At 71.2% G+C, this 56,962-nt stretch carries 49 protein-coding genes (1 of these 49 only partly in view); 17 read left to right on the top strand and 32 right to left on the bottom strand.

Annotated features, from left to right (window positions below):
• On the bottom strand, positions 1-3,841 hold the 5' portion of the coding sequence (locus AC3EO4_RS30050) for an AAA family ATPase (protein WP_431898742.1). The gene continues 554 nt to the left of window position 1, outside the view; 3,841 of the gene's 4,395 nt are visible here — the first part of the coding sequence; the start codon lies at positions 3,839-3,841; its stop codon lies beyond the left edge, outside the window.
• The gene (locus AC3EO4_RS30045) at positions 3,841-4,953 is read right to left on the bottom strand and encodes an exonuclease SbcCD subunit D (RefSeq protein ID WP_379574218.1); all 1,113 of its coding nucleotides are present in this window, start codon (positions 4,951-4,953) and stop codon (positions 3,841-3,843) included. The genes AC3EO4_RS30050 and AC3EO4_RS30045 overlap by 1 nt, the downstream gene beginning before the upstream one ends.
• Positions 4,954-5,074: 121 nt before the next feature.
• Between AC3EO4_RS30045 and AC3EO4_RS30040 the strand changes: the two genes are divergently transcribed.
• Entirely contained in the window at positions 5,075-6,568 is a 1,494-nt protein-coding gene (locus AC3EO4_RS30040) for an alpha/beta hydrolase family protein (protein ID WP_379574217.1), read from the top strand.
• Position 6,569: 1 nt separating this feature from the next.
• On the opposite strand, the gene AC3EO4_RS30035 is transcribed toward AC3EO4_RS30040, so the two are convergent.
• Positions 6,570-7,469: an alpha/beta hydrolase gene (locus AC3EO4_RS30035; RefSeq protein ID WP_379574216.1), complete on the bottom strand. Its 900-nt coding sequence runs from the start codon at positions 7,467-7,469 to the stop codon at positions 6,570-6,572.
• Between the two features lies 1 nt (position 7,470).
• Positions 7,471-8,331 (bottom strand): crotonase/enoyl-CoA hydratase family protein, encoded by an 861-nt coding sequence (locus AC3EO4_RS30030; protein ID WP_379574215.1) that lies wholly within the window; start codon positions 8,329-8,331, stop codon positions 7,471-7,473.
• 124 nt (positions 8,332-8,455) lie between these two features.
• Here AC3EO4_RS30030 and AC3EO4_RS30025 point away from each other — a divergent pair, with 124 nt between their 5' ends.
• Positions 8,456-9,913, top strand: coding sequence for an LCP family protein (locus AC3EO4_RS30025; protein WP_379574214.1), 1,458 nt, complete (start codon positions 8,456-8,458; stop codon positions 9,911-9,913).
• A 22-nt stretch (positions 9,914-9,935) separates the two neighbouring features.
• Here the strand turns inward: AC3EO4_RS30025 and AC3EO4_RS30020 are convergent, their stop codons facing one another.
• Entirely contained in the window at positions 9,936-10,349 is a 414-nt protein-coding gene (locus AC3EO4_RS30020) for a MarR family winged helix-turn-helix transcriptional regulator (RefSeq protein ID WP_379574213.1), read from the bottom strand.
• Between the two features lie 47 nt (positions 10,350-10,396).
• Between AC3EO4_RS30020 and AC3EO4_RS30015 the strand changes: the two genes are divergently transcribed.
• The gene (locus AC3EO4_RS30015; protein ID WP_431898741.1) at positions 10,397-11,392 is read left to right on the top strand and encodes an NADP-dependent oxidoreductase; all 996 of its coding nucleotides are present in this window, start codon (positions 10,397-10,399) and stop codon (positions 11,390-11,392) included.
• 20 nt (positions 11,393-11,412) lie between these two features.
• On the opposite strand, the gene AC3EO4_RS30010 is transcribed toward AC3EO4_RS30015, so the two are convergent.
• From AC3EO4_RS30010 to AC3EO4_RS30000, 3 genes are all read right to left on the bottom strand, one after another.
• Complete coding sequence (locus tag AC3EO4_RS30010; protein ID WP_379574211.1) at positions 11,413-12,417, bottom strand: enolase C-terminal domain-like protein; 1,005 nt, start codon at positions 12,415-12,417, stop codon at positions 11,413-11,415.
• 8 nt (positions 12,418-12,425) lie between these two features.
• On the bottom strand, positions 12,426-13,805 hold the full coding sequence (locus AC3EO4_RS30005; RefSeq protein ID WP_431898740.1) for an MFS transporter: 1,380 nt from the start codon (positions 13,803-13,805) through the stop codon (positions 12,426-12,428).
• 1,374 nt (positions 13,806-15,179) lie between these two features.
• Entirely contained in the window at positions 15,180-15,899 is a 720-nt protein-coding gene (locus AC3EO4_RS30000; protein WP_379574209.1) for a TetR/AcrR family transcriptional regulator C-terminal domain-containing protein, read from the bottom strand.
• Positions 15,900-16,018: 119 nt separating this feature from the next.
• On the opposite strand from AC3EO4_RS30000, the gene AC3EO4_RS29995 reads away from it, so the two are divergent.
• Positions 16,019-17,455 carry an MFS transporter gene (locus tag AC3EO4_RS29995; protein ID WP_431898739.1) on the top strand — a complete coding sequence of 479 codons (1,437 nt, stop codon included), beginning with the start codon at positions 16,019-16,021 and terminating at the stop codon, positions 17,453-17,455.
• 701 nt (positions 17,456-18,156) lie between these two features.
• Here the strand turns inward: AC3EO4_RS29995 and AC3EO4_RS29990 are convergent.
• Genes AC3EO4_RS29990 through AC3EO4_RS29970 form a run of 5 tightly spaced genes read right to left on the bottom strand, consistent with a single transcriptional unit; the run spans position 18,157 to position 25,357 of the window.
• The gene (locus AC3EO4_RS29990) at positions 18,157-19,290 is read right to left on the bottom strand and encodes a VWA domain-containing protein (RefSeq protein WP_431898738.1); all 1,134 of its coding nucleotides are present in this window, start codon (positions 19,288-19,290) and stop codon (positions 18,157-18,159) included.
• Positions 19,283-21,988 (bottom strand): DUF5682 family protein, encoded by a 2,706-nt coding sequence (locus AC3EO4_RS29985; RefSeq protein ID WP_488186358.1) that lies wholly within the window; start codon positions 21,986-21,988, stop codon positions 19,283-19,285. The genes AC3EO4_RS29990 and AC3EO4_RS29985 overlap by 8 nt, the downstream gene beginning before the upstream one ends.
• Entirely contained in the window at positions 21,985-23,052 is a 1,068-nt protein-coding gene (locus tag AC3EO4_RS29980) for an ATP-binding protein (RefSeq protein WP_379574205.1), read from the bottom strand. Before AC3EO4_RS29980 ends, AC3EO4_RS29985 begins: the two co-directional genes overlap by 4 nt.
• Complete coding sequence (locus tag AC3EO4_RS29975) at positions 23,049-24,371, bottom strand: DUF5691 domain-containing protein (protein WP_379574204.1); 1,323 nt, start codon at positions 24,369-24,371, stop codon at positions 23,049-23,051. Before AC3EO4_RS29975 ends, AC3EO4_RS29980 begins: the two co-directional genes overlap by 4 nt.
• Positions 24,368-25,357, bottom strand: coding sequence for an SWIM zinc finger family protein (locus tag AC3EO4_RS29970; RefSeq protein WP_379574203.1), 990 nt, complete (start codon positions 25,355-25,357; stop codon positions 24,368-24,370). The genes AC3EO4_RS29975 and AC3EO4_RS29970 overlap by 4 nt, the downstream gene beginning before the upstream one ends.
• A 169-nt stretch (positions 25,358-25,526) precedes the next feature.
• Here AC3EO4_RS29970 and AC3EO4_RS29965 point away from each other — a divergent pair, with 169 nt between their 5' ends.
• The 3 genes from AC3EO4_RS29965 to AC3EO4_RS29955 all read left to right on the top strand — a co-directional run bounded on the left by AC3EO4_RS29965 (position 25,527) and on the right by AC3EO4_RS29955 (position 29,800).
• On the top strand, positions 25,527-26,072 hold the full coding sequence (locus AC3EO4_RS29965; RefSeq protein WP_379574202.1) for a cupin domain-containing protein: 546 nt from the start codon (positions 25,527-25,529) through the stop codon (positions 26,070-26,072).
• Positions 26,073-26,141: 69 nt separating this feature from the next.
• Positions 26,142-27,674: an aldehyde dehydrogenase family protein gene (locus AC3EO4_RS29960; protein WP_379574201.1), complete on the top strand. Its 1,533-nt coding sequence runs from the start codon at positions 26,142-26,144 to the stop codon at positions 27,672-27,674.
• A 116-nt stretch (positions 27,675-27,790) separates the two neighbouring features.
• A complete protein-coding gene (locus AC3EO4_RS29955) occupies positions 27,791-29,800 on the top strand; it encodes a CehA/McbA family metallohydrolase (protein ID WP_379574200.1) in 2,010 nt (669 codons plus the stop codon).
• Positions 29,801-29,969: 169 nt separating this feature from the next.
• On the opposite strand, the gene glnII is transcribed toward AC3EO4_RS29955, so the two are convergent.
• The 9 genes from glnII to AC3EO4_RS29910 all read right to left on the bottom strand — a co-directional run bounded on the left by glnII (position 29,970) and on the right by AC3EO4_RS29910 (position 39,741).
• Positions 29,970-30,989 carry a glutamine synthetase gene (gene glnII / locus AC3EO4_RS29950; RefSeq protein ID WP_379574199.1) on the bottom strand — a complete coding sequence of 340 codons (1,020 nt, stop codon included), beginning with the start codon at positions 30,987-30,989 and terminating at the stop codon, positions 29,970-29,972.
• Between the two features lie 84 nt (positions 30,990-31,073).
• Positions 31,074-32,978 (bottom strand): sensor histidine kinase, encoded by a 1,905-nt coding sequence (locus AC3EO4_RS29945; protein WP_431898737.1) that lies wholly within the window; start codon positions 32,976-32,978, stop codon positions 31,074-31,076.
• A gap of 3 nt (positions 32,979-32,981) precedes the next feature.
• Positions 32,982-34,220, bottom strand: a complete 1,239-nt coding sequence (locus AC3EO4_RS29940) for an amidohydrolase family protein (protein WP_431898736.1) — start codon at positions 34,218-34,220, stop codon at positions 32,982-32,984.
• Entirely contained in the window at positions 34,217-35,038 is an 822-nt protein-coding gene (locus tag AC3EO4_RS29935) for an energy-coupling factor transporter transmembrane component T family protein (protein WP_379574196.1), read from the bottom strand. Before AC3EO4_RS29935 ends, AC3EO4_RS29940 begins: the two co-directional genes overlap by 4 nt.
• 3 nt (positions 35,039-35,041) lie before the next feature.
• The gene (locus AC3EO4_RS29930; RefSeq protein ID WP_379574195.1) at positions 35,042-35,611 is read right to left on the bottom strand and encodes an ECF transporter S component; all 570 of its coding nucleotides are present in this window, start codon (positions 35,609-35,611) and stop codon (positions 35,042-35,044) included.
• 14 nt (positions 35,612-35,625) lie between these two features.
• The gene (locus AC3EO4_RS29925; protein WP_431898735.1) at positions 35,626-37,230 is read right to left on the bottom strand and encodes an ABC transporter ATP-binding protein; all 1,605 of its coding nucleotides are present in this window, start codon (positions 37,228-37,230) and stop codon (positions 35,626-35,628) included.
• Positions 37,227-38,327, bottom strand: a complete 1,101-nt coding sequence (locus AC3EO4_RS29920; protein ID WP_431898734.1) for an adenosylhomocysteinase — start codon at positions 38,325-38,327, stop codon at positions 37,227-37,229. The genes AC3EO4_RS29925 and AC3EO4_RS29920 overlap by 4 nt, the downstream gene beginning before the upstream one ends.
• On the bottom strand, positions 38,321-38,626 hold the full coding sequence (locus AC3EO4_RS29915) for a Rossmann-fold NAD(P)-binding domain-containing protein (RefSeq protein ID WP_379574191.1): 306 nt from the start codon (positions 38,624-38,626) through the stop codon (positions 38,321-38,323). Before AC3EO4_RS29915 ends, AC3EO4_RS29920 begins: the two co-directional genes overlap by 7 nt.
• 41 nt (positions 38,627-38,667) lie before the next feature.
• Complete coding sequence (locus tag AC3EO4_RS29910) at positions 38,668-39,741, bottom strand: calcium:cation antiporter (protein WP_431898733.1); 1,074 nt, start codon at positions 39,739-39,741, stop codon at positions 38,668-38,670.
• Between the two features lie 65 nt (positions 39,742-39,806).
• Between AC3EO4_RS29910 and AC3EO4_RS29905 the strand changes: the two genes are divergently transcribed.
• On the top strand, positions 39,807-40,406 hold the full coding sequence (locus AC3EO4_RS29905; protein ID WP_431898732.1) for a TetR/AcrR family transcriptional regulator: 600 nt from the start codon (positions 39,807-39,809) through the stop codon (positions 40,404-40,406).
• Between the two features lie 15 nt (positions 40,407-40,421).
• On the opposite strand, the gene AC3EO4_RS29900 is transcribed toward AC3EO4_RS29905, so the two are convergent.
• Complete coding sequence (locus AC3EO4_RS29900; protein ID WP_431898731.1) at positions 40,422-40,898, bottom strand: putative periplasmic lipoprotein; 477 nt, start codon at positions 40,896-40,898, stop codon at positions 40,422-40,424.
• 122 nt (positions 40,899-41,020) lie between these two features.
• Between AC3EO4_RS29900 and AC3EO4_RS29895 the strand changes: the two genes are divergently transcribed.
• From AC3EO4_RS29895 to AC3EO4_RS29880, 4 genes are all read left to right on the top strand, one after another.
• Positions 41,021-42,367, top strand: a complete 1,347-nt coding sequence (locus tag AC3EO4_RS29895; RefSeq protein WP_379574187.1) for a TrkH family potassium uptake protein — start codon at positions 41,021-41,023, stop codon at positions 42,365-42,367.
• 1 nt (position 42,368) lies between these two features.
• Positions 42,369-43,022: a potassium channel family protein gene (locus tag AC3EO4_RS29890; RefSeq protein ID WP_379574186.1), complete on the top strand. Its 654-nt coding sequence runs from the start codon at positions 42,369-42,371 to the stop codon at positions 43,020-43,022.
• A 217-nt stretch (positions 43,023-43,239) separates the two neighbouring features.
• Complete coding sequence (locus AC3EO4_RS29885; RefSeq protein WP_379574185.1) at positions 43,240-43,626, top strand: hypothetical protein; 387 nt, start codon at positions 43,240-43,242, stop codon at positions 43,624-43,626.
• Positions 43,611-44,474 (top strand): HTTM domain-containing protein, encoded by an 864-nt coding sequence (locus tag AC3EO4_RS29880; RefSeq protein WP_431898730.1) that lies wholly within the window; start codon positions 43,611-43,613, stop codon positions 44,472-44,474. The genes AC3EO4_RS29885 and AC3EO4_RS29880 overlap by 16 nt, the downstream gene beginning before the upstream one ends.
• Here AC3EO4_RS29880 and AC3EO4_RS29875 read toward each other — a convergent pair.
• Both AC3EO4_RS29875 and lysS read right to left on the bottom strand, forming a co-directional pair.
• Positions 44,370-44,756: a thiol-disulfide oxidoreductase DCC family protein gene (locus AC3EO4_RS29875; protein WP_379574183.1), complete on the bottom strand. Its 387-nt coding sequence runs from the start codon at positions 44,754-44,756 to the stop codon at positions 44,370-44,372. The two genes, AC3EO4_RS29880 and AC3EO4_RS29875, sit on opposite strands and share 105 nt — an antisense overlap.
• A gap of 10 nt (positions 44,757-44,766) precedes the next feature.
• Positions 44,767-46,428, bottom strand: a complete 1,662-nt coding sequence (gene lysS, locus AC3EO4_RS29870; protein WP_431898729.1) for a lysine--tRNA ligase — start codon at positions 46,426-46,428, stop codon at positions 44,767-44,769.
• 55 nt (positions 46,429-46,483) lie between these two features.
• Here lysS and AC3EO4_RS29865 point away from each other — a divergent pair, with 55 nt between their 5' ends.
• The 3 genes from AC3EO4_RS29865 to AC3EO4_RS29855 all read left to right on the top strand — a co-directional run bounded on the left by AC3EO4_RS29865 (position 46,484) and on the right by AC3EO4_RS29855 (position 47,838).
• On the top strand, positions 46,484-46,693 hold the full coding sequence (locus tag AC3EO4_RS29865) for a hypothetical protein (RefSeq protein ID WP_431898728.1): 210 nt from the start codon (positions 46,484-46,486) through the stop codon (positions 46,691-46,693).
• Between the two features lie 150 nt (positions 46,694-46,843).
• A complete protein-coding gene (locus tag AC3EO4_RS29860; protein ID WP_379574180.1) occupies positions 46,844-47,191 on the top strand; it encodes a nuclear transport factor 2 family protein in 348 nt (115 codons plus the stop codon).
• The gene (locus AC3EO4_RS29855; protein WP_379574179.1) at positions 47,188-47,838 is read left to right on the top strand and encodes an HAD family hydrolase; all 651 of its coding nucleotides are present in this window, start codon (positions 47,188-47,190) and stop codon (positions 47,836-47,838) included. Before AC3EO4_RS29860 ends, AC3EO4_RS29855 begins: the two co-directional genes overlap by 4 nt.
• A gap of 124 nt (positions 47,839-47,962) precedes the next feature.
• Here AC3EO4_RS29855 and AC3EO4_RS29850 read toward each other — a convergent pair whose 3' ends face one another.
• On the bottom strand, positions 47,963-50,893 hold the full coding sequence (locus AC3EO4_RS29850) for an AAA family ATPase (RefSeq protein ID WP_431898727.1): 2,931 nt from the start codon (positions 50,891-50,893) through the stop codon (positions 47,963-47,965).
• 10 nt (positions 50,894-50,903) lie between these two features.
• Entirely contained in the window at positions 50,904-51,572 is a 669-nt protein-coding gene (locus AC3EO4_RS29845; RefSeq protein ID WP_379574177.1) for a hypothetical protein, read from the bottom strand.
• A 330-nt stretch (positions 51,573-51,902) separates the two neighbouring features.
• Between AC3EO4_RS29845 and AC3EO4_RS29840 the strand changes: the two genes are divergently transcribed.
• Entirely contained in the window at positions 51,903-52,196 is a 294-nt protein-coding gene (locus AC3EO4_RS29840) for a carboxymuconolactone decarboxylase family protein (protein WP_379574176.1), read from the top strand.
• Here the strand turns inward: AC3EO4_RS29840 and AC3EO4_RS29835 are convergent.
• Positions 52,186-52,638 (bottom strand): flavodoxin family protein, encoded by a 453-nt coding sequence (locus AC3EO4_RS29835; RefSeq protein ID WP_379574175.1) that lies wholly within the window; start codon positions 52,636-52,638, stop codon positions 52,186-52,188. The genes AC3EO4_RS29840 and AC3EO4_RS29835 overlap by 11 nt on opposite strands.
• Positions 52,635-53,810, bottom strand: a complete 1,176-nt coding sequence (locus tag AC3EO4_RS29830; protein ID WP_431898726.1) for a PQQ-dependent sugar dehydrogenase — start codon at positions 53,808-53,810, stop codon at positions 52,635-52,637. Before AC3EO4_RS29830 ends, AC3EO4_RS29835 begins: the two co-directional genes overlap by 4 nt.
• A gap of 142 nt (positions 53,811-53,952) precedes the next feature.
• On the opposite strand from AC3EO4_RS29830, the gene AC3EO4_RS29825 reads away from it, so the two are divergent.
• On the top strand, positions 53,953-54,705 hold the full coding sequence (locus tag AC3EO4_RS29825; protein WP_379574173.1) for an SDR family NAD(P)-dependent oxidoreductase: 753 nt from the start codon (positions 53,953-53,955) through the stop codon (positions 54,703-54,705).
• A 7-nt stretch (positions 54,706-54,712) separates the two neighbouring features.
• On the opposite strand, the gene AC3EO4_RS29820 is transcribed toward AC3EO4_RS29825, so the two are convergent.
• From AC3EO4_RS29820 to AC3EO4_RS29810, 3 genes are all read right to left on the bottom strand, one after another.
• A complete protein-coding gene (locus AC3EO4_RS29820; RefSeq protein WP_379574172.1) occupies positions 54,713-55,927 on the bottom strand; it encodes an MFS transporter in 1,215 nt (404 codons plus the stop codon).
• The gene (locus AC3EO4_RS29815; RefSeq protein WP_379574171.1) at positions 55,924-56,499 is read right to left on the bottom strand and encodes an ArsR/SmtB family transcription factor; all 576 of its coding nucleotides are present in this window, start codon (positions 56,497-56,499) and stop codon (positions 55,924-55,926) included. Before AC3EO4_RS29815 ends, AC3EO4_RS29820 begins: the two co-directional genes overlap by 4 nt.
• Before the next feature lie 88 nt (positions 56,500-56,587).
• Entirely contained in the window at positions 56,588-56,893 is a 306-nt protein-coding gene (locus AC3EO4_RS29810; RefSeq protein WP_431898780.1) for a MarR family winged helix-turn-helix transcriptional regulator, read from the bottom strand.
• Positions 56,894-56,962: the final 69 nt, after the last annotated feature.

Raw genomic sequence — 56,962 nt, 5'->3', positions numbered from 1 at the left:
GCCGGTGCCTGTCGGCGGCGGGCTGCCAGCGGCCCAGGCGCGCCGCCAGCTCCTCGTGCAGCTCGGCGAGCCTGCGCACCCGCCGCTCCGCCCTGTCACGGGCCGAGGCGAGCGCGGTGTGCGCCCGCTCCGCCTCCTCCCTCGCGAACTCCATCGCCGCCAGGTCGAGCGCGGGCTCCGCGGCGGCGGCGACCAGCTCGGGGTCGGCCAGCGTGCGTGTCACCGCGGCGTGCGCGGCGTCCAGCTCGCGCAGCCGTTCGGCCTTCTCCTCCCTTTCCTCCGCGGTTCGTACGGCAGGCAGCACGTCCGCCACGTCCACGAACCCCTCCGCCACCGCCGCCTGTTCCGCCGCCTCGACGGCCGTACGGTGCTCGGCGGCGGCGGACGTGGCGGCCCGCGTCGCCTCGTGAGCCTCGCGGAGCAACTGCGCCTCCTCGCGCAGCCGGTCGAGCCTGGCGGCGAGCGTCGGGTCCGCGCCCCTGGCCTCGTCGATGCGGGCCGCCAGCCGGGCGGCTTCCGCTTCGAGTTCGTCCGCTCTGGTACGGCCCGCGGCCAGCCGCAGGCCGAGCTCGCGGAAGGCCTCGGTGGTCCTGACGTGTTCGTCGGCCAGCTCGGCCGCCCGCGCCGCGAGCCGAGGGTGCGCGGCCGCGGCCGCCCGCAACCTGACCGCCTCCCGGTCGGCCGCCTCGAGCTCAACGGCGGCCCACTGCCTGGTGACCTCGGCGGCTCGCTTCGTCGGATCGTGGGACGTGGCCGCCGCCATCGCCGTTCGTGACGCGGGGGTACCGGCGAGCGGGGGCGGGGTCAGGAGGCGGGCGAGGGTGTCGAGGGCGTCGTCGAGCCGTGCGGTGATCTCACCCATCCGCTCGGCCGACCGGGCCAGCCCCGCCAAGAGGAGGATCTCGCCATCGAGCCGCCGCCTGCGCGCACCGAGGCTCGCGTCGACGCCGCGCGCCGCTTCCAGCCGGGCGTGGATGCGCTCCCGCTCCCCCGCCGACGCCGCGAACCCCGTCCGCGCCTCCGCGAGCCGCCGTTCCGTCTCGTGGAGCTGGTCGCGGGCCTGCTCCAGCTGCGACTCCAGCGCCAGCGCGGCCCGTTCGCACGCGGACTCCTCTGCTGCCCATCCTGTCAGCGTCGCCACCTCGTCCTCGGCGGCGGCCAGCTCGGCCTCGGCCTCCTCAGGCGCGGGAGCGTCGGCGAGCTCGTCCAGCCGCGAGGAGAGCGAGGACAGCAGGCCGTCGGCCGCCTGCCGGTCGGCGAGCGCGGCGTCGTAGGCGGCCTGCGCCGCGCTCTCGTCGTCGGCGGCGTAGGCGAGCTCGGCGGGAACGGCCGGCGAGGGATGTTCGGCGGACCCGCACACCGCGCACGGCTCACCCTCCGACAGCTCGGCCGCCAGCTCCGCCGCCATCCCCTCGATGCGGGCCTGGCGCACCTCCTGCAGCCGGTCCCGCAGGTCCTGGGCCTGCTCGACCGCCGTGGCGAGGGCGGCGCGCGCGGCCTCCGTCTCGCCCTCCAGCTCGTGTCTTCGCCCCGCCACCGCGAGCAGGGACGCCGCCGCGTCACGGGCGGCGATCGCGGACGGCAGGCGTCCCGCGGCGGCGCGCGCCTCCGCCAGCCGTGCGGTCACCTCGTGCAGCGCGTCGGGCACCTCGTCCACGGCCGCGCGGCACGCGCCTTCCTGCTCGGCGAGCGCGTCGAGTTCGGCGGTCAGTACGGCGAGCCGCGCGTCGAGCTCGGCCAGCCTGGACTCGTCGGCGCGCAACCCCTCAAGGGCGGCGAGCTGGTCGCCCATGGCACGTTCGGCCAGCCGCGCCCGCTCTCGCACGACCCGCCACTCCCCGGCTGCCACGTCACCGCCGATGAGCGACCTCAGCTCGTCGATCCCGGACCTCGCGAGAGAGCCGTCACCCGTGTGAACCGTCGTGGCCGCCGACCCTTCGAGGTCGGAATCCCGCGCGGGTACCGCCGGACCCGCCGGATCGACGCCGATCCCTCGCCGGCGGGCCGCGGGGTCCTTCAGGTCGGCGTCGGGGCCGCTCAGCCTTGTCGCGAGGTCGGTGAGCGCGTGGGTGAGGGAGGGATCGCGCAGGCGGGTCGCCAGGTCCGTCTGGGCGGCGGCGAGATCGGTGATCAGGCGGTCGCGGCGTTCGATCGCCTCGAGGCGGCCGGCGGCGGAGGACCTCGCGACCTCGGCGGCGGGGATCATGGCCGCGTCGAGCCTCGCCTTGGCGGCGGCGTCGTCCGCCGCCTTCACCAGATCGGGCAGTTCGTCCAGGCGGGTGGCCGCGGCGCGCTCCCCGGCGGACAACATCTCGATCTGCTGGCCGACCTCGCGCAGGTCACGCCGGAGCCGGGCGAGCCTGCTCTCGTCGGCGAGCAGTTCGGACACCCTGGTGATCTCGGCCAAGCGCTCCCGCTCGAGCCCGGCGAGCACCGCAGGGTCGACGGTGGACTGGCCAGAGCCCAGGCGCGGGTCCCCGCCCGAGTGTGAGTCTGCATCCGCATATGGGGCCGAGCCCGAGCGTGAGCTTGTGCCTGGGCGAGGGCCGGAGGTGAGCGGGCCGAGCAGCGGCGTGGCGCGGGCCACGGCGTCGGCGGCCAGCCCCCTCGCCTTTCCCGCCGTCGCGGCACGCTGGCGGGCGGCGTTGATCAGGGGAAGGACGCGGTCGGCCCGTGCCGCCTCGTCGAGAACGCTCAGCAGGTCCGAACGCTCCTCCGCCCGGTCGTCGAGCGTCCGGCGCAGCGCCACCGCTTCCGCGTGGCGGCGCTGCCGCTCGGCCAGCGCGTTCGCCCGCTCGAACCTGTCGCGATGCTCCCGTACCGCCGCCTCACTCGCGGCCCATGCCTCGGTGGCCCGCCCCACGACCGCTTCGGCCGCCGAGCGCAACAGGCCCGACCACGCCAGCGGGTCGCTGTCGGCCGTCGGAACCGCGTCGCCGTCGGAGCCGGGGCGCGGGACAGGCACAACGGCCTGCGGAACCTCGGCGCGCGGGGCGGGAACGCTGTGGTACCGGGCAGGAACCTCGCGAGCGGTCTGCGAGGGCATGGCAGGAACACCGTAAGCGCCGTCCGGGGCGGGGTCCGTGGGAGCGGTGAGCGGGACGGTACCAGGGACCACAGGGGAGGCAGCGTCGAGGGGCGACGTCCACGAGGAGGCGGTCGACAGGACGTCGCCCGCGGCCTCCTCCAGCCGCTTCACCGCGTACTCGACCTCCTGCCGCCCCTCCTGGGACTCCCGCCACGTCTGCTTGCGCCGCTCCGCCAGCCACGCCTCGGCCGCGGTGAACACCTTCACCGTGAACAAGCGCTCCAGCAGCCGCCGCCGCTCCTCCCCGTCCGCGCGCAGGAACCGCGCGAAGTCGCCCTGCGGCAGCATCGCGACCTGGCAGAACTGGTCGGCGTTCATCCCGAGCAGCCCGCCCACCAGGTCGCCCGCCTCGTCGGCGCGCGTGGTCAGCCCCTGCCAGTCGTGCCCGCGCAGCCGCTCGGAGACGATGACCTTGGCCTTCTCCTCGGTGACCCCCGCGCCCCTCAGTTTGGGACGCGTCCAGGCGGGCGAGCGCTGGATGCGCAGCAGCCGGCCCCGCAGCGTGACCTCCAGCGTCACCGAAGGCCCGACCGAGGGCGGCGCGTGGTCGCAGCGCAGGCTGCGGGCGCTGTTGCGCTGCCCTGGCACCACGCCGTAGAGGGCGAAGCACAGCGCGTCGAGCAGCGTGGTCTTGCCCGCGCCCGTCGGCCCGTGGACGAGGAAGAGGCCCGCCTCCGCCAGGGCGTCGAAGTCGACGGTCTCGGTGCCGGGGAACGACCCGAACGCGGTGAGGGTCAGCCGGTGCGGCCGCACTAGACCATGACCTCCTTGGCCCTCGACGCTTCGACGGCCTCGCGCAGCAGGCGCTCCTCCATAGCGTCGGCGGGCTCGCCCCTGACCTCGCGGACGAAGTCGAGCGCGACCTCCGCCTCCGGCCGGCCCGCCAGCCGTACGGCCTGCCTGGCGGGGGCGGCGCCCTGCGGGTCGAAGGCGAGGGCGAGCGTGTGGGGGAAGCGGGCGCGCAGCCGGTCTATCGCGGACTTGGGCCGCACCGCGTCGGTCAGCGTGACGTGGAGCCAGTGGTCCTCGCGTACGGCGAGCGCGGGGTCGGCGAGCAGGTCGTCGAGCGTGCCGCGCAGCCTGCCGACAGGGCGTGGCACCGGAGCGGGGACGAAGTCTGCCCCAGGGGAGCCGACCGTCACCAGCCACGAGCCCTTCACGTGGTCGGCCTCGGAGAAGGAGTAGGCCAGCGGCGAGCCGGAGTAGCGGACGTGGTCGGCCATCCGCTGGCGGCCGTGGAGGTGGCCGAGCGCGACGTAGTCGACCCCCTCGAAGGCCGCGAGCGGCACGTGGGCGACGCCGCCGACGCTGATGTCGCGCTCGCTGTCGCTGGCCGCGCCGCCGGCCACGAAGGCGTGGGCGAGCACGACGGAGCGGCGGTGCCGTACGGCGTCGGCTCTGATCAGGCCCATCGCGTGGGAGAGGGCCGCGGTGTGGCTGCGCTCGGACAGCTCCCACGGACCGCGCACCAGCTCGGGCTCCAGGTAGGGGATGCCGTAGAGGGCGACGTCGCCGATGACCACAGGCTCCCACGCGCGGGACGGGTCGGTGCGCAGGTGGACGCCGGCCGCGTCGATGAGGTCGGCGCCGAAGCCGAGGCGGCGGGCCGAGTCGTGGTTGCCGCTGATCATGACGACGCGGGCGCCGGCGGACACGAGCCGCCGCAGGGCCTCGTTGCACAATGCGACCGCGTCGACGGGCGGCAGGGCCCTGTCGTAGACGTCGCCGGACACGGCGACGACGTCGACCCGCTCGGCGCGCACGGTCTCGACCAGGTGGTCGACGAAGGCCGCCTGCCCCTCGATGAGGCTCTCGCGGTGGAAGGACCTGCCGAGGTGCCAGTCGGAGGTGTGCAGGAGGCGCATGTCGCAGGAAGCTAACAGTTCTCACCGACAAAAGCAGGCTCAACGACACCGCGAGCATCGGCAGGGCCGCCGGGAGTAGGCTGAAAGATCAGCGGGCACACCACATCACATGGAGAGGCCGATGCGACCCGGCCGAGGCACTTTGAGCGTGGCGGTCGGCCTGGTGCTGATGGCTCTCGCCACGGTTGGTTACGCGCTGCCTCCTGCCTTCGATCCCCCGCCCCTGGCGGCAGACCCGGTGTTCCAGTCGCTGCCGCCGCAGCCCGCGATCGAGACGCGGCCCGTGCGGGCGACCGGCGCTTTCCGCGTCGAGCGGTTCTCGGTCCCCGCCGAGGGCCAGTGGCTGCACGGCACGATCAGAGCCCCGATGACGCCGGGCAGGCACCCGGCGATGGTGTTCGTGTCCGGGTCCGGCAACGGCTCGAGGGAGGAGTTCGCCCCCCAGGCGGAGTTCCTCGCCAGGGCGGGCGTGGTGACGCTCGCCTACGACAAGCGCGAGGTCGGTTACAACTTCCGCAGCAGGGACTTCGGCCTGCTCGCCGACGACGTGCTGCGCATGGTGGATCACCTGCGTGCCAGGCCGGACGTCGATCCGGCGCGCACCGGCGTGTGGGGGGTCAGCGAGGGCGGCTGGGTGGTGCCGATCGCCGCGGCCAAGAGCTCGGCCGTGGGCTTCATCGTGCTGATCTCCTCGCCGAACGTCTCCCCGCTGCGCCAGGTCGCGTGGGCGCTGAACGAGCAGTTGCTGCGCCTGCACGCCCCGATCGGCGCGCGTGACCTGCTGACCAGGGCGATGGGCGGCGTGGGCTTCAACTTCCTGCGCTACGACGCGATGCCGGCGCTGGAGGGGATCAAGCAGCCCGTTCTGGCGTTGTACGGCACGGCCGATCCGTCCATCCCGTTCGTGGAGAGCACCGAGGCCCTGATCAAGGGCTTGGCTAAGGCGGGCAACGACAGCTACACGATCCGCTACCTGGCCAGGGCCGACCATGCGATGCGCATCGGCGGCGGCCCGTTCACCCCCGGCTACCTCGACACGCTCGGCAACTGGATCCTCGGACTGTCCCACACGGCCAAGCCCGCGATCCACCTGGCGGGCGCCACGCCTGTGCAGCGTTTCGAGGCCAGCGACGTGCCCGCCGCTCCCTGGTACGCGGGCGGGGCGATGCTCGGGCTGACGATCTGCCTCGCGGCCGTCGGCTACGTCGCCGGGCCCGTCGCGGTGATGTTCGTACGGCTGCGCGGCCGCCACACGACGCTGGAGGAGACCAACGCCAGGCTGTGGCCGCCGATCAGGCGCAGGCTGCGGAGGATGGCGTGGACGGGTGTCGGACTGCTGGCCGCGGTGCTCGCCTTCATCACGCTCCTGGTGATGTTCTCGATCAACCAGGCGGGCGCGTGGCCCGCCGTGCTGGCCGGGTGGCTGGTCGTGCGGGTGCTGGCCGTCCTCATGCTGTTGCAGGAGGTGACGGCCGTGGCGGCGGTCGTGTCGGGCCTGCGCGAGGGCATGCGGCCGAGCAGGTGGCAGCACGTGGCGATCGCGGGCGTGCTCGGCGGCACGGGCCTGCTGCTGGTGGCCGCCGCCTACTACGGCCTGTTCGCCTTCCCCTGGTGAGTCACAGGTAGGCGCGCTGCCATCGCTCGATGTGGTCGAAGACCTGCTTGCGGACGGGCTCGGCCGACAGCACCAGGTCGTGGACGCCGTCCTGGACGCGGACGCAGGTGACGTGCGGGCCGACCGCGGTGGACCAGCGGGCGATCTGCCGCGGGTCGAGCACGATGTCGGCAGAGCGCGCCTCGGGCACGAAGTCGCGCACGCGCAGGCCGGTCGAGGAGGCCAGCACCAGCACGGGGACGTCGACGGCGAGCCCGCGGTGCAGGCGGCGCTGCGCCCTGCGGATGGCGGCCAGCCACGCGGCGTGCACGTCGAACCCGCCGATGGGCTTGAGCTCCAGGTCGAATTCCCATTCGCCGCCGTGGTCGCGGTGGATGCTCTTGCCGTACGCGGTGCTGACGCCCAGCGGCAGCGGCCGCGTGGTGTAGGACAGGGGCGTCTTGAGCAGGTCGGCGGCCAGCCGCAGCGGAAGGGGGACGTTGAGGTCGAAGAACGGGCTGTTGAGCACCAGCCCGTCGACCAGGCCCCTGCCGCGCACCCTGTCGGCCCACAGCGCGGCGACCAGCCCGCCGGTGGAGTGGGCGTTGACGACGAGTTCGTCGTGGCTCTCGCGGATGATCCGTACGGCCTGGTCGATCTCGGGGAAGTAGTCGGTGACGCTCCTGATCAGCCCCCTGGTCTGGTGCGGCAGCAGCGACCTGCCGTACTTGCGCAGGTCGAGGGCGTAGAAGTCGACGCCCTGATCGAGGTAGAAGTCGGCCAGGTGGTCCTGGAAGAAGTAGTCGGTGAAACCGTGGAGGTAGAGGACCGCGCGGCGCGAGCCGGCTGTCCTGGAGAGCAGGGTCGCGATGACCTCGCCCTCGAAGTCGGCCGGCAGCTTCAAGACCGTTGTCTCGTACACGCTAGACACCATAGGGATTCTCGGGCCAGAACGGCACGTCAACTTCGCTCACCTTCATGGTGAAGCGCGCGGGGCGCTTCTCCAGGAACGACGTCACACCCTCGATCGCGTCCGCGCCGCGGCCGAGGTCGAGCATGAGCCTGGAGTCGGCCGCGTGCGCCTCCCACGGCGAGATTGCCGACAGGCCCGACCACATCAGCCGCCTGATCGCCGCGACCGAGACGCCCGAGGTGTTGTCGGCGATCTCGCGGGCGAGCGCGTAGGCGGCGGGCAGCAGTTCACCGGCCGGGTGCACCTTGGACACCAGCCTGCCCTCCAGCGCCTCGGCGGCGGAGAAGACGCGGCCCGTCGCGGCCCACTCCATCGCCTGGGAGATGCCGACGATCCGCGGGAGGAACCAGCTGGAGGCGGCCTCGGTGACGATGCCGCGACGGGCGAAGACGAAGCCGAACTTCGCGGTGTCGGCGGCGATCCGTACGTCCATCGGGAGCGTCATCGTGACGCCGACGCCGACGGCGGGGCCGTTGACGGCGCCGATGACCGGTTTGAGCGAGGCGGCGATGCGCAGGGCGACCGTGCCGCCGCCGTCGCGGGGCACGCCGTCGATGTTCTCCTGATCCTCGTGGTCGCCCGCGCGGGTGAAGGTGTCGCCGCCTCCGGCCAGGTCGGCACCGGCGCAGAAGGCCCTGCCCGCGCCGGTGACCACCACGGCGCGGACGGCGTCATCGGTATCGGCCAGGTCAAAAGCTTCTATCAACTCACGCCGCATGGTCAGAGTGAACGCATTCAGGCGTTCCGGGCGATTCAATGTCAGGGTGGCGATTCCATCGGCTACGCCGTACTCGATCTGAGTGAAGGGCATGGACCGAATGTTATTCGGTCGGCAGGGTTTGCTGGATGTTCACCCATGCATAGATAGATATTTCGCACAAAGTCCGTAGGCTCCGGTCGGCCTAGGACAAAGCTCACGGGGAAGCAGGTAGGGCGTGGGGCACAGGACGAGAGCAGCCAGTTCGGGCACGGTGCTGGGCTGGACCCTGCTCGCCGTGGTCGTCCCCGGCGCCGCGCACCTGCGCGCAGGATGGCGCAGAACCGGGCTTGTGATCATGAGCTGCTACGGCGCCCTGTTGCTCGGTCTGCTCTGGCTGGCGCTGACGGCCGACGGCGGCATGCTCGGCGCGCTCGTCTCCGAGACGTGGATGACCACGATCACCATCGTCTCGGCGGTGCTCGGGCTGGCGTGGTTCGCGCTGATCCTGCACTCCTACCTGGTGCTGTCGCCCGGCAGGCTGACGCAGGGGGGCCAGATCCTCACAGGATCGATCGCCGGCCTGCTGGCCGTGGTGGTGATCCTGCCGTTCGGGCTGACCACGCAGTACCTCCTGCGCGCGCAGGAGACGCTCGACAGCGTCTTCAAGGAGCCGACGGAGCCGCAGGTCGCCAGGCACCGGCCCGAGGACCCGTGGGCCGGGCGGACGCGGGTGAACATCCTGCTGCTCGGCGGCGACGCCGACGACAACAGGATCGGTGTGCGGACCGACAGCATGAACGTGGCCAGCATCGACGTCAAGACGGGCAACACGGTCCTGTTCAGCCTGCCGCGCAACCTGGAGGACGTGCGCTTCCCGCCAGGCACCCCGATGGCCAAGCGCTTCCCCGACGGCTTCACGCTGCCTCCGGACCCGGGCGGCGGGCGCAGCGACCTGCTCAACAGCGTGTGGGAGTACGCCGACGCGCACCCGGAGGTCTTCGGCGGCAAGAAGGGGCAGGGCGCCAAGACCCTGATGGAGGCCATCGGCTGGACGCTCGGCCTCGAGATCGACTGGTACGCGCTGGTCAACATGTGGGGTTTCGCCAGGCTCATCGACGCGATCGGCGGCGTCACGATCACCGTCGAGCAGGACGTCGTGTTCGGCAAGTACAACGAGGGCCTGGTCAAGGCGGGCACGCGCAAGCTCAAGGGCGCGGACGCCATGTGGTACGCACGCTCGCGCACCTTCAGCGACGACTTCACCAGGATGCGCAGGCAGCGCTGCGTGCTGGGCTCGCTGCTGAGCCAGGCCGACCCCGCGACGGTGCTGACCAGGTTCAACAAGATCGCCCTCGCCACCAAGGAGCTGGTGAGGACCGACATCCCGCGGCGGATGCTGGAGCACCTGGTGCCGCTCGCGCTGAAGGTCAAGAACGCCAAGGTGACCAGCGTGCAGTTCGTGCCGCCGCTGATCAACACCGGCTACCCCGACTGGGTGAAGATCCGCGCGGTGACCGCCAAGGCGCTGAAGGACTCGGTCGCGCAGCGCGCCGGCGCGGCCTCGGCCGCCCCTTCCGACGAGCCGTCGGCCGACCCGTCCTCGGCGGTCAGGCCGTCGAAGAAGCCCATGGCGAAGCCGAAGCCCAGCGATCTCGCCGCCCCGAAGGGCATCACGGACGGCTGCGGCGTCTAGCCCTGCGGCCGCCGGTGCCGGGTCACGCCTGGCGGCCGAGCATCCGCAGCAGCAGGTCCCTCAGCTGGATCCGCTCGGCCTCGCTCAGCGCGGCCAGCGGCGCACCCGCGAACCCGAGTACGCCCTTCAGCTCCTCGGCCACGCCTTCCCCTTCCTCGGTCAGCGTGACGTTCTTCACCCTGCGGTCGGCCGCGCTCGGCTCGCGGCTGACCAGCCCCCGCCGCTCCAGCCTGTCGACGATGCCCGTCACGTTCGAGGGATCGCACTGGAACAGCTCGGCCATCCGCCGCATGGGCAGCGGCTCGCGCGCCAGCAGTACCAGCGCCTTGGCCTGGAGCGCGGTGAGCTGGCGGTCGGCGGCGGCCTGCTCGTAGCCCTCGTTGTACCTGGCCGCCACTTCGGCCATCAGGGCCACGACCTCCCGTGTCACGCTCATACCGTCGAGTATAGTTGATGCACGCCAACTATTTAGGAGGATCAACCATGCCTCGTCAGATCGTCCTGGCCGCACGCCCTTCAGGCTGGCCAGCCCCCGACAACTTCACCCTGGTCGAGGCGGACTCGCAGCCGCTGGAAGAGGGGCAGATCAGGGTCCGCAACCAGTTCATGTCGGTCGACCCCTACATGCGGGGGCGGATGAACGACGTCGAGTCCTACGTCCCGCCGTTCCAGATCGGGCAGCCGCTCGACGGCGGCGCGGTGGGCGAGGTCGTGGAATCGCGCTCGGACGCCTTCTCCCCTGGCGACCTCGTCCTGCACGGCCTCGGATGGCGGGACGAGGCGGTGCTCGACGCCGCGCGGGCGCGGAAGGTGGCGCCCATCGAGGGCCTGCCGAACTCGGCGTTCCTCGCGGTGCTCGGCATGACGTCGCTGACCGCCTACGTCGGGCTGCTCGACATGGCCTCCTTCAAGGAGGGCGACGCGGTCTTCATCTCGGGCGCGGCCGGGGCGGTCGGCAGCATCGCGGGCCAGATCGCCAAGCTGAAGGGCGCGTCCAGGGTGGTCGGGAGCGCGGGATCGGCGGAGAAGGTCGAGTACCTGCGGAGCATCGGGTTCGACGCCGCGTTCAACTACAAGGACGCGCCCGTGGCCGAGCAGCTCAAGGACGCCGCGCCCGACGGGATCGACGTGTACTTCGACAACGTGGGCGCCGACCACCTGGAGGCGGCGATCGGGTCCCTGCGGAATTTCGGCAGGGTCGCGATGTGCGGGGCGATCGCGGTCTACAACGCGACCGAGCCGCCCGCCGCGCCGCGCAACCTGGCGCTGGCCGTCGGGAAGCGGCTGACGTTGCGCGGGTTCATCGTGACGGACCACATGGACCGGATGACCGCCATGGTGACGGAGATCTCCGAATGGCTGCGCGAGGGCAAGCTGTCCTACCAGGAGACCGTCGTCGACGGCCTGGAGAACGCGCCGGAGGCGTTCCTCGGGATGCTGCGCGGGGAGAACACCGGCAAGATGATCGTCCGCCTGTAGCCGGAATCGCGGGTGACCGGTCAGCCGCGGAAGGAGTCCTTCGCCAGCCGCCGCACCCGCTCCTCGTCGATCATGTGCCCCAGCCCCGGCTGGGTCAGCGGCACCGCCACCATCCCGCCCGACGCCCCCACCGCGGGCGTCACGATCTGCGCGTTGCGCGGCGGCTGCGTCACGTCACACGGCAGCGTGCACCCCGGCAGGCTGGCCACGGCGACGGCGGCCGCCCGGGCAAGCCCCGCCCCGTGACCGCCGGCGCACTGGATGTCCCACCCGGCCGCCGCCGCCCTGTCGTGCGCCCTTCTGGCATCGCTCAGGGACGGCAGCGCCGCGGGACGAAGCAGCAGGACCTTCGCCGCCCGCAACGTCAGGTAGTCGTCCAGCTCGGCCGTCGAGCGGGGCTCCACCGCGATCGAGGCGCGCACGCTGTCCTGGAGGCCGGCGTGCGCGTACACGTCCTCGACGTCGAACGGCCGCTCGATCACCTCCAGGCCGTACTCGTCCAGCGCGACCAGCTGCTCCGGCGAGGTGTAGGCACCGCCGCAGTCGATCGCGAGACTCAGGGCGGGATATGCCTGCCGTACGGCACGCACCGGCTCGACGTCCCACCCGGGCCGCACGTCGAGGGTGACGTGCGCGTAGCCGCCGCATACCTGCTGGTTCACCCTGGAGACGAGGCTCTCGGTCGACGGATCGAGCCCGAGGCGGACGGTCGCCATGAGCGAGGTTCCTGCGCCGCCCAGCGCGTGGGACAGGGGAACGCCGCGCATCCTGGTCCACAGGTCCCACAGCGCCATGTCGACCGCGCTCCCCCAGCCCGGAACCTGGTCGGGATGTTCCCAGTCGACGCCGACGAGCTGTGCGGCCAGCCCCTCCTCCAGGGCGCCCCACAGCTTCGGCTCGGGCGAGACGATCTCGCCCCATCCACTCATCCCCCCGTGGTCGGTGAGGCGGACGAGCAGGGTCTCCGGCCGCCTGCCGTACGGCAGGACCAGCCGGAAGACTTCCAGCTCGCGCACTCGCGGCATGTTTCCCCCTAAGAACGGACTCCTTCCATGGTGCCCGTAGGAGCGGACTGCGCCAAACGGGGAGCGATCGCCGCGGCCAGGACGGCGAGGGCGAAGGTGAAGGCGAAGCCGACGACGTAGTGCTCGCCGCTGGCGGTGAACAGGGCGCCGGTGAAGGCGACGGCCACGACGGTGAAGACGGACTCGCCGACGCCGACGGCCGCGGTGTTCTGACCCTCCTCGCCCTGCTTGGACATCTCCAGCACCAGCACCGAGACCGTGGGGTGCAGGGCGCCGATGCCGAGACCGGAGATCGCCATGGCGACGAAGGCGAGGGCGATGGGGACCGCGTCGAACAGCACGAGCGTGATCAGCGCGATGCCGAGGGCGACGAGGAGCGCACCGCCGCGCAGGGCGGCCAGGTTCCCGATCGTGCCGCGGCCCTTGATCCACGATCCGGTGGACCAGCCGAGCGCGCCGACGGTCAGGACGACGCCCGCGCCGATCGGGGACAGCCCGCGCTCGTTGATCAGCATGAGCGGGATCAGCACCTGGGAGGCCGTCAGCGAGCCGAACGCCAGGCCGCGCAGCACGGGGGCGGTCGGCAGTCCACGGGCCGCCTTCAGCGAGCCGGGCAGCAGCAGCCTGGGCAGCGCCACGGCCAGCAGGACGACGCCGACGGCCAGCAGCGGGACGCCGCTCAGCTCGAGCGCGCTGCCGTACTGGATCAGAGCGGCGGCCACGGCCGTCACGGTCGCCCAGACGAGCTTGCCGCCGAGGCCGGGGGCGGGCGCGGCGTTACCCGTGTCGAGCCGCTGGCCTGCCGTACCACGCCAGAGGACCAAGGCGGAGGGGACCACGATCAGGGCCACGCCGAGGAAGACCCAGCGCCAGTCGAGGTTCTCCACGACCAGGCCCGCGATCGCGGGGCCGACCATGGACGGGACCACCCACGCGGCCGAGAACAACGCGAACACCTTGGGATGCATCGCCGGCGGGTAGGCCCTGGCGACCAGGACGTACAGGGAGACCTGGATCAAACCGGCGCCGAGCCCCTGGATGAAGCGGCCGCCGACGAACACCTCCATGTTCGGGGCGAACCCGGCGATCAGCAATCCGCCGACAAAGGTGACCACGCCGACGGCGATAGGAGGCAACGGGCCCTTCACATCCGCCCATCGACCGCCCAGGACGGTGGCGATCACGCTGGCCGCCAGGGTGGCGCTGAAGGCGAGGTTGTAGAGGTGCATGCCGTCGAGGTCCTTGGCGACGACGGGCATGGCCGTGGCCACCGCCATCGCCTCGAACGCCACCAGCATCACGAGCGCGACCAGGCCGAAGCTGAGCGATCGGTACGCGCTGGAGACCACGCTGACGGGGGGTGCGGGTTCATCAAGGGTCGTTGTCATGCCGGAAACGTACGGCCGGGGCGGGGACCGGCACATCGGGCAGGGGACCTAGGCATTTAGGCTGACCCACCCCCGCGCCCGGCCACTCCCCCACCTCACACCGGCGCGGCCATCGAGGCACCTCAAGACTCCGCAGGACGGTCACACCACGTGCGGAGCCCGCATCCCGCGAGACCTCTGCAAGGTGCACGAAAGGGATATGAAATGCGATGTCACTAGAAAGGAGCACGAATCACCACAAAAGACATGGAGAACCTTATGATCAACTTCAAGCGCTATCTCGCCGCCAGCGCGATCGCGGCCTCAGCTTTCGCCCTTCCCGTGACACTTGCGGGCAGCCCCGCCGGCGCCACCGTAACCGAGGCCACGGCCCCGTCCGTTCAAACCGATGTCGGCCCCTGTATACGCCAACACCGCGGCCGCGAGGCAGGCCGGCCCTGTCGGCCGCCGGGGCACAAACCGGACGCCCCCCGCACGCCTGACTGCGCCCTTCCCGAACACCAGGACCACAGCAGCGACCCGTGCAACCCGGGCCCCATCGACAACGGTCCGAACAGGCCCGCTCCCGGCAGCATCGAGCAGGTGCCCGACTGCGCCCGCCCTGAACACCAAGACCACAGCAGCGACCCGTGCAACCCAGGCCCCACGAGCAACTGATACCGGAGGAAGTCACAGCAAGACCTTGACGGCTGATCGACACCATCCCGCCGAGTCGGCAGCCGCGAGCCGAGACACGACGGGATAAGCGGGGACGACGTCGCGGGACCCTGGAATGTCGCCTCTCACAGTTCGACAGCACCCGAGGAAAGGACCAGAGCCGCGGACGCTGGGCCTGGGAAGCCCCCCGTCGCGACCGGCTCCCCGCGGCCAAAGATGTCACCCGCTCCGGGTATCAGCCGATCCGGCCGCGGACGACCAGCCCCGAGACCAGGCCAGCCCGTCCGGCGCGGACGACCGGCTCCGTGACCAGGCCAGCCCGTCCGGCGCGGACGACCGGCTCCGTGACCAGGCCAGCCGGTCCAGGCACAGACGTCAGCCAGTCCAGGCGCGGACCGGGCGCGAACGTCAGCCAGTCCAGGCGCGGACCGGGCGCGAACGTCAACCCGTCCGGGCGCGGAGGACGAGCCCCGCGACCAGGCCAGCCCGTCCGGGGCAGACGTCAGCCCTCCGGCCCGGACGACCAACTCCATGACCAGGCCAGCCCGTCCGGCGCGGACGTCAACCCTCCGGCCCGGCCGACCAACTCCATGACCAGGCCAGCCCGTCCGGCGCGGACGTCAACCCTCCGGCCCGGACGACCAACTCCATGACCAGGCCAGCCCGTCCGGCGCGGACGTCAACCCTCCGGCCCGGACGACCGGCTCCGTGACCGGGTCAGCCGGTCCGGACGTGGGCGACCAGCCCCGTGATCATCAAGTCCAGGCCGACCTCGAACCGCTCCTCCCCACCCGGACCCACCAACTCGTCCGCGTATCGCGCCATATAGGGGAACCTGTCAGCCGGCAGGCTGCGGACGTAGTCGGCGATCGCCCCGAACGAGTCGGCGACGAACGTCTCGACGTCCATCCCGCTGTCCCGCTGCCGGGTCCTGTAGAGCGACCCTTCGTAGGCGTCGGCCGCGACGAACATGACGATGCGGTCGAGCGCGATGGCGGCAATGGCAGGGGGAACCCCGCCTTCGATCATGATCGCGAGCATCGCCTCGCCGACGCGCAGCGAGTTGGCTCCCAGAGGCACGTTGGCCAGCGACACCCTCGCCACGTCCGCGTGGGAGTTGAGCTTCGTGTGCATGTCCAGCACGACCTCGCGTAGTTGCTCGGCCCACCGCTCGGGCTCGGGGGCCGGCACCTCGATGTCGTCGAGAACGCGCTCGTAGATCAGCTCCAGCAGTTCCTCCTTGTTCGCGACATGCGCGTACAAGGAGGCGGGGCCCGTGTCGAGCTCCTGGGCGACCTTGCGCATGCTGAGCGCGTCGAGACCCTCATGGTCCACGATGCGCAGGCCGGTCTCCACGATGAGTTGCTGGGTGAGCTGCGGCTTCACCGGCTTGGGCGGACGTGTCTTTCGCCACGGAGGCGCTGGCAGTGGCTCCATGACGAACAATGTACTTGACACGAACGGTGTTCGTACATAGAACAGTGTTGCCTACGAACACCGTTCGTCCCGAGGAACGGAGTTCGATTTAAGAACATCGTTCTCGAAGGAGTCCCCCCATGACGACGACCGCCTCCGCCGCGGCCCAGTCCGCGGCCTACCGGTGGCGCCGGCCCGCCCTTTTCGTGATCCTCGCCGCCGAGGTCATGGACCTGCTCGACGCGCTCATCACTCAGATCGCCGCGCCCACCATCCAGAAGGAGCTGGGCGGTTCGACCAGTCTGATCCAGTGGCTGGTCTCCGGCTACACCCTCGCCATGGCGGTCGGCTTGATCACCGGCGGACGGCTCGGCGACCTCTACGGCCGCAAGCGGATGTTCGTGATCGGCGCACTCGGCTTCACCGCCGCCTCCCTGCTGTGCGGCGTGTCCATGAGCCCGGAGATGCTGATCGCCTCGCGCGTACTGCAGGGACTGTTCGGCGCCGTGATGATCCCCCAGGGCCTCGGCATGATCAAGGAGATGTTCCCTCCCGAGGAGATGGGCAAGGCCTTCGGCATGTTCGGCCCCGTCATGACCATCTCCTCGGTCGGCGGCCCGGTGCTTGCCGGGTGGCTGGTCGACGCTGACCTGTTCGGCACGGGCTGGCGAATGATCTTCCTGATCAACCTGCCGATCGGCATCGCCGCCGTGCTCGCCGCGCTGAAGTTCCTCCCGGAGTTCCGCCTGTCCAACGCCACCAAGCTCGACCTGGTCGGCATGCTGCTGGTCTCGATCGCCGCCTTCCTGCTGATCTTCCCGCTGATCCAGGGCCAGGAGCTCGACTGGCCCGCCTGGACGTTCCTCTCGATGGCCGGCTCGGTCGTGATGTTCGCGCTCTTCGGCTCCTACGAGTCACGCCGCCACCGTGCCGGCAAGGACCCCCTGGTCACGCCTGGCCTGTTCCGCAAGCGCGCCTTCACCGGCGGCCTCATCGCGGGTCTCGCGTTCTTCACCGGCATGATCGGCCTGTCGATGGTCTTCATGCTGTACGTCCAGGGAGGCCTGCACTACACCCCGTTCCAGGCCGGTCTGGCCAGCCTTCCCCAGGCGGTCGGCGGTGTGGTCGGCTTCGCCATCGCCATGGCCCTAGTCGCCAAGCTCGGCCGTACCCTGCTGCAGATCGGCACCGTCGTCATGGCGGCGGGCGCGGGCGTGCTCGGCCTGACGATCCACTTCGCCGCCCTCGACATCAGCGCATGGCAGCTCGCACCCGGCCTCGCGCTGGTCGGCATCGGCATGGGCCTGACCATGGCGCCCTTCTTCGACATCGTGCTGGCGGGCGTCGAACCCCACGAGTCCGGCTCGGCCTCCGGCACGCTGACCGCCGTCCAACAACTGGGAGGCGCGCTGGGCGCCGCGGTTCTCGGCACGCTCTTCTTCAACCTGCTCAAGAACCAGTGGAGCTTCGGGGACGCGATGCAGGTGACGGTCTGGGCGGAGATCGGGTTGCTGCTCGTGACCTGCGCGCTCTCCTTCCTCCTGCCGCGCCACGCTCGCGAGGAGACCTCGCACTGACCTCAGGTACGGCACGCGCCCCGGCCCCCGCCCGGCCGGGGCTTCGCAGTCCCAGCCGCAGCCCACGCCACCCCGTCCCGAGGACACACCGCGCCCCTCGAAATCCATGCCGTTCACGCGGGGAGTCACGCCTCACCGCTGCCAACCCGACCGCCGGAGGCCGCGCCACTCCGTCCAGGGCATGCCGCCCCACGTCACCGGAGCCGTCCGCTCGGAGACGACGCCACGCCGAGTCGAAGGCCTGCCACCCTGCCCGCAATCGTGGCCCGACCGCTCGAGAGCAGGGCCGCGCCGCCTGAAGGCCGCGCCGCCCCCTCAGAACCCAAGCCGTCCGTGCGACGGTCATGTCCCGCCGATCGGAGGCCAGCCCACCCGACCCAAGGCCACACCACGCCGGCCGAATACCAGGCCACGCCGTTCGAGGACCACCCCCTCAAAACCCCAACCGTCCACTCGGAGACCACGCCCCGCCGATCGGAGGCCAGCCCACCCGGCCCAAGGCCACACCACGCCAGCCGATACCAGGCCACGCCGTATGAAGGCCGCGCCGCCCCGCTCGGAACGCCGCCGCCGCTCTAGCGAACCGCGCGGTCCCTCGATGGAACCGTGCCGCCTCTCGATGGGGTCCTGCCGTCGGTGGGAACGGTGCCGCCGTTCGGCGGGTCGCACGACGGCGGCGACGGACTTCCGGTTCGAGGCCGTCAGCCGAGGTGGCGTTCCTTCCACTGGGTGAGGTCCTGACGCTGGATCGCGGCGGCCATGAGGTCAGGGAACGCGTCGGGCGTGCACGCGAACGCCGGCACCCCCAACGCCGCCAGCGCCGCCGCGTTGTCATGGTCGTAGAAGGGCGCGCCCTCGTCCGACAGCGCGAGCAGCACGATCACCTGCACGCCCGCCTGCGTCATCGCCGAAATCCTGCGCAGCATGTCCTGGCGTACCCCGCCCTCGAACAGGTCGCTGATCAGAATGAAGATCGAATCTCTCGGCCGGGTGATCAGCTCGTGGCTGTAGGCGACGGCCCTGTTGATGTCCGTGCCGCCACCGAGCTGCGTGCCGAACAGCACCTCCACCGGATCATGCAGTTGGTCGGTGAGGTCCACCACCGCCGTGTCGAACACGACCAGCGACGTCTTCAGCGACCGCATCGACGCCAGTACCGCGCCGAACACGCCCGAGTAGACCACCGAGGCGGCCATCGACCCGCTCTGGTCGACGCACAACACCACCTCGCGCCGCACGGCGCTCTGTCGCCTGGCGTAGCCGACCAGCGTGGAGGGTACGAGCGTGCGCCGGTCGGGCAGGTAGTGCCGGAGGTTGACCCTGATCGTGCGGTCCCAGTCGATGTCGGCGGCGCGCTTCGGCCGATGGGTTCTGGCCGTCCTGTCCAGCGCTCCAGCGATCGCCGACCTGGTCCTTTCGGTCAGCCTGCGTTGGAGCTCGCCCACGACCTTGCGCACCACCGCCCGCGCCGACTCGCGCGACTCGTCGGGCATGACGCGGTTGAGCGAGAGCAGGGTGCCGACCAGATGCACGTCCGGTTCGACCGCTTCCAGCATCTCGGGTTCGAGCAGCAGCCTGGTGAGGTTGAGCCGTTCGATGGCGTCCCGCTGCATGACCTGCACGACGGTGGAGGGGAAGTACGACCTGATGTCGCCCAGCCAGCGCGCCACTCGCGGCGCCGACGCGCCGAGCCCGCCCGTCCTGTCCTGCTCGCCTTCGTAGAGGGCGGCGAGCGCCTCGTCCATCCGGGCGTCGGCGCCCTGTGGCGCGAAGCCGGTGCCGTCGGCGTCGCCACCGCCCAGCACCAGCCGCCATCGGCGCAGCCGATCATCCATGCGCCACCCCCAGGATCGTCTGCACGGTTCGTACGGCCTCCGCCGCCCTGTCGTCGTCCACCTCGTGCGGTCGGCTCGCCGTACCGGAACCCGCGGCGCGCACCCGCTGCCCTATCGCGCGCCGTTCCGGTGCCTCGAACGCGGCGAACGTCCGGCGCAGCAGCGGCAGTACCTCGGTGAACTGGTCGCCCGTCAGACCCGACAGCCAACCGTCGACCAGGGCCAGCAGGCGGGGGTCGTGGACGAGCATGAGCGCGCCGCCGGCGAGGAACCCCTCGACCCACGCGGCGGACCTGGCGGGAGGATGGCCGTGGGACATCGCCCTGGACATGCGGTCACTCGCGTCGCGGGCGTCGAGCTTCCCGGCGTCGAGGAGGAGGCGGGTGAGCCGGCCCTCGATGAGACCGTGCGGCTCGGCGTGGTCGCAGACGGCCCCGAGGGTCGCCAGCCACCGCTCCCTCGGCGACGCCTTGCCCCGGGAAACCTCATCGTGGGTCGACGTGCCGGACCCGACCGGCGCGGTGGAACCGGCCCCGACCGACGACGACCCACCCCCCGACGGTGTCGCCCCGCAATCCTCACCGAAGACCAGCACGCCGGGCCCGGCCGGTACCTCGGAACCGGCCCCAGCCGACGACCCACCCCCCGACGGTGTCGCCCCGCAATCCTCACCGGAGACCGACGCGCCGGGCCCGGCCGGTACCTCGGAACCGGCCGAAGGCGATCCGGCAGGCGTCGGGCCGGGCTCGGCCGAAGGCGATCCGGCAGGCGTCGCGCCGGGCTCGGCCGAAGGCGAGTCGGCCATCGGTGAGGTCGCCGCGGGACCCTCACCGATGGTGCGCGGAGCGGGAGCGGGGACAGGCTCCGCCGGGCCGCGCGGCGTTGACGCGACGGCAGAGTCCGCCAGAAGGGCGGCGGCCGCGTGGACGGCGTCGACGTGCACGACCAGCGCCGCCGCGCTCTCGTCGTCGAGCCCCCCCACCGCCGCGGGCAGCCCCGCGCAGATCCGGTCCAGCATCGACTCCGCGACGGCCTCGAGCCCGGCCGCCGAGGTGCCGCGGACGTCGCCGTAGCGGTGGGCGCGGGCCATCGCGGGCAGGGCGGCCATGAGGTGGGTGAGGTCGGTGTCGAGCGCCGCCTTCGCCGACAGCGCCGCGAGCACGTCGGGCAGCGCGTCCCGCAGGTCGGCCAGCAGGCACAACTCCACCAGGCCCGTCAGCCCGGCCAGCGAAACCGCCGCCCCGGCGGGAACCGCCGCCCCTGGAGAAGGCGCTCCTGGAGAAGGCGGTCCTGGAAAAGGCATGACACCACGCGTTCCCGCGGGAGCCGGGCGTACCCTCCCCGGTGCTCCCGCCCCTGCGTCCGACGCGAGGTCGCGGGCGCGCCGGGTGGCGGCTGACTCCACGGTCGTGCCGAGAGCGGCCGACTCGATGAGCGTCAGGTCGAACTCCGGGTGCCAGGCCAGCCGCCACACCTCCCTGAACGTCCCCTTCCCCCGCGTCTCCCCGAGCCGCCCCCACTCCACGCCGAGCATCCGCAGGCGGTGCAGCAGGTGGCTGCGGGCCAGGTCGAGGGGCCGACGCAGGTCCAGGTCGAGCTCCCTGTCCACCGCCTCCGCCTTGAGCTTGACCTTCCTGCGCTGCTCGGCCAGGTCCCGCTGGAGCGGCACCATCGGCGTGCGCTCGCTCACCGCGCCGAGCCTGTCGCCGACCACCATGCGCCGCTGGACCAGCGAGACCAGCAGCTCGTCCCCGTCGCACAGCACGGCCCGCACCGCGTCCGTCACCTCGCCGAGCCCGGCGAGAGGACGGCCGCGCAGCGCTGCGAGGCCCTCGGCCAGCCGTATCGCCTCGATGACGTGGGCGGAGGAGACGGCCAGGCCCTCCTCTCGCAGGACGGCCGCCGCGGCGGTGAGCCAGCGTTCGACGGGCCGGTCCGGGGCGGTGAACAGGTGGTGGTACCAGCCGGGTGAGGTGATGCCGGCGCCGTAGCCGCTCCACGAGGCGAGCCTGCCGTACGTCCAGGGGACCCAGGTCAGCTCGGTCTTCACCTTCGGCAGCCCGCGCAGCAGCGCGTTGTCGGCGGTCGCGGGCGGCAGCGGGCCCGTCAGGGCGGGGACGTGCCAGGCGCCGCAGACGACGGCGATGCGCCGGAAGCCTTCCTTGATCGCGGCGCGCAGGCAACGGCGCATGTGGGCCTCGCGGCGGGCCTCCCTGTCGGCCGGGGCGTATCCCTCGCGGACGGCCGCCATGGCCTCGGCGATCACCTGGAAGGGGGTGTCGCCTCGGTGCTCGACGACGTCCTCCCACCAGCGTTCGGGGTCGTCGTAGCCGGCCGCGGCGGCCAGTTCGCCGAGCGGGTCGGAGTGCGGGCCGGCGTGCGCGTCGGTGTCGGGAGCGGCCAGGGTGGCGGCGGCGGGCAGGTCGATGAAGCGGACAGGAATCCTGGCCGCGGCGCCGTACAGGATGGCCTGCCATTCCGGTGAGAACACCGCGAAAGGCCAGAAGACGGCGCGAGCGCGGGCGTGCGCGAGCAGCGCGACCGGCGGCTCCATCTCCGGCGCGAGCCCGAGCAGGGCGTCGGCCTCGGGAGGCCCCTCGACGAGGACGGCGTCGGGTTCGAGTCTGCGCAGCTCCTCCCGTACGGCACGCGCCGACCCGGGACCGTGGTGGCGGATCCCGAGCACGGAAACTGTCACGGAACCTCCCTGCAGGCGCGGTAGAGGTCTCGCCAGTCCTCGCGCTCGCGCACGACGGTCTCGAGGTACTCCCGCCACACCACCCTGTCGGAGACCGGCTCGCGCACGACCGCGCCGACGATGCCCGCCGCCACGTCGGCCGCGCGCACGACGCCGTCGCCGAAGTGGGCGGCCAGCGCGATCCCGCCGGTCAGCACGGAGATCGCCTCGGCCGTCGACAGGGTGCCGCTGGGTGACTTGAGCTTGGTACGCCCGTCCTCGGTGACGCCGTCGCGCAGCTCGCGGAAGACGGTGACGACCCTGCGGATCTCCGCCATCCCCGCCGACGTCTCGGGCAGCTCCAGCGAGCGGCCCAGCTCGGCGACGCGGCGGGCGACGATGGCGACCTCCTCCTCCGCGCTGGCGGGTACGGGCAGCACGACGGTGTTGAAGCGCCTGCGCAGCGCGCTGGACAGCTCGTTGACGCCCCTGTCGCGGTCGTTGGCGGTGGCGATGAGGTTGAAGCCGCGCCTGGCCTGGACCTCCTCGTTGAGTTCGGGGATCGGCAGCGTCTTCTCCGACAGCACGGTGATGAGCGCGTCCTGCACGTCGGACGGCATCCTGGTCAGCTCCTCGACCCTGGCGATCCTGCCCTCGGCCATCGCGCGCATGACCGGCGACGGGGTCAGCGCGTCGCGCGAGGGTCCCTCGGCCAGCAGCCTGGCGTAGTTCCAGCCGTAGCGGATCGCCTCCTCGGCGGTGCCCGCCGTCCCCTGCACCAGGAGCGTGGAGTCGCCGCTGATGGCGGCGGCCAGGTGCTCCGACAGCCATGTCTTGGCGGTGCCCGGCACGCCGAGCAGCAGCAGCGCCCTGTCGGTGGCCAGCGTGGCGACGGCGACCTCGACGATGCGGCGCGCGCCGATGTACTTGGGGGTGATCCGGTCGCCGTCGCCGAGCAGGTAGGTGGTGACCGCCCACGGCGACAGCCGCCACCCTGGCGGCCTGGCCCTGTCGTCCTCCTTGGCCAGCAGCGCCAGCTCCTCGGCGTAGTGGTCTTCGGCATGCGGTCGCAGAACGGTCGTCACCTGAGCTCCTTCATCATCGCGGCGCGGAACCCCAGCAGGCTCGAGACCTCGGTCAGCCCGTCGGCCATGAAACGGTCGGCGGGGTCAATCCGCTCACCCGCCATCCTGGCCAGCTCGTCGAGGTTCCACGGCTGCGTGGCGGCCACCTTTCTGATCTTGGTGAGGACGGCGTGCGCCAGCCCCCGCCCCCATGGTGTCGAGGCCCCACCCAACACCATGATCATCTGCCCGTCGACGCCGTGCCTGTGCACGAAGTCGGCGGCCACCTCGTCCTGATCGCCCGGCGGCAGCACGGCCAGCAGGTCGGCCAGAGGGTCCCAGGCGAACAGCGCCTTGGCCCACGTGGGATCCCGTTGCAGCACCGTCGCCCGCACCCAGCCCGAACGCACCTCCCGGTCCCATTCCGGGATCCTCATCCTGAGCAGCGCGGTGTCCCACATCCGCAGCGGCGCCCTGGAGACCACCTGCTGGAGCCACCAGGCTCGCTCGCCCGTGCCCCTGGGCGGCCTGGCCCTGACGCCGTCGCGTTCCATGCCCTTGTCGCACTCCGCGGGCGGCTCGACCACGATCCGGTCATCCCGTACGGCGAGGCAGCGGGCCGCGCGCTCGGCCATCCGGCCCGCGAGCCTGGAGTCCGGCAGCCTGGTGAGCAGGTCGGCGGCCTGCTGGCGCACCTCTCTGCGCCGGTCGTCGAGCACGTCCTCGAGGAACGGCTCGTCGGCCATCGACAGCCCCTCGCCCATGAGCACCAGGAACTCCGCCCTGTCCTCCGGGGTCTCCTTCTCCCACGCCTCCACCAGCAGCCGCCTGGCGGCGCCGGGGTCGCTTCGCCGCAGCCCGCCCAGGTAGGCCAGGCGGTCACCGTGCCCGCCCAGCTCCCAGCTCTCGCCCGTCGGCTCGGCCATGAGATAGGACCACGCGGGGTTGAGCCCGGCCAGCCACCTGCCGCGCCGCCCCGCGAGCACGCCGAGGAACGGCCTGATCGACCGGTCCCTCGCCCCCTTGTCGAGCAGCTCGGGCAGCAGCCGCGGCGGCACCCTCCGCCCGGTCGAGGCCGCCTCCGCCAGCCATTCGGTCAGCAGCCTCGGGTGCCGGCCGCCCAGGATGCCGGCCAGGCGCGCGGCGGCGGCCGGGCTCACCGCCTCCTGGTCCTCCTCGCGGGCGGGCGCGGCGGCGGGGCGCGGCTCGCCGTACGGCCTCTGGCCCGCCCTGTGGCGCACCAGCTCGACGGCGGCGTCGGCCAGCAGGTCTCCGTCGTAGGGCCTGCGGTCGGTGCCGACCAGGGCGGCGGACACGAGCTCCTCCCATGCCGGGCTCAAAGGATCACCACCTGGCCGTGCTCGTCCCACGTGGTCAGGGGGACCAGCCCGCGCGGCGTCCACTCGGCGGCGACGGTGAGCGGCCTGCCCCCCGACACGGCGATCAGCCGCCACGGGGTCTCCACCCTGGGGTGCAGCCTGAGCCCGCCGAGCCGGTCCGCCGAGGGGACGACGCCCGACAGCACCAGCGGCCACGACTCGGTCCACGGGTCTCCCGCCAGCGCCGCCGCGACCTCGTCGAGAGCCTCGCGCTCGCTCGTCCCCGGCGCGACCCCCGCGCCGGGGAGGGCGTCGCCCGCAGGGGAGGGGCCCGAGGACGCGGCGTCGCCAGGCGTGCTCGCCTCGTCGTGGCGAGCAGACACCAGGGCCCGCAACGGGGAGGCGCCGGGGTAGAAGGCCATGGACGCGTCGACGGCCTCCCCCGTGACCAGGGAGTCGTCGAGGGCGTGCCCCACCGGCGCGAACGACAGCACCAGCGCCGCCCGCCCCGTCCGCCGCCCTTTCAGCCACACCCGCCGTGCCACCAGCCTGTCGCGCGTCTCCTCGCGCCGCCCCACCACGTGCCACACGTCGCGTACGGCGGGGCCCGCCAGCACCTCCTCGCGCGAGACGGGGAAGCCCACCCTCGTCCGCACGCTCCTGGCCAGGTCCGCGGGCAGGTCGGCGGCCCTGCGGTACCCGACGGCGAGCAGCCGGAGCATCGCGTACTCCTCCAGCAGCCGCTCCGGCCAGTCGGCCGAGGACCTGGCCGCGCCCAGCCTTCCCACGACGCCCGCCACTCCCGGAGCCTGCGCGTCGACCAGCCGCCTGGACAGCTCGGCCCACTCCCGCTCGTCGGCCGCCGCGAGCCCGTGGCGCACCTGGTCGTCGAGCCACCTCTCCAGCTCCGCGAGCCCGGCCGCCACCCTCACGTGGCGGGCGGGCGCGACGCGAGAACCCTGGGGAGCGGAGACGTCGGCCGGCTCCTGGCTCCACCGTTCGATCACCTGCCGCAGCCTAGCGAGCCCCTCCGACAATTCCGCCGGGCCGCCCGTGCCACGCGATCCCGCTCGCGTCCGGGCGTCAGCGCCACGCGATCCTGCTCGCGTCCGGGCGTCAGCGCGTCGTCGGCGGCCGAGGCGGGGGCCGGCGGCGCGGCGGACCTAGACTCGCCTCATGGAGCTGATGATCTATCCGGACGGGCCCGTCACCCAGGTCGCCGACGAGGCCGAAGCGCTGGCCAGCGACCTGGAAGGCCAACTCGTCCTCGACCGCACCCGCTTCCTGCGCCGCGACGTCCGCGGCAGAGCCGTCGCCTTCGTCGAGCGTCCGGCCGTCGCCGAGGCGCTCGACCTGCTCCCCCACCCCGAGGGCGGCTGGTTCAGGCAGACGTGGAAGAGCGCCGTCACCTTCGAGCCCGAAGGCTACGACGGGCCGAGGTCGAGCGCGACCGGCATCTACTTCCTGCTCCAGCCCGGCGAGGAGTCGGTGCCGCACATGGTCAGGTCCGACGAGATCTGGCTGTGGCACAGGGGCGGCCCGCTGACGCTGACCATCGGCGACGAGAAGGTCCTCCTGGGTCCGGCCGTCGAGGAGGGACAGGTGCCGCAGGCCAGGGTGCCCGCGGGCGTGTGGCAGGCGGCGCGGCCCGCGGGTGACGAGGCGGTGCTTGTCAGTTGCGTCGTCTCCCCAGGATTCGAGTTCGCCGATTTCACCGCCTGATGGGGGGATTTCCCGGAAGTCGTGCGGAATGATTGGCTTGCGGCAGGAAGAACCACGAGGAGGTCACCGGTGACCCGTCAGATCGTCTCCGTAGTCGGCGGCAAGGAAGCCGCCTCCACCACCACCTATGACTCGACGAACCCCGCCGACACCGCCGAGGTCGTCGCGCGCGTGGGTCTCGCGGACGCGGCCGCCTTCGCCGCGGCCTGCCGTACCGCCAAGGAGGCGCAGCGGGAGTGGGCCCGCACGCCCGCGCCGGTCCGTGGCAGGGTGATCGCCTCGATCGGCAGGCTGGTGGAGGCCAATGCCGAGGCGCTGGCCAGGCTGGTGACCGAGGAGATCGGCAAGCCGTACGCGGAGTCGCTCGGCGAGGTCCGCGAGATCGTCGACACCTGCGACTTCTTCCTCGGCGAGGGGCGCAGGCTGTACGGCCAGACCGTGCCGTCGGAGATGCCGGACAAGAACCTGTTCACCTTCCGCAACCCGGTCGGCGTCGCCGCGGTGATCACGGCGGGCAACTTCCCCGTCGCCGTGCCGAGCTGGTACCTGGTGCCCGCGCTGCTATGCGGCAACGCCGTGGTGTGGAAGCCCGCCGAGTACGCCGCCGCGTCCGCGCACGCGATGTACCAGCTGTTCGCCGCCTCCGGCCTGCCGGAGGGCGTGCTCAACGTGGTCTTCGCCGACGGGCGGGAGACCTTCGAAGGGCTGGAGACGGCCATCGTCGAGGGCACGGTGCAGAAGGTCGGCTTCACCGGCTCGTCCGAGGTCGGCAGGAAGATCGGCGAGATGTGCGGCCGCCACCTGCAGTCGCCGTGCCTGGAGCTGGGCGGCAAGAACCCGATGGTGATCATGCCGGACGCCGACCTCGACCTGGCCGTCGAGGGCGCGCTGTTCGCCGGGTTCGGTACGGCCGGCCAGCGCTGCACCAGCCTCGGCACCGCCATCGTGCACGAGTCGGTGCACGACGAGTTCGTCGAGCGCTTCGTCAGGGCGCTGGCCGAGGCCGAGATCGGCGACCCGAAGGGCGACGTGCTGGCCGGCCCGCTGCTGGACCAGAAGTTCGCCGACCGGTTCGAGGAGTTCCTGACCTGGGTGCGGCCCCACCACACCGTGCGCACCGACCAGGGCAGGATCAGCGCCGACAGCCCGCGCGGATCCTTCACCGGCGAGGGCGGCATCTATTACCACCCGACGATCGTCGACGGCGTGAAGCCCGGCGACCGGCTGTTCATGGAGGAGACCTTCGGCCCGATCGTCGGCGTCACCACCTTCAGCACGCTGGACGAGGCGATCGAGCTGGCCAACCTGCCCGGGTACGGCCTGTCCTCCTCGATCTACACCACCGACCCGCGCAGCGCCTTCCGCTTCCGCGAGGGCATCTCGGCGGGCATGGTCAGCGTCAACAACTCCACCAGCGGCGCCGAGGCGCACCTGCCGTTCGGCGGCAACGGCAAGTCGGGCAACGGCAGCCGCCAGTCGGGCATGTGGGTGCTCGACCAGTTCACCCGCTGGCAGGCGATGAACTGGGACCACTCGGGAAGGCTCCAGAAGGCGCAGATGGACGTCGCCGAGATCACGCCCGACCTGGAGTTCCGCATCTGAGTTGATCTGGGTCGAAGCTGCGTCAACCCGGGTGTGGAAAAACCACATCCGCCCCACCGCAGGCCAATGCCGGTGTGTGTCACGATGACGGCGCCTGCGATTACGGGGAGAAACCGATGCGTGACGATCCGATGCTTCCAGTGCCCGTGGCCCAGATGCTGGAGGAGTACCGCCAGCTCCTAGCCGATCACGGGATGACATGGGGCGAACCCCCCATCGCCTATGTCAGGGTCATGAGCCAGTCGCGGTTCGTGGACGTCGGCCCCTTCTGGCGTGAGGCCAGGCGCCTGGCCAGGCAGCAGTCCCCCGAGGCGGGTCCTGCCGAGCTGCAACGCCTGGAATGCGAGCTCGACTACGACGAGGTGCTGCGCGGCGCGCTCGGCCCCATCCCGCCGGAGGGGCTGGCGGTGCTCAGCCTCACGCCCGACGGCCACGACCTGCGTGGCCGTACCAGGGCGGTGGTGGGGGGCGCGCCGCTGCCGCTCACGCTGCTGATCGACAGCGCCTGCGACCACGAGGCGTGGGTGACGGTCGGCGAGCAGGAGTACGAGGTGGCTTCGAAGGGCGCCCGACTGATCGAGCTCGACACGGGGGCCGACGTGCGCATCGACGGCCGCGCCATCGACCTGTCGAGCCTGACCAGGACCGCGCCGAGGGCGGCACTGCGGCTGCGTGCCGGATTTCCCTGCAGGTGGAGCGTGTGGAGCGCCGACGGCCAGGGCTGGTACCCGCCGGGGGTGCCGCACAAGCGCGACTACAACGGCGTGCCGTACTTCCACGGGGACGATCTGATGCTCTTCGTCCCCGCCGAGCCGCTGACGGTCAGGGTGACCAGAGGCATGGAGTACGGCTGCGCGGAGACCACGCTCACCCCACCCGAGCACATCGAGACGCTGGTCGAGCTGACGCCCAAGCGCATCTACGACGCGGCGGCCAGGGGGTGGTACGGCGGCGACCTGCACGTCCACCTCAACTACGTCGGCGACCTGGTGGCGCCACCGCAGTGGGCGGCCGACTCCCAGCACGGCGAGGACCTTCACGTACTGAGCCTGCTGGCGGCCAACGTCTCGGGCGACCGTGTGCTGGACAAGGAGGCCCTCGAACACTGGGCCGGCCAGGACCTGCCGTGGTCGGACGCCACCCACGTGGCCAGGATGGGCGTCGAACACCGCAACGACCTGTTCGGTCACCTGCACGCCTTCTCGCCGACGGGGCCGCCCTCGCTCTACGCGACCGGGTTCGCGGGCGCGCCCGACTGGCCGCCGACGACGGAGGCGCTGAAGGAACTGAGAGAGCTCGGCGCGCTCGTCGGCTACGCGCACGCCTTCCGCGGGCCGACGGAGACGCCCGAGCAACTGGTCGGCACGCCCGGCTGTACCGCCAGGATGGCGGTCGTGGACGCGGCGCTCGGCCTGGTCGACGGGTTCGAGCTGCTGCACTTCTCGTGCGCGACCGGGTCGGCGCGCGCCTACCGGCGGCTGATCGGCGCCGGCAACCGGCTGGCGGCGGTCGCGGGCACCGACTCGATGCTGACCTTCACCAGACAGCGGATGGAGATGGTGGCCAGCCCCATCGGATGGGAGCGCACCTACGCGCGGGTGGAGGGGCCGCTGACCGCGGCTTCCTACGCCGATGCCGTACGGCGGGGCCGCACGTTCGCCACCACGGGGCCGTTCCTCGACCTGCTGGTGGAGGGGCGGGGGCCCGGCGAGACGCTCGACCTGCTGCCGGGCGAGCGTGTGCGGGTGACGGCCCGGGTGATCGGGCCCGAGGTGGAGCGGCTGACGCTGCTGACGGCCGACGGGGAGCTGGCGTCCTCGTCAGGGTCGGAGGTGAGCGCCGAACTGACCGTGCGGGCGCCGACGTACGTGGTGGCGGTGGCGGACGGCGGCGCGCACCCCAGGTCGCTGTTCACGCACGTCTACGCGCACACGAGCCCGGTGTACCTGGACGTGGAGCACCGGCGGGTGGCCAGGGAGGACGACGTGCTGTTCTGCCTGCGGTGGATCGAGCTGCTGGAGGAGCTGGTGAGGACGACGGCCAAGCTCGACCATCCGGGGCAGGTGGACGACTATCTGAAGGTGATCGACGAGGCGCGGCGGGTGTACCGGGCGCGACTGCGCTGAAAGGCCGGGAATCGCCCTCTTCGCCGACATGTGGCGACCGCCGGAACACGGGAAAGCCCACCGCTGCGGAACAGCGATGGGCTTCGTCCACATTCCGATCCCGGTCGACGAGAGGCGGAAGCCTTCCCGCGCGGGACCGGACCCGAGCCGCGGGCGGGGGACCCGACCGTCAGACCTGGCCGGCCTTCTCGAGGGCGGTGCAGCAGGTGTCGACCAGCAGGCGGGTGACCACGTACGGGTCGACGTTGGCGTTCGGGCGACGGTCCTCGATGTAGCCCTTCTTGTCCACCTCGACCTGCCACGGGATACGCACCGAGGCGCCGCGGTGGGAGACGCCGTAGGAGTACTTGTTCCACGGCGCGGTCTCGTGGGCACCGGTCAGGCGGGACTCGATGCCGGAGCCGTACTGGGTGACGTGCTCCATCGGCTTGTCGCCCTCGCCGAGCGCCTCGCAGGCGGTGATGATGGCGTCGTAGCCCTCGCGCATCGCCTTGGTGGAGAAGTTGGTGTGCGCGCCGGCGCCGTTCCAGTCGCCGCGGGCGGGCTTGGCGTCGAGGGTGGCCTCGACGCCGAACTCCTCGGCGGTGCGGTAGAGCAGCCAGCGGGCGATCCACAGGTGGTCGGAGACCTCGAGGGGACCGGCCGGACCTACCTGGAACTCCCACTGGCCAGGCATGACCTCGGCGTTGATGCCGGAGATGGCCAGGCCGGCGGCCAGGCAGCGGTCGAGGTGCAGCTCGACGATCTCACGGCCGAAGATCGCGTCAGCGCCGACACCGCAGTAGTAGGGGCCCTGCGGGGCGGGGAAGCCACCCTCGGGGAAGCCGAGCGGGCGGGAGCCCTTGAAGAAGGTGTACTCCTGCTCGATGCCGAACCACGACTCCTGCTCGGCGAAACGCTCGGCGATCGGGCGGAGCTGCGCACGCGTGTTGCTGGAGTGCGCCTCGCCGTCGATCTCCTCGACCTCGCACAGGACGAGGATGTGGGCACCGCCGCGGATCGGGTCAGGGCAGGTGAAGACAGGGCGGAGCACGCGGTCGGAGGAGTGGCCCTCGGCCTGGTTCGTGCTCGAGCCGTCGAAGCCCCACACCGGCGGCGTGGCGCCGTCGGCAAGGATCTTCGTCTTCGAGCGCAGCAGAGCCGTGGGCTCGGTGCCGTCGATCCAGATGTACTCAGCCTTGATGCTCACGGCGGTCCTTTCGGGGTGTTTCACAGCCACGCCGAGATTCGCAGTGCACCGTTTCGCGGTCTTTGCCCGTATGTGAACGGCGTGTTAATCGGTGTGGGTGTGAGCAAGGTCACCCGAGGGGTCGGTCATGAGGGTACTGGGGATGAGGACGATGGCCGTCGTGCCGCCGTAGGCCGAGCGTTGCAGGGTGACCTTGATGCGGTGCCGTACGGCCAGCCGCCCGACGACGAACAGCCCGAGCCGGTCGCTGTCGGCCAGGTCGAACTCGGGCGGGTCGGCCAGGCGGCGGTTGAGCTCGTCGCGTTCCGCGTCCGGCATGCCGAGGCCGCGGTCCTCGATCTCGACGGCGAAGCCGCGTCCCACGAGTTCGCCGCTGATGTTGACCTGGGTGTTGGGCGGGGAGAAGACGGTCGCGTTCTCGACGAGCTCGGCCAGCAGGTGGATCACGTCGGCGGCGGCTCCGCCGGTGAGGGTGGCCTCGGGCATGGGCTGGACGTTGACGCGCAGGTAGTCCTCGACCTCGGCGACCGCGCCGCGTACGACGTCGAGCATCTGGACGGGACGGCGCCACTGGCGTCCCGCGGGCGCGCCGGACAGGATGACCAGGCCCTCGGCCTGGCGCCGCATGCGGGTGGTGAGGTGGTCCAGGCGGAACAGGTCGCTGAGCTGGTCGGGTTCGGCGGTCTTGCGCTGCATGGCGTCCAGCTGGCCGAGCTGGCGGTGGACGAGCGACTGGTTGCGCCTGGCCAGGTTACGGAAGACGCGGTTGAGCCCCTGGCGCAGTTCGGCCTGCCCGACGGCGGCCCTGACGGCGGTACGGCGCACGCTCTCGAACGCGTTGGCCAGGTCGCGCACTTCCTGGGTGGGGGTGGTGACGGCGATCGGCGAGGAGGTGTCGGCCTCGGCGGTCTGCCCGCTGCGCAGCCGTTCGACCAGTTGCGGGAGCCTCACCTCGGCCACGTCGGTGGCGGCGCCGCGCAGGCCGTCGAGCTCCTCGACCAGGCCTCGGCCGAGCCGTACCGACCAGATGACGGCGACGAGGATGGCGGCGAGGCCGAGCCCGCCGACGACGACGATCCTGGTGATGATGGCGCCCGCGGTGTCGTCCGACCTGCCGGTCAGCAGCTGGATGCGGGAGTCGAGCAGCTGGTCGAGCGCGGGTCCCAGGCGGGTGACGACCTCCTGCCAGGCGGCGGTGTCGCGGGGCAGCCTGGCCTCCTCGACGATCTCGTGTTCGAGCGCGCCCAGTCGCGTGTTGTCGGCGCCGTCGACCAACCGCTCGAAGGGGGCGCGCAGCTCCGTGTCGAGCATGGCGACGCCCTCGCCCATCAGGAGCTGCCTGTTGGGCGCGAGGACCTCGATGGCCTCGTACTCCTCGTGGCCGAGCCTGCCGGACATCACCGCGCCGGAGATCAGCGCGTCCTCGCGCGAGATCAGGTCGCGGGCGTGGGCGATGCGCTGCAGGCCGATCGCCTGCTGGTAGAGCTGGACCCGGGGGACGGTGATCAGCTGGTCGTACAGGCGGAAGACGCTGTCGGTGATGGCGCCGTAGGCCTGGACGGTCTCCAGCCTGTCCGACTGCTTGCCGTCCACCTTCTCGCGGAGTCTGGACAGGCCCTTGGTGCGGTCGAGGACGGCGTCGATGGCGACGCGCATCTCCTTCGTGGTCACCGTCGAGGCGCGCTCGCCGGTGGCCGTGCGCCTGAACTGCTCGACGGCCTGGTCGGTGACGCGGCGCGCGTTGGCGAGCCGCAGCGCGTCCGGCTGCCCCGAGCTCAGGAAGACGGCGGAATCCCTGCGTTCCTTCTGGAGCGAGGAGACGAGCCCTCCTGCCGGGTCGCCGATCTCCTCGAAGACGGCCGTCGCGGTGGAAAGCTCGAAGAAGTCGCCGAGCACGTGCCCCGCCACGAACGTCCATAGGCCGATGAGCGCCACGATCGGCAGGCTGAGCAGCGAGTACAGCTTGAAACGGAGACTCTGGGAGGGCATGGGTCAAGTCATTTCGGTCAGGGGTGAACCGCCTACCACGGTCGCGACGCAGCGGCCTGCGCCGTGCTCGGTGAGGGTCCTGTAGGGGTTCGCGGTCGAAGGGTCGAGGTCGAACACCGCGAAGTCGGCGCGGTGCCCTGGGGTGAGGGCGCCGATCTCGTGCTCCAGCCCCATCGCGCGCGCGCCGCCGATGGTGGCCGCCTCGACGAGGCGCTGGTCGAGATCGTCGTCCCGATAGCCCTGCCGTACGGCGAGCTCGCGGAGAGCGGCGACGTCGGCCAGCAGGTCGAGCGAGGGTGAGGACGAGAGGGAGTCCGTACCGACGGCGATGGGGTTGCCTTCGCGCAGCAGCGCGGCCACGTCAGGCCCTGGCAGGCCGAGCACGTGGTTGGAGCGGGGGCAGAGTGCGACGGCGGTGCCGCGCTCGCGCAGCAGCGCCCGGTCCTCTGCTGTGAGGTCGACGCCGTGGGCGACGTGGCAGCCGGGGCCGAGCAGGCCGGTGGAGTCGAGGTAGGCGGCGGGTGCCAGGCCGGAGCCGCCGTCACGCAGGATGGCGAAGTCGAGGCCGAGCTTGGTGATGTACTGCTCGAGGGCCCCGGTGCCGTGGACGGTGAACTCCCGCTCGTGCGCCGACTCGGCCAGGTGGATGTGGATCCGCAGGTCCCGCTGCCGGGCCAGGGCTCCGAGGTCGGCCAGCACCCCCGTGTCGAGGGAGTAGGGGGCGTGCGGCGAGATGGCGTCGGCCTTGGCCAGCAGGTCGAGGAAGCGTTCGCGTCCGCCGTCGCGCCAGGTCGCGTCGTTGTCGCCGATCGCCTCCAGGTAGCGCAGGCCGCCGAGCGGGGTGTCGACGAGCGCCTCCACGTCGGTGACGATGTCGGCGGCGGCGGTGGTGCCGGTGCGCAGGCACTGCCACGCGCCGTCGATCGCTCCGGCGGCCCAGTCCCACACGCCATGCCTGAAGGCGGGGTTCCAACTGCCGTGCTCGCCACCGAAGTAGGCGCGGTCGAAGGCGGCGGCCCATTCCTCGAAGGAGGCGTAGAGGTGGGCGCCGACTTCGGCCATGCACGTGTACTGCAGGTGGGTGTGCGCGTTGACCAGCCCGGCGACGATGATCCCCTCGTGGTGGACCGCTCCCCTGCCGGTGTCGATCGCCTCGATCCTGCCGTCGCGCACCGCGATCCTGCCGTCGCGCACGGGCGGACCGTCGACGGGTATGACGAGCGGGGCGCTGAAGGTGGTCACGGCACCCATACGACGTCGTTCCCGAAGATCTTGTAGCTCAGCAGGGCGACGGTGAGCGCGGCGAAGGCGGCCAGGAGCAGGTGGTCGGTTCGGTCGAAGGCCAGTTCGCGCATCCAGGTGCGGTGCTTGGCACCGAATCCGCGCAGGTCCATGGCGTTGGAGGTGTCCTCTGCGTCGATGAGGGAGTTGACGGTGAGCGGGATGACGATGGGTTTGAGCGACTTCAGGCGCTTGATCGGGTTGTTGGTGCGGGGATGGTTGTACCCGCGCACCCGCTGGGCGTCGATGATCTCCTGCATGCCGGCCGCCGTGGAGGGCAGGAAGCGGAAGGTCAGGTCCACGCCGAACGCCAGCCGCTGCGACACCTTCAGCCTGGCGAAGGTGACGCCGAGATCCCCCGGCGCGATGCAGAAGGCGACGGGAAAGCCCATCATGGCCAGCGACACGAACCGGATGAGCAGCGTTCCCGAGTATGACAGCGTGGCGGCGGTGACCGCGTTGCCGGTGATCGGCATCGTGAACAGGGTCGGGGCCTCCGTGGTCGTCTCGATCTGCAGGGCGTCGGTGAACACGCTGTTGACCAGCACGGTGATCGTCATCAGCGTCAGCACGAACGCCCAGTTGGCCCTGACCGCCCGCCACGGGATGCCCGCGGACAGGTAGTAGGTCAGGGCCACCAGGCCGCACAGCAGCATGACCCGCAGGTCGTCGAGGCGCGCCACTGCCACGAGATAGCACACCGGGACCAGCAGGAGCACGCGCGGATCACGGCGGCCGAGGAAGGAGTCCCCTCCCAGGTAACGTGGCGTGACGTCCATCGGCTACCTGCCGATGCGCTTGGAGATCGGTTCCCAGACCGCATCGAGCGCGGGCGTGAGAATGAGAGCGACGAGCGTGTTGCTGAGCAGCAGCGGACCGAACGCGACGCTCGCCCAGGTCGCGAAGTTCATGTCCTGCAGCCACATGTCGGTGAAGGTCGTGGCGAAGGCGATCAGCATGGCGATCCAGGTGATCACGCCGACGGCGACCAGGCGCACGGCCTCCTTCTGCAGGCGGGAGGCGACGAGGGCGAACAGGATCCCGGCGAGCAGTCCGGTCAGGGCGTTGGCGAGGCTCCAGTTCCAGTAGGTGAGCGCGCCGTAGCCCTTGATCTGGTCGATGACCATGTTGCCGACCAGCCCGACGAAGAACCCGGCGATCGGGCCGAACCGCATGCCGAAGAACGGCACGAGCGCGAAGGCGGGCCTGATGTCGACGTTCTGGGTGCCGGGGATGGTGAAGCTGATCAGGCCGAGGACCGCGTAGAGGGCGGCGCCGACGGCCGCGAACACGACGACTCTGGAGTTGATCTCCCACAGGGGAGCCCTTGGTGACACTGACTCAGTACTCATGGGGGTGGTCCTTCCTATTGGGGGGTTAGGCGCGCTAATTGGAAGGGGTGCGGGATGGTTCCCGTTCCGGGGAGACGGTCGCGGACGGCTCGGACCAGGCTGGTGGCTCGCAGGCCCGATGCGGCCCACAGCTCCTCGCGGTGGGCCAGCTCGGCGGGGGACGCGTCCGCGACGATCCGCCCCCCGTCGACGATCACGATCCGGTCGGCCGAGGTGAGCGCCAGATCGACGTCGTGGGTGATGAAGTAGACGCTGCGCAGCCCGCCGAGCACCCGTTCCATGAACGTCGTGGTGGTGTGCAGGTCCTGTCCGGCGGTCGGCTCGTCCAGGATGAGCGTCTCGGGGCGCATGGCCAGGGCGAGCGCGACGGTGAGGCGGCGCTGCTGGCCGTGGGAGAGGGTGTGCGGCGAGCGCTTCATGATGTCGGGCTCGTGGTTCAGGAGCATGGTGGCCAGCGCCTCTTCGGAGGCCTCGGCGATCTGGTCGGCCGTCCATCCCAGGTTGCGGGGGCCGAAGGCGAGTTCCTCGGCGACGGTGGCGGAGAACAGCGCCTGGCTCGGGTTCTGGAACACGTAGCCGAAGGTGGTGGCCAGGCTCAGCGTCGAACGGCGGTCGATGGGCTCGCCGTCGACGCGCACCTCGCCGGTGGAGGGCTCGACCAGCCGTACGGCGGCGCGCAGCAGCGTGGACTTGCCCGCGCCGTTGCGGCCGAGCACCGCGACCCTCTCGGTCGCGCCGAGCGCCAGGTCGACCTCGCGCAGGACGGGCCGCTCGCCGTACCCGAGCGTGACCCGGCGGTAGTGCAGCCTGGTCGGTTCATGGGTGACCGTGGCGGCGGGCGGTACGGCGGGCACGTCGGGCAGCTCGTCCGCCCTGGCCACCAGCGCCTCGAAGGGCAGTTTGACGTGCGCGACGGGCGCCGCGCGCAGGAAGCCCGGCACGTCGCCGGTGTAGCGGGGCCTGCCGTCCTCCAGGTAGAGCACCTGGGTGGGGCCGAACTCCAGCAGTTCCTCCACGCGGTGCTCGACGACCACGGCCGCACCGCCGCCGTGGACGAACCCGCGCAGCTCCGTCAGCAGGCGGCGGCCGGCGGCGGGGTCGAGGTTGGCCAGCGGCTCGTCGACCACGACCACGCGTGGCCGCATGACCAGCACGCCGGCGAAGGCGACCATCTGCAGCTCGCCGCCGCTCAGCTCGTGGGTCGAGCGCCTGAGCAGGTGGGTGATGCCGACCCTGGCGGCGACCTCCTCGATGCGGGCGAGGATCTCGGCCCTGGGCAGGCCCAGGTTCTCGGGGCCGAATGCGAGTTCGGTGAAGACGGTCGCGCCGACGATCTGCTTGTGCGGGTCCTGCAGCAGGGTGCCGACGATCGTGGACAGGCGTCTGATCGTCTGGCCGGCCACGGGTTCGCCGCCGACGTTCACCTGGCCGGTGACCTCGGCTCGGTAGGAGTGCGGGACCAGGCCGTTGACCATGCGCAGCAGTGTGCTCTTGCCGCACCCTGAGGGGCCGCTGACCAGGGCGAAGTCGCCCGGACCCACCTGGAGGGAGACGTCGCTGAGCACCTGCCTGCCCGTGGTGCGGTAGCGGACGGAGGCGTCGCGGATGTCGATGATCACTGGTCGAGCTCCAGTCCGAGCGCGTCGAGCTTCAGTCTGGCGACCCGCTCGTCGAGGTGGTCGGGCAGCGGGTGCAGCCCTGGCGGCAGGTCGTGGGCGAGCAGGTGTCCGACCGCGAGGGCCTGCAGAGACAGCGACAGGTCCATGATCTCGATCGGGTTTCCCTCGGCCGCGGCGCAGTTGACGCACTCGCCGTCGGCGAGCAGCCGGTACTTTCCCGCGACTCCAGGCTCGACCTCGTCCTGGACGCCTCCCGCGACGGCGACGACGGCGCCGTCCTTGAGCGCTTCCAGGTGCGGCCGCCTGATCGTGTACGGCTCGCCGGTCGCGGAGAACAGCAGGTCGGCCTCCGGGCACGCGTCGACGAGCCGCCGCACCTCGTAGCCGTCGTGGAAGGCACGCAGCGCGGCGAGGGCGTCCACCTCGCTCACGATCACCCGGGCCCCCAGCGCGGCCGCGTAGCGGGCGACGCCCTGGCCGACGTGGCCGTAGCCGGCGACCGCGACCGTCGCGCCGTCGAGGTCGAGCCCGGTCAGGTCGAGCGCGGCCATCACGCACGACTGTCCCGTGCCGTGGACGTTGTCGAAGAGGTACTTGGAGCGGGCGTCGTTGACGGCGATGACGGGGATGCGCAGGGCCGTCCGCCGCAGCGCGCGCAGGCCGCTGGTGGTCTCCTCGGCCGCGCCCTTCAGCGTGCCGAGCCTGTCCTCGGCGTGGGCCAGCCTGATGACCCGCGAGCCGTCGTCGACGAGCACGTCGAGCCGCTGGGCGAGCATGCGCCGCGCCAGGTCGTCGTCCTGGGCGCGGTCGGCGTCGGAGCGTGCCAGCACGGCGACGCCCTCGTGGACGAGCGCGGCGGCCACGTCGTCCATGGTCTCCCTGCCGGGGCAGGTGACGATCACCTCGGCCCCCGCGTCCCTGAGCGTCAGGGCCAGGTTGGCCGTCTTGGGCTCCAGGACCAGCACCAGGCCGACCCTGACGCCGTCGAGGGACAGCCCGGAGCGCAGCGCCGCCATGACCGGCATGAACCGGCGCGCCCACGCGATCTTCTCCAACCCCTCGGACCAGCGCTCAGGGTGTCTGATGTCGGTCAGCACGTCAGATCCACCACGAACAGCCGTCCCTGCGCGAGGACGCCTTCGCGCAGGCGCTCGCCGTGACCGGGCCGCGTGGTCGCGAGGATCGCGCCAGGCCGCAGCGCCTCGCGGTCGACGTCGTCGCCGATCACGAGGTCGGCCTCGGCGAGCGGGGCGCCCGGGTGGGCGCCCATGGCGCGCAGGCGGGAGGTCAGTCCTGGCACGTCGCCCACGACCGCTACACGCTTGCCCGCCATGAGGAGGTTCGTGCGCCGCAGGATGGTCTGAATGACGACCTGGGCGCCTGGAAGCGGGGTCAATGATCTCCGTCCGAAATCGCAGAATCCGATTAAAAAGGAGATCAGGGGCTGACGGCAAGGAAGAGGAAAGCCCCGAAAAGCACCAGATGGACGGTTCCCTGCATGAGTGTCGCTCTTCCCGGAGCGACGGTCAGAGTTGTTATCACCACCGTCAGTGCGAGCAGCACCATCTGGAGCGGTCCAAGGCCGAGCGCGAGACTGGTGCCGCTCAGCATCGACACGACCGCGATCGAGGGAATGGTCAGGCCGATGCTCGCCAGCGCCGAGCCGAGCGCGAGGTTGAAACTGTTCTGCACCCTGTTGCGGGCGGCGGCGCGCACCGCCGCCGCCGTCTCCGGCAGCAGCACCAGCAGCGCGATCGTCACACCGACGGTGGTGCGCGGCGCGCCGATCGCCCTGATGCTCGCCTCGATGGCGGGCGAGGCGGTCTTGGCCAGGCCCACGACGCTGACCAGGCAGAGCACCAGCAGGCCGAGGCTGGTCATGGCGGTCCGCGGGGCCGGCGGGTCGGCGTGCTCCTCGGAAGGGCCCCTCTCGCTGTCGGCCCGCACCGGCAGGAAGTAGTCGCGGTGGCGAACGGTCTGCATGAAGACGAAGACGCCGTAGAGGGTGAGGGAGGCGATTCCGGCGAAGGCCAGTTGCGCGGTCGAGTAGGTCGGGCCGGGCGTGGCGACCGTGAAGTTGGGCAGGACCAGCGCGAGCGTGGCCACCGCGCTCAGCGTCGCGAGCGCGGCGGTGACGCCGTCGACCCTGAACTCCAGCACGCGGTGCTTGAGCGCGCCGACCAACAGGCACAGGCCCATCACGCCGTTACAGACGATCATGAAGGCGGAGAAGACCGTGTCGCGCGCCAGCGACTCCGAACCCTCACCCTTCGCGCTCATCAGCATCACGATCAGGCCGACCTCGATGACGGTGACGGCGACGGCCAGGATCAGCGTCCCGAAGGGCTCCCCCACCCGGTGGGCGACGATCTCCGCGTGATGCACGGCGGCTATGACGGCGCCGACCAGGGCCAGCGCGACGACCGCGACCAGGAGACCACCGGTCGAGCGACCCCAGGTGAGAGCGAGCACGAGAAGGGCGACGATGGGCACGATAACGGTCCAACGCATCTTCATATGGATCACCCTATCGGGTTTCTTGACGGAGTGAGTACTCACTCCGTACCGTGATCCGCATGACGACGACAGAGCAACCCAGGCGCCGGGCACCCGGCATGAGCCCCGATCAGCGGCGCGCGATGATCATCGGGGCGGCGCTCCCCCTGGTCGCCGAGTACGGCACCGCCGTGACCACCAGCCAGATCGCCCGAGCGGCCGGCATCGGCGAGGCGACCATCTTCCGCGTCTTCTCCGTCAAGGAGGAGCTGCTCGACGCGTGCATGGCCGAGGCGCTGCGCCCCGATCACGCGGTCGAGCAGATCGCCTCCATCCCGATGGACCAGCCGCTCGCCGACCGCCTGGCCGAGGCCGCCGACGCGCTCGGCGGCCACCTCGAGCGCATCGGCGCCGTGGCGGGCGCGCTGATGGCGTCGGGCCACCACCGGCGCGACCCCGCCCCCGCTCCTCCCAGGAGGCGCGGCCCTTCCACGGACCTCATCAGGGCCACCGCCGACCTGTTCGAGCCGGAGGCCGCGTCACTGCGGGCACCCGCGGAACAGATCGCCGCGCTCTTCCTCGACCTGCGCTTCAGCAAGGCGCGCCAGGACGAAGGCCTCTCCACCGCCGACCTCGTCCAGATCTTCCTGTACGGCGCGCTGCGAGAAGAGCCCGCGTGACCCGCCACCACGAGGTCACCTCACCTCGCTGACCTCGCCCGAGCCTGAGACGGCGATCGCGGCCTGCGGACCGCCCTCGCCACAGTCCGGCCCGTTGGGGAAGGCGCCCTTGGGCGTGACGGTCAGCTCCCGCTCCACGACGGCCTCGCCCGTCGGCCCCGTCAGCCGCAGCGTCGCCCGCACGCGCGCCTTGGGCAGCCCGGCCACGTCCGCGAAGCCCTGCTTACCGCCCGTGGGCTCGACCTCCGCCGTGCAGGCCTCGCCCTCGCAGGTCTGCCGTGCGACGCCGCCGGCCGGGTGAAGCTCCACCTTGGCCGTACGGCAGGAGCCGTCCCAGCACGCCGTCAGCTCGGCCGCCGAAACCCTGCCGGCGAGCGGCGCGTCGACGCGCACCGCGATCCCGACAGGGGTGCCGATCAGCGTGCACGCCCGTTCGGCCGCGCAGCCGGACAGCGCGAACAGGACACCCATCGCCGCGACCAGATTCCTCATGCCCCTGCAAACGTGTGCCGCGCGCTCCGGGTTCACCCCGGACTCGCCATCCCGTTCTCACCCGATACGGTCTGGGTCGTGACATTCGTGACAGTGCCGTCCGGCAAGGTGGAGTGCGTGGGATGAGAGGCTCGACCGCACTCGAACGGTTCCAGAGCCCGACGCAGGTGATCGCGACCGCGTTCGGGCTGGCCGTCCTGGCTGGGACGCTGTTACTGCGGCTGCCCGCGGCCACGACCACGGGCGAGTCGGCCGGATGGGTCGTCGCGCTGTTCACCGCCACGTCGGCGGTGACGGTGACCGGCATGGCGACCGTCGACACCGACGGCCACTGGTCGGTGATGGGCGAGATCGTGATCGCCGCGCTGATCCAGGTCGGCGGGCTCGGCATCATGACGCTCGCCACCATGTTCACGGTCCTGGTGTCGGGACGACTGGGTCTGCGCGCCCGCATGCTGGCGCAGGCGGAGTCGAAGGCGCTCGGCACCGCCGACATGCGCAGGGTCGCGCGCAAGGTGCTGTACTTCAGCCTCAGCTGCGAGGCGATCATCGCCGTCATCCTGACCCTGCGCTTCCTCATCGGGTACGGCGAGCCGCCCGGCAAGGCGATCTACCTGGGCGTCTTCCACGCCATCTCCTCCTTCAACGACGCCGGGTTCGCCCTGTGGAGCGACGGCCTGATGCGCTTCGTGGGCGACCCGTGGATCTGCCTGACGATCGCCGTCGCCGTGATCGTCGGCGGGCTCGGCTATCCGGTCGTGTTCGAGCTGTTCCGCGCCTGGCGGCATCCGGCCAAGTGGACCGTCCTCACCAAGATCACGGTCTGGATGACCCTCGCCCTGCTGACCGTGGGCACGCTGGCCTTCCTGGTGGCCGAGTGGACCAACCCGCGCACCCTCGGCGCTCTCGACGACCCCGGCAAGCTGCTGGCCGCCTTCTTCGCCAGCGTCATGCCGCGCTCGGCCGGCTTCAACACCCTCGACATCTCCCAGATGCACCCGTCGAGCTGGCTGGTCACCGACGTGCTGATGTTCATCGGCGGCGGCAGCGCCGGCACGGCCGGCGGGATCAAGGTGACCACGTTCGGGCTGCTGGCCTTCGTGATCTGGGCCGAGCTGCGCGGCGAGCCCAGGGTCAACATCGGCCACCGCCGCCTGCCCGAGTCCGCGCAGCGGCAGGCCGTCGCGATCAGCCTGATGGCCGTCGCGTTCGTGGCCGTCTCCACCTACATCCTGCTCGTGATCACCCCGCACAGCCTCGACAGGGTGCTGTTCGAGGTGATCGCCGCCTTCGGCACGGCGGGCCTGTCCACCGGCATCACCTCCGACCTGCCGCCTGCCGGGCATCTGCTGCTCGTCCTGCTGATGTTCGTGGGCCGGATCGGGCCGCTCACGCTGGGCTCCGCGCTCGCGCTGAAAGAACGCTCCACCCGCTACGAACTACCTGAGGAACGGGTCATAGTTGGTTGACATGAGAAACGACCCCGTGGTCGTGATCGGGCTTGGCAGGTTCGGTACCGCGCTCGCCCTGGAGCTGACCAGGCGCGGCACCGAGGTGCTGGCCATCGACAGCCGTCCCAAGGTGGTGCAGGCGCTGTCGGGCCAGATCACCCAGATCGCCATCGCCGACTCCACCGACTCCGAGGCGCTCACCCAGCTCGGCGTTCCCGACTTCTACCGCGCGGTGGTGGCGATCGGCAACGACCTCGAGGCCAGCATCCTGACCACGTCCCTGCTGGTCGACATGGCGGTCGAGGACATCTGGGCCAAGGCCGTGAGCAGGCAGCACGGCCAGATCCTCACCAGGATCGGGGCCCACCACGTGGTGCTGCCCGAGCACGACATGGGCGAGCGGGTGGCGCATCTGGTCAGCGGCCGGATGCTCGACTACATGCAGGTGGACGAAGGTTTCGCGCTGGCCAAGACGCGGCCGCCGAAGGAGTACGTGGGGGTGCGGCTCGGTTCGTCGGGGTTGCGCAAGAAGTTCGGGGTGACGGTGGTGGCGGTCAAGAGCCCCGGCGAGGAGTTCACCTACGCGACCGCGGAGACCGAGCTCTCCTACGGCGACGTCATCCTGGTCTCCGGCAGGACCGAGAACGTGGAGCGCTTCGCGGAGCTGCCGTGAATCGGCGCGACCGTCGAGGTCAGCGAAACGCATCGGTGGGGGCGGACCACCTCGGCGCGGGGCCGGCCTGCCGTACCGGAAGGTGAGCCTGTGGTGGCGATACGGGATCAAGGTCCGGAATATCATGATCACTGAGGACATGATCTGCTAGCTTGCTCGCATGCGGGGAGGCTTGACAAAGCTGGGCAAAGTATGGCGGTTAGGAGCGGCGGGGGCCGTGCTCGCCGCCCTGGGGTACGGAACGGTGCTGGGCGACGACGACCTGTTCCCTTTCGGGCCGATGGTGCAGTACGCGTTCAGCATCCCGCCCGACGGTGAGATCAAGTCCCTCCACCTGCAGGCGGTGACCGTCGCGGGGGCCAAGGTCGAGATCCCGATCGAGCCCTACTACGTCGGCATCCGCCGGGCCGAACTCGAAGGCCAGCTGACCAGCTATCTCGCCAGGCCCGAACTGTTACAGAGCCTGGCGGACGCTCACAAGCGGATCCGCCCCGCCGACCCGCGGCTCGCCAAGCTCATCGTGGTCACCAGAGTGATCACGCTCAGGGACCGCCGTCCCGCGTGGACCAAGGACGTGGAGAGGGTGTCATGGGTGGTGCGCTAGAGCGCTGGTGGTTCGCGCCCGTCCCCGCCCGGCGCGTGCGGGTCCTGTCGGTGATCGTCTACCTGTTCCTCCCGCTGGACATGCTGCTGTTCACCGGCAGCGTCTGGGGTCATACCGAGAACCCGGCCGGGTACCGGCCCGTCCTGGTCGCCCGCCTGCTGCACCTGCCGGGCGCGAGCCCCACGCTGGTCTACACGCTGTTCGCGGTGGTGGTCGGGGCGGCGCTGGTGGCGGCATGGGGAAGGCTGCCACGCGCGGCGGGCTACCTCGTCGCGACCGGCTATCTGTACTGGGCGCTGCTGGCGATGTCGTACGGCAAGGTCGACCACGACCACCTCGCGCTGGTCGTCGCCCTGTTCGTGCTGCCGACCGCCGCCCGCGCGGGCGAGGAGGCGGCCGGGTGGGCGATGAGATGCGTCCAGATCGCCGTCGTCGCCGCCTACTTCCTGTCGGCGTACGCCAAGATCAGGCACGGCGGCTGGGAATGGCCCAACGGCGCCACCTTCCAGTGGGCGATCTCCAGACGCGGCACGTTCTTCGGCGAGTTCGTCGCCTCCGTGCCCGGCGCGCTGCTGATCGGGCAGTGGACCGTGCTGCTGGCCGAGACGGCCTCGCCCGTGCTGCTGTTCCTGCGCGGCAGGGCGCTCTACGCCGCGGTCGCCTTCTGGGGGCTGTTCCACCTGCTGACGTGGGCGGCGATCACGATCCACTTCCTGCCGCACGTCATCTGCCTGGCGGCCTTCCTACCGCTGGAGCGGGCGACGATCCGCCGGAAGCGCGCAGGCGGGAGTGCCGCCGGGAAGCCTGCCCCTGTTGTTGGCGACGGCGCGGTAGAACCCGTGCGCTAGCCAGCGCACGGGCGGCACCCTCAGCAGGAGGCCGAGCGCCTTCCACGGCAGGCCCGCGTCGACGAGCAGCTTGGCCACGGCCTGCGCGCCGCCGAAGACGCCACCGCGCTCGTCGACCCACAGCAGCTCGTACTCGGCCCGCGCCTGCGTCACGCCCAGCTCGTCCAGGTCGGCGAACTGCCAGGCGATGATCGTCGCCTTCGTGCGCAGGCGCCGCTCGACGAAGCGCACGCAGGTGGTGCAGAAGCCGCAGTCGCCGTCGAACACGAGCACAGGTCTCATGATCCTGACTCTACGCGCCCAGCAGCTTTCGAACGCGGTCGGCCCCGACGGCCAGCAGCAGCGTGGGCAGCCGGGGGCCGGTGTCACGGCCGACGAGCAGCGTGTAGAGCAGGACGAAGAACTCGCGCTGCGCGGCCTTCAGCTCCGGCGTCGCCTGAGCGTCGGCGGCCAGGCCCGCCTGCCGCTTCGGCACGCCGTACACCAGGTCCGTCAACCCATCGAGCGACCAGTGCTCGTCCAGCCCTTCGAGCAGCAGCCGCAGCGACTCGCGCTGCCCCTCCTCCAACCCCGCCAGCAGCTCCTCGTCGGGCTCCGACCTGACGGTGGTGCGCTGCTCGGCGGCCACCTGCGTGCTGACCCACCGCTGTGCCCTGTCCAGGCGCGGCCGCACCAGCGCGAGGTCCGTGATCGGCTCGGCGGGGTCGAGCTCGCGCAGGATCCGCAGCGTCTGCTCCTCGTCGCCGGTGGTCACGTCCGCGATCGAGGCCAGCATCCGGTACGGCACGCGCCGCTCGGTCGCCTCCAGCGGCTGCTCGGCCGTCCCCACCGCCCTGGCGTGGGCGAGCCGGTCGGCGGGCAGCGCCTGCCCGTCGGCCACCTTGCGCTCAAGAGCGTCCCACTCGTCGTACAGGCGCTGGATCTCCTGGTCGAAGGCGACCTTGAAGGACTGGGCGGGCTTGCGGCGCGCGTACATCCAGCGCAGCAGCGGCGCCTCCATGATCTCCAGGGCGTCGGCCGCGGTCGGCACGCCGCCCTTGGAGCTGCTCATCTTCGCCATGCCGCTGATGCCGACGAAGGCGTAGCGCGGGCCGATCGGCTGCGCGCCGCCGAAGATCTCGCCGACCAGGTGGCCGCCGACCTCGAAGGAGGAGCCTGGCGAGGTGTGGTCGACGCCCGAGGGCTCGAAGACGACCCCCTCGTAGGCCCAGCGCATCGGCCAGTCGACCTTCCACACCAGCTTGCCGCGGTCGTGGGTGGCCAGCCGTACGGTCTCGCCGTAACCGCACTCGCAGGTGTAGGCCAGCTCGGTCGTCTCGTCGTCGTAGCCGGTCACCGTGGTGAGGTCGCGCCCGCACAGCGCGCAGTACGGCTTGTACGGGTAGTAGCCGGCCTCCTCCTCCGCCGCGCCGGAGCCTTCGAGCGCGGCGGCCTCGTCGGCGTCCTTGGCCTTCGGCTTGGCCTTGGTGCGGTAGCGCGACAGGACGGCGTCGATGCGGTCGCGTTCGCGCATCGCGTGGAGGATCTGCTCGCGGTAGACGCCCGAGGTGTACTGCTTGGTCTGGCTGATGCCCCGGTAGGTGACGCCCAGCCTGGCCAGCGCGGAGATCATCGGGGTCTTGAAGTGCTCGGCCCAGTTGGGGTAGGCGCTGCCCGGAGGGGCGGGGACCGAGGTGAGCGGCTTGCCGATGTGCTCGGCCCACGACGGGTCGATGCCCGCGGGGACCTTTCTGAAGCGGTCGTAGTCGTCCCACGACAGCAGGTGGACGCAGTCGAGGCCACGCCGCCTGATCTCGTCGGCCACCAGGTGCGGGGTCATGACCTCGCGGAGATTGCCCAGGTGGATCGGTCCAGAAGGGCTGAGACCCGAGGCGCAGACGATCGTTTTGCCGGGCGCGCGACGCTCCGACTCGGCGATGACGTCGTCCGCGAGTTGGGAGACCCAGTCGGTCATGGAATAGCCCTTCATCGAGGTGTGGCGACCCATTCTTCCGGAAGAATCGGGGGTTATGGACTGGACTGCGCTCCGTCGTCGATTCCGCGAGGCTCCGCTGCTCCCTCCGCCCGCCCCCTGGCGCCCGCTGGCGCCGATCGCGATCGGCGGTCTGACCGACGTCGGCTTCGGGTTCGCGGGCCGTGACCTGCTGTTCGTCTCCTCCAGTACCGGCAGGGGCGTCTTCGACTGCGTGAACGGCGGGCGGGTGGCGCGCGACCACTAGGAGATCCACCCCGACGATCCTCTGGTGCGTGAGGGCATCGGCCCGCTGGCGGGCATGGAGATCAGGATGGCGGGGTTAGACGCATGACGCTGGCGATCGCCTCCAGCTGCGATCTGCGGCTCTTCACCAGGGCCGGGTAGAAAGGTGTCCATGACCGAGCTCGAGAGCTGGATGGACGCCTACCTCAGGGCGTGGGCCACCAACCGCCCCGCCGACGTCGGCGCGCTGTTCGCCGAGGACGCCGCCTACTACCCCGAACCCCACGCGCAGCCGTGGCGCGGCAGGGACGCGATCGTCAAGGAGTGGCTGGCGCGCAAGGACGAGAGCGGCCCCTCCGCCTTCGAGTACGAGCCCGTCGCCGTCACCGCCGACGTGGCCGTCGTCAAGGGCGTCACCACCTACCCCGGCACCACCTTCAGCAACCTCTGGCTGATCCGGCTGGACGGCGAGGGCCGCTGCACGGAGTTCGTCGAGTACTGGATGGAGCACCGCGCATGAGGCCTGTCATCTTCGACCTGGACGGCGTGCTCGTCGATTCGGAGCCGGTGTGGGAGGAGGTCCGCAGGGCGTTCGTCGCCGAGCACGGCGGCACGTGGCTGCCGGAGACGCAGTCGAGGCTCATGGGCATGAGCACCGGCGAGTGGGCCGCCTACCTGGCCGAGCTGGGGGTACGGCTGCCGCCCCGCGAGATCGCCTCCGGTGTCGTCGAGCGGATGGCGGAGCGGTACCGGCACGGTGTCCCGCTCATGCCCGGCGCCAAGGAGGCGGTCGCGCGCCTGGCCGAGCACCGGCGGCCGCTGGGACTGGCCAGCTCGTCGCCGCGGGCCCTGATCGACGTGGTCCTGGACGCCACCGGCCTGGCGGCGTTCTTCACCGCGACGGTCTCCACCGAGGAGGTCGCGCGTGGCAAGCCCGCCCCCGACGGCTATCTGGAGGCCGCCGGGCGGATGGGCGTCGACCCCGGCGACTGCGTGGCCGTCGAGGACTCGAGCAACGGGCTGCGGTCGGCGGCCGCGGCGGGGATGCGGGTGATCGCCGTCCCCCATCCGGGGTACCCGCCCGCCGCCGACGCGCTCGCCCTGGCGACGGCGGTCGTGCCCGGCCTCGGCGACCTCACGCCCGGTGTGGTCGACCACGCCGCCTGACCTGGCCCGCGGGCACGGGCGTCGTTCCCTCATGGAGAGACCGTTCCCTCACGGAGAGACCGTTCCCTCATGGAGAGGAAGGACAAGGAGCGGGACTCCGGACAGTCCCGCTCCTCGCGCCACTCTAGGAGCGTTCGCCGGGCCCGCGTCCGTCGTAGCCGAGCAGGCGCATCGCCGTCTCCGGGTCCATCGCCGCGGCCAGGAGCTGGGCGCGGGCGTTGGCCCTGTCGCGTTCCTGTTCGGCCCGTTTCTGCGCCGTGCGCACCGCCTTCACCGCGATGAGCGCCACGCCGATGCCGACGACCACCGCCACCACGATGATGAACAGCACGAGCAGCAGACCCGGCGACATCGCCCCGACCGCGCCGACCGCGCTGCCCGTCGCGCCCGTGGCGGCCAGTGCGCCGAACAGCGCCAGTCCCGCGAGCGTGATCAGGCTGCCGACCACCACCCACACGGTCGCGGGCGACCTGCGGGCGGGCGGCGGCTCCGCCGTACCGGACGGGTCCGCGCTGAACGGACCCCCGTCGTACAGCGGGGAGTGGGCAGGGCCGGCGGCCGGACCCTGGGTCTGGGGCGCCCACGGGACGAACTCGGGGCGCCGGTCGTCCGGCACCAGGGCGGCCCCGTGAGCTCCGTCGGCTCCGTTGCCTCCGTGGGCCTGGGCGCCGTCGGGCGTGCCGGGCGCGGCCAGCACCTGCACGTCGTAGGACGGTTCGACGAGCTCCGCCTCGACGGTCACGGGACCCGGCAGGTCGCGCTCGACCCTGCTGTGCTCGCGGTGCGCCCTGGCCGCGGCGAGGTGGTACTCCTCGATCTCCTCGACGAGCGCGTCCGACCGGTAGATCGAGCCGTCGAGCAGCGGCCCCTGCGTGCCTTCGAGCACCGCGACGACGTCCTCGCCGTTGAGGGTCTTGTGCGTCTCCAGCGCGTGTGCCAGGCACAGCACCTCGCGCCTGTGCTCGCGCAGCAGTTCCTCGGTCTGCTCCAGCAGCCTGACGAGGTTGAACTCGACCCGCTCGCTGAGGTGCTCGGGGATGACGCTCTCGGGCGGCGCGGGGTTGTGCTCCTGCGCGCCCGGCTGGCCGCGCATCGCCTTGCCCGCGTGGATGCCGAGCTCCTGCAGCGCGGGCAGGGACGCGATGCCGGTGCCCATGCCCCAGTGCGACTCCATCAGGCCGACGAGGTAGGTCGCCGACATCAGGTCTCCCGAGACGCCCGAGGAGTTGTCGTCGCCGAAGAACATCCGCTCGCCCGCCAGCGACGCGAGCGAGACCATGATGTCGGCCTCGTGCTCGGACTTCCACCGGGTGAACTGGTCCTCGGGCTTGATCGAGGCGACCATGCCCAGGTAGTCGGCGCCCTTCTCGATGGTGGCGATGTCGATCTCGAGGTGGTAGCGGGTGCGGTAGGCGATGACGGCGTGGCAGGCCTCGTGGACGGCCACCGCGTGCCGTTCGCGCTCGATGTACTCGACGTCCTCGGGCGGGCCGAGCTGCTTGAGCCGCTTGGCGCGCAGCACGTCCGACCAGGTGATGACCTCGCGCCCGTCGCGGATGGTGGTGATGAGCGCCTCGTTGACCAGGTCCTTGATCGTGGCGCCCGTGGCGTAGGGGGTGATGGTGGCCAGCTTGTCGATCTGCTCGTCGGTCAGCTCGTGCTGGACCTTGGCGAAGTAGCCCTGGTACGTGCGGACCCTGCCCGCCTTGGACGGGTAGCCGACCTTGTAGATACGGTCGATACGGCCCGGCCGCAGCAACGCGTCGTCGAGCGCGTCCGGCATGTTGGTCGCCATCATGACCAGGATGCGGTATTTCGGCGGCGGCTTGGGACGCATGCCGAGCGCGCGCCGGACGAGCCGGTTGAACAGGCCGCGCGGCTTCTTCAGGCCCGACAGCTCGGTGAGCAGCGCCTGCAGCGTGCCCATGTCGCCGCCGCCGCCGTTCATGCCGCCGCCCATGAAGAACTTGCTGCTCTCCGCGTCCGGCTGCTTGACCTTGGTGGACAGGACCGACCTCGACGACTCCGACAGGTAGCCGAAGCCGTGGCAGCCGTCGGCGCTGAAGCCCTGCCCCGGAGGGGCCTGCCCGGCCAGGCGGCCGCGGCGGCCGAGGGAGTCGGCCTCGTCGAAGAAGACGATCACGCCGCCGTAGCGGAGCGCGAGCTTGCGCAACTTCCTGAAAAGCGACTTGACCTTGAGCACGCCGATGCCCATGAACATGTTGATGAACGCGCCTGGGTCGACGAACACGTACGGCTTGCCCGTCTCACCGGCCACGGCCTCGGCCATCAGCGTCTTACCGGTTCCCGGCGGACCCCACAGCAGCAGTCCGCTGGGCACGTAGCCGCCGCGCGCCTCGATGGCGTCGGGCTGCTCGAGGAAGACGATGTTCTCCTTGACGCGCTCGACGACGTGGTCCTGGCCCCACACGTCCCTGAACCTGGTCTTGATGTCGTCGGGATAGTAGGTCTCGACGCCGCCCCTGGACAGGAACCAGAACAGTCCGACGAACTGGAAGATGACGAAGAAGAACGCGAAGGCCAGCTGGGCGACGTACGGCAGCGCCTGGAAGGCCAGCGCGGGGGCCTGGAAGAGGGCGAGGAAGGGGCTGCGGTCGAGGACCGCGCCCAGCACGAGCGCCAGCAGGGTGATCCAGAACGCGATCTTGATCACTCTGGCGAGCCTGAACCTCGTCCAGTCGCTGAACCTGCGGTGGGTCCACCGTTCGAAGCCGCCGAAGACGCTCTTGCTCCAGAAGCGGTGGTAGCCGGCCGAGCGCTCGCTGACGAAGAAGTGCAGCTGTCTGACGAACTCGGCGGCAAGCAGGTAGAAGATCCAGGGGTGGTTCTCCCCGATACGCCGTAATGCGTCGGTGAAGGGCATGATGCCCTCGTAGTCGGCCATCTCCTTCCACGCGAGCACGAGGAAGGCCAGCCCCAGGCCGATCAGGAACTTGCTGCGATCCCAGAAGGCCATTCTCTTGCGGGTCAGGGAGTCGGGATCGTTGGGGCCGCTGCCGGGAGCGCGCAGGCCCTCATGGTGGGTCGTGGTCACGTTGGCTCCCTCAGCCTGGCATCTTGAGCAGCTTGAAGGACTCGGCGATGCCGTCGAACTCGGCGGCCCTCTTGGTGAAGCAGTCGGCGGTGCAGCGGATCAGCAGCACCGACACGGTTCCGCCGGTCTTGTCGAGGTAGGCCGTCTGGTCGAAGGTCTGGATGGTGTCGCCGATCAGGTAGTTGAAGCGCACGCGCACGCCTCTCGCGCCGTCGTCGAGCGCGATCGGCTGGTCGTTGAGCAGCTCGAACCGGGAGAGTGACGGCTGCTGGCCCGCCTCGGTCAGGCGCTGGGTGTAGGCCTGACGCATCTCCTCGGTCACGGGCAGGATGAAGTCGCGCATCGTGTTGAGCGAGATCATGTTCCGCTGCGGCTCGGTCAGCAGATGCACGGTCGAGTAGACGAACGGGTCCTGGGAACCCAGCAGGTGGTCCACGCCCGGTTCGGCGGCCTGGTCGAAAGCGGTCGACCAGACGAGCTGCTTGCGCAGCTTGGCCGTCTCGGAGTTGGGATGGTCACCGCTGAGCAGGAGATCGATCTTCGTGGAATCGATCTTCGAGAAGGAGGAGGGCACCTTGAAATAGGTGGTCCCTTCCCTGTCGCGCACGTAGGTGTAGTCCGCCTGACCGCAGGCGGCGATTCCGGCCATCAGGAAGGCCGCGACCGTGGTCGCGGCCATTTTCATCCAAGCCCGTGTCTTTTTCACCAGGGCTTACCTCCGCGTTACCCGCCAACGCATTGGTTGTGCCCGTTTTTGGCGGCTAATCTCCTCTTCGGCGCCCAGAAGTCTTGACCAAATTGCCGCCGTTTATGGGCTCCGTTTGTTACAGATCACGAAGCGGCGTAGAAAGTCCGGATCAAGACCTCCTTGCCCATCCCTACCCTGTTGCAACGTTTGCGCAACCGGTTTGCAGCCAAGATGTCTTCGCGAAGGGCCTATCTCTTCGCGCCGATCTGGCGAAGGATAAGGAGCTTCGGACCCCCCCTCCCGCGTCGCTCGGAGCCCGACATGAACGAACCGATCAACTTCGCCATGACCGTGGAGCACCTGTTCGCCGAGGTGTGGGCGCGCGAGGCGATCAGCGACCGCGACCGCCGGTTGCTGCTGATCGGCCTGCTGGTCGGTCAGGGGCTCGACCAGGCGGTCGAGGTGCAGCTTGAGACGGCGTTGCGCACCGGTGACCTGAGCGTGGAGGAGTTGAGGGAGACGGTCGTCTTCCTCACCCACTACGCGGGGTGGGCACGGGGGGCGCGGCTCAACGGCCAGGTGGAGGAGCTGATCGATCGCGTGCTCATGGACTGATCGTCGCGGCGACCGTCGCGCCCAGCTCCCAGCACGCCTCCAGGTCCGTCTTCGTCACGGCGCCGACGACCACGACGGGCGCCGCGGCCCGCTCCCAGCCGAGCCCGCCGGCGATCGCCTCGACCGCGCGCAGCGCTCCGGTGGCGTCGTTGTTGCCGTGCACGTACAGCCCGTACGGCAGGCGCCGCGTCTCCTCCAGGCACGGATAGTAGATCGTGTCGAAGAAGTGCTTGAGCGCGCCGCTCATGTAGCCGATGTTGGCGGGCGTCCCGAGAATGACGGCGTCGGCGGCGAAGACGTCCGAGGCGGTCGCGTTGAGCGCGGCTCTGGTGACGACCTCGACGCCCTCGATCTCGTCCGTCGTCGCCCCCTGCCGCACCTTCTCCAGCATCTCCTGCGTGGCGGGCGAGGCGGTGTGGTGGACGATCAGCAGCCTGCTCACGGGGCCTTCACCTGGTACAGCGGGCCCTGGAGGCTGAGGGCGTAGAGCTCGCCGTCGTGGCCCTGCCCGAACGACGACAGCTGCTCGACCCGCCCCACCTCGACGCCCTTGGCCGGGTCGGTCACGGGCGCCGCCTTCACCCATCCGGCGCAGAAGTCGCCGTAGAGGAAATGGCCCCGCAGTCCGGGGATCTCGGCGCCTCTGTAGACGTAGCCGGCGATGACCGAGCAGTTGCCGTCCTCGTGGAGGGGATAGGTGATGACAGGCTCGGTGGCGCCTGCCGCCGCCACGCCCGCTTCGTAGCGGCGCCCGCCCTCGAAGACGTTCCATCCGTAGTTGCGGCCGCCCTGGCCCCTGGGCTCATGGTCGACCTCTTCCCACGCGTCCTGACCGACGTCGCCGATCCAGAGGTCGCCGGTCTCCCTGTCGAAGGTGAACCGCCACGGGTTGCGCAGGCCGTACGCCCAGATCTCCGGTTCGGCACCGCGCCGGCCCACGAACGGGTTGTCCTTCGGGACCGTGTACGGCTTGCCCCGCGGGTCGATGCGCAGGATCTTGCCCAGCCACGTGCGCAGGTTCTGGCCGTTGCCGTGGGGGTCGCCGCCGCTGCCGCCGTCGCCGAGCGCGATGTAGAGGTGGCCGTCGGGCCCGAAGGCGAGCTGTCCGCCGTTGTGGTTGGCGTACGGCTGGTCCTGGGTGAGCACGTCACGCCGGTCGCGGGCCCTGACCCCGTCGAAGGCCCACTCGGTGACGTGGGTGTCGCCCTGGTCGTCGGTCCAGTCGAGGTAGAGCCACTTGCCGCTCGGGTGGAAGGCCACGCCCAGCAGGCCCTGCTCGTTGCCGTCGCTGACCTCGGCGGACAGGTCGACGATCACCGTCTGCCTGCCGTCCTTGAGCGAGCGCAGCCTGCCGCCCTGCTCGGCGACGTAGAGGGCATCGTCGCCCTCGCGCACGGCGAAGGCGACAGGCTTGTCGAACCGCGCGATCTCGGCGAACTCCAGCTTCGCGGGCGGTGGAGCCGACCCCACCTGCGCCGAGGGCACGGCGGTCGGAGACAGTGCCGGCGCGGGGGCCCGCGAGCGGTCCTGCGGCGGTCGGGTCGCCCCTGGCTGGACGGCCGAGCAGGCGGTCAGCACCGCGACCAGGGCGGCGGCGGGAAGCGCATGGCGCACGCCGTCGATCCTCTCATGCGATCTCGTCACACAGCGTCTACTCGCCTTCATCGCCGAAGGTTCTCCCCTCCCCCGCCTCATGCCACGCCGGAGATCGTCCGGGCGGTGCGGGGCCCTCCGAGGCGGGCGTTACGCTGGCCGTATGCCTACCGCATTGATCACGGGCGCGACCGCCGGCATCGGCGCGGCGTTCGCCCGCCGCCTGGCCGCCGACGGTTTCTCGCTGGTCCTCGTCTCCCGCGACGAAGCCCGGCTGGCCGAGACCGCCGACCGGCTCAAGCAGAGGTACGGCGTCGCCGTCGAGATCCTGCCCGCCGACCTGGCCACCGACCAGGGGCTGGAGGATGTCGAGGCCCGCGTGCGCGACGGCGTCGACTTCCTCGTCAACAACGCGGGGTTCGGGCACCCCGGCCGCTTCCTCGAGGTGCCGGTCGAGGAGGAGCGGCGCATGCTCAAGGTGCACTGCGAGGCCGTTCTCAGGCTCACCCTCGCCGCGCTGCCCGGCATGCGCTCCCGCGGCAGGGGCGCGGTGATCAACGTGGCGTCCGTGGCCGCCTTCTTCAACCGCGGCACCTACAGCGCCTCGAAGGCCTGGGTGGTCAACTTCAGCGAGTCGGTGGCCATGGAGGTGGACGACCCGAAGATCCGGATCATGGCGCTGTGTCCCGGGTTCGTGCGCACCGAGTTCCACCAGCGGGCTTCGATGGACGTCTCGGGCATTCCCGGATTCATGTGGCTGAAGGCCGACGACGTCGTCAACGAGGCCATGCGAGATCTGGCACGCGGCAAGCTGGTCTCGATCCCCGACCTGCGGTACAAGCTGGTCGTGGCGGTGGGCAGGCTCGTCCCGCGCAGGGTCGCCCAACAGGTGTCCAACACGCTCGGCCGCAGGTAGCCGGGGCTCACGCGGGCACCGCGGCCCGCTCGTCGGCGATGGAGGGGACGACCTCGGGCACCGGGGCAGGGCGGAAGACCACGAGTGCCGCGCAGGCCAGGGCGGTCACTCCCAGCACGCCGTACATGATCCGGTAGTCCACGACCCCGATGAGCGCCGCTCCCGTGGCGATGGAGGCCGTCTGGGTGATCGTGGTGAGCGTGCCCGTCGCCGCGCCCACGCGTCCCTGCAGCCTGGAGGGCACGTAGAGGTGCAGGGCGGTGGCGAGGGCGACGGAGAAGAGCGGGATCGCCAGGCCGTAGAGCGCGGCCCCTGCGAGGAACAGCACCGCCGAAGGGGCCAGGAACGCGCCCGCGCCGAGCGCGAAGAGCGCGTAGCCCGCGCCCGAGGCGCGCGACTCCCCCAGCCGCTTGACGAGCATGCCCGCCAGGATCCCCCCGACGACCGAACCCGCTCCCTGGACGGTGGTGAGCACGCCGAAGAAGGCGGCGGGCCTGCCGAGGCCGCGCTCGATGGCGGCGAAGGCGGCGGTGTCCATCAGGCCGGCGGTGGCCATGAAGATCGCCTCGGCGACGGCGAGCCTGCCCAGGAGCGGCACGTGCCGCAGGTAGCGGAAGCCCGCGGTGAGAGAGGGCAGGAACCGCTCTCCCGCGGGTTCGGGAGCCGACTCGACGATCTTGAGTGAGGCGAGGAAGAGGATCGCGACGACGAAGGTCGCGGCGTCGACGACGGCGAGCACGCCGCCGCCGTAGGCGAGGTAGACGGCGGCCCCGGCGACGGGTGACAGGATGCGCACGCCCTGCCGTACGGTGATGAGGGCCGCTCTCGCTCCGGCGGCCTCCTCCGAGGGGAGCAGGTCCTTCAGCAGCCCGCCGTACGCGGGGACGGAGAACGTGACGCCGTAGGCGAGGGCGACGGCGTACAGGATCCACAGCTGGTCGGCCGAGCGCACCAGGAGCAGGGCCATGACGACCAGGGCCATCGTGGCGTTCATCGCGATCAGCAGCGGCCTGCGGCGCACACGGTCCACGACGTGGCCGTAGAGGGGCGAGAACAGCCCCGGCACCGCCAGGCACAGGAAGACAAGACCGGCGGCGGAGTCGGACCCGGTGAGGTCCTTGGCCCAGATGCCGAGCGACAGGTAGAGAGCGCTGTCACCGAAGCTGGAGATCGCGTCGCCTGCCAGCAGGCGGCGGAAGAGGGGGTTGCGCAGCGCGGTCACCGCTCGCCGCCTTCCCGCTCACCGGAGGCACCGGCCTCGTCGACGGGCAGGCCGGACAGCAGGACGCGCACGAACCTGGCGTCCTCGGGCACCGCCGCCTCACCCTTGGACCTGGCGATGTACGGCGCGAGCACCTCCATCAGGCGCTCGCCCACCTCGTCCAGCTCCTGGGCGGTCATCGGGGCGGTGACACCACTGAGGAAGGCCGCCTCGCGCCATTCGGGGGCGGCCGAGTCCCGGGTCTGGGACCAGTCGAGCATCCTGCCCGCCTCGCGCTCGACGAACACGCGCTCGAGCTCGGCCGCGGCGACGCCGCCGTGGCCTGCCGACCAGCTCTGCTCCAGGTCGGCGACCTTCCACGGCCGCTCGCGCCCGTCGCCGCTCGACGCCTCGACGACGTAGCCGTACTTGGCCAGCTGCCGCAGGTGGAACGAGCACGACGCCTGTGTGGAGCCGAGGTGCCTGGCGCATTCGGCGGCGGTGGCGGGACCGATGCGGCCGAGCAGTTCGATCAGGTCGAGGCGCAGGGGGTGTGCCAGCGCGCGCATCGCGCGTGGATCGGTGATCTTCACATTCCCAAAGATAGCTTTGACATCTCGAGTATGTCAAAGACTTCTTTGGCTTCTGGGTGCACGTCGACCGATCCGGGCGGACGGCGGGTCAGCCCATCGCGTCGAGCAGCTTGCCGGTGATCCTGGCGAGATCGGACAGGTCACCCTCGTCCAGGTGCGCGCCGAGCGTCTCCTTCAGAACGCGTGAATACACCGCGCGGGCGGCGGAGAGGATCGCGCGACCCTCGGCGGTCAGCACGGCGTACACCTCCCGCCGATTGGCCTCGGGCCTGTCACGCTCGATCCAGCCCCGCTCGACGAGCCTGTCGACGATGCGCGTGAGGCCGCCACGCGTGACGGCCAACTGATCGGCCAGGTCGAGCATCCGCGACCGGCAGGACGGCGCGGCGGCCAGCCAGGCCAGGAAGGTCGTGCTCGAGCAGTGAGCAACCGGGCTCGGCGGCGAGGCTCGCGCAGACGGGGA

It is taken from the genome of Nonomuraea sp. bgisy101 (assembly GCF_057708945.1).
Note: the sequence above shows the minus strand (reverse complement) of the source record. Positions and strands in the feature narration are given on the sequence as shown.

What these genes read in the sequence shown, in the direction of transcription:
- AC3EO4_RS30045 (WP_379574218.1), bottom strand. Translation starts at nt 4,953, where the DNA reads ATGCGCCTCCTGCACACCTCCGACTGGCACCTCGGCAGGTCCTTCCAC.
- AC3EO4_RS30040 (WP_379574217.1), top strand. Translation starts at nt 5,075, where the DNA reads ATGCGACCCGGCCGAGGCACTTTGAGCGTGGCGGTCGGCCTGGTGCTG.
- AC3EO4_RS30030 (WP_379574215.1), bottom strand. Translation starts at nt 8,331, where the DNA reads ATGCCCTTCACTCAGATCGAGTACGGCGTAGCCGATGGAATCGCCACC.
- AC3EO4_RS30020 (WP_379574213.1), bottom strand. Translation starts at nt 10,349, where the DNA reads ATGAGCGTGACACGGGAGGTCGTGGCCCTGATGGCCGAAGTGGCGGCC.
- AC3EO4_RS30015 (WP_431898741.1), top strand. Translation starts at nt 10,397, where the DNA reads ATGCCTCGTCAGATCGTCCTGGCCGCACGCCCTTCAGGCTGGCCAGCC.
- AC3EO4_RS30010 (WP_379574211.1), bottom strand. Translation starts at nt 12,417, where the DNA reads ATGCCGCGAGTGCGCGAGCTGGAAGTCTTCCGGCTGGTCCTGCCGTAC.
- AC3EO4_RS30005 (WP_431898740.1), bottom strand. Translation starts at nt 13,805, where the DNA reads ATGACAACGACCCTTGATGAACCCGCACCCCCCGTCAGCGTGGTCTCC.
- AC3EO4_RS30000 (WP_379574209.1), bottom strand. Translation starts at nt 15,899, where the DNA reads ATGGAGCCACTGCCAGCGCCTCCGTGGCGAAAGACACGTCCGCCCAAG.
- AC3EO4_RS29995 (WP_431898739.1), top strand. Translation starts at nt 16,019, where the DNA reads ATGACGACGACCGCCTCCGCCGCGGCCCAGTCCGCGGCCTACCGGTGG.
- AC3EO4_RS29990 (WP_431898738.1), bottom strand. Translation starts at nt 19,290, where the DNA reads ATGGATGATCGGCTGCGCCGATGGCGGCTGGTGCTGGGCGGTGGCGAC.
- AC3EO4_RS29965 (WP_379574202.1), top strand. Translation starts at nt 25,527, where the DNA reads ATGGAGCTGATGATCTATCCGGACGGGCCCGTCACCCAGGTCGCCGAC.
- AC3EO4_RS29955 (WP_379574200.1), top strand. Translation starts at nt 27,791, where the DNA reads ATGCGTGACGATCCGATGCTTCCAGTGCCCGTGGCCCAGATGCTGGAG.
- AC3EO4_RS29945 (WP_431898737.1), bottom strand. Translation starts at nt 32,978, where the DNA reads ATGCCCTCCCAGAGTCTCCGTTTCAAGCTGTACTCGCTGCTCAGCCTG.
- AC3EO4_RS29935 (WP_379574196.1), bottom strand. Translation starts at nt 35,038, where the DNA reads ATGGACGTCACGCCACGTTACCTGGGAGGGGACTCCTTCCTCGGCCGC.
- AC3EO4_RS29930 (WP_379574195.1), bottom strand. Translation starts at nt 35,611, where the DNA reads ATGAGTACTGAGTCAGTGTCACCAAGGGCTCCCCTGTGGGAGATCAAC.
- AC3EO4_RS29910 (WP_431898733.1), bottom strand. Translation starts at nt 39,741, where the DNA reads ATGCGTTGGACCGTTATCGTGCCCATCGTCGCCCTTCTCGTGCTCGCT.
- AC3EO4_RS29905 (WP_431898732.1), top strand. Translation starts at nt 39,807, where the DNA reads ATGACGACGACAGAGCAACCCAGGCGCCGGGCACCCGGCATGAGCCCC.
- AC3EO4_RS29900 (WP_431898731.1), bottom strand. Translation starts at nt 40,898, where the DNA reads ATGAGGAATCTGGTCGCGGCGATGGGTGTCCTGTTCGCGCTGTCCGGC.
- AC3EO4_RS29895 (WP_379574187.1), top strand. Translation starts at nt 41,021, where the DNA reads ATGAGAGGCTCGACCGCACTCGAACGGTTCCAGAGCCCGACGCAGGTG.
- AC3EO4_RS29890 (WP_379574186.1), top strand. Translation starts at nt 42,369, where the DNA reads ATGAGAAACGACCCCGTGGTCGTGATCGGGCTTGGCAGGTTCGGTACC.
- AC3EO4_RS29880 (WP_431898730.1), top strand. Translation starts at nt 43,611, where the DNA reads ATGGGTGGTGCGCTAGAGCGCTGGTGGTTCGCGCCCGTCCCCGCCCGG.
- AC3EO4_RS29875 (WP_379574183.1), bottom strand. Translation starts at nt 44,756, where the DNA reads ATGAGACCTGTGCTCGTGTTCGACGGCGACTGCGGCTTCTGCACCACC.
- lysS (WP_431898729.1), bottom strand. Translation starts at nt 46,428, where the DNA reads ATGACCGACTGGGTCTCCCAACTCGCGGACGACGTCATCGCCGAGTCG.
- AC3EO4_RS29865 (WP_431898728.1), top strand. Translation starts at nt 46,484, where the DNA reads ATGGACTGGACTGCGCTCCGTCGTCGATTCCGCGAGGCTCCGCTGCTC.
- AC3EO4_RS29860 (WP_379574180.1), top strand. Translation starts at nt 46,844, where the DNA reads ATGACCGAGCTCGAGAGCTGGATGGACGCCTACCTCAGGGCGTGGGCC.
- AC3EO4_RS29855 (WP_379574179.1), top strand. Translation starts at nt 47,188, where the DNA reads ATGAGGCCTGTCATCTTCGACCTGGACGGCGTGCTCGTCGATTCGGAG.
- AC3EO4_RS29845 (WP_379574177.1), bottom strand. Translation starts at nt 51,572, where the DNA reads ATGGCCGCGACCACGGTCGCGGCCTTCCTGATGGCCGGAATCGCCGCC.
- AC3EO4_RS29840 (WP_379574176.1), top strand. Translation starts at nt 51,903, where the DNA reads ATGAACGAACCGATCAACTTCGCCATGACCGTGGAGCACCTGTTCGCC.
- AC3EO4_RS29825 (WP_379574173.1), top strand. Translation starts at nt 53,953, where the DNA reads ATGCCTACCGCATTGATCACGGGCGCGACCGCCGGCATCGGCGCGGCG.